We start from the raw sequence: 56,698 nt of genomic DNA, 5'->3' as shown, positions 1-56,698 counted from the left end.
CGAAGAACAGCAGCGCCAGGCCGCGCGCCGCCCAGGCGTAGCGCGTCCAGCCGGACAGGCGGCTCATGGCCGAGCCGAGGAAGAGGAACGCCACTGCGAAGAGGAGGAGACCGACGGCGCTGACCACGCTGTGGACGACCCCGTCACTCTCGGCGAGCTGCGCTGCCGCGGTGCAGCCGGGTTCTGCCTGGCTGCAGGGCAGCCGGCCGAACGCCGACGAGAGGTCCCCGACGCCGTAGGCGGACAGCGCGAGCAGGAGCGAGCCGATCGCCGCCGGCCGGCCGGCGGGCCGCAGCATCGGCCACACCGATCGCGCCGCGAACCCGACCAGCGCCGCGCCGCACAGGGTGAACACCACGATCAGCACCCACGCCCCCGGGACACCCGTGGCGTACATGTCGCTGATCGAATGGGCGAGGACGCGGTAGCCCGGTGGCTGCCAGAGCGGGGCGACCAACCACGTCAGCACGAAGGCGACGTGGGCGACCAGCGCGATCACCGCCCAGCGTCGGACGGTGCGGGTCGCGGGCGGTCGCCCGGTACCTCCGCCTTCGAGTGTCCTGAGCACGGCAGCCCCCTCACCGACGGCCCAGGAACGGTTCCGTGGGCGCGCGTGGTGACTCACCGTGCCGCGGGGGTGCCGCGATCGGTATCCACCATGCGTCGAGAGCTACGGATCGAAGGTCTGTTCGCCTGCGACCGTCGTCGACGCGTCAGGTCCGGACCGGGTTCTGCCTGCGTCCCACGACTACGGGCGGACCGCGGCGGCCGCGATCAGCGACGGGCGAACCTGTGGCGGTAGGCCGGGGTCACGACCACGACAGCGAGGACGGCCATGCCGACCTGGAAGAGCAGGCCCCAGGTCGGCACCCCGGTCAGTGCGGCGATGGCGGTGCCGCCGAAGGCGCCGGCGATGGCGCTGAGGATCGTCCGCCCGGCCGGAATCCCCTGTCTGCGCCGCACGACACGGTGCCCGATCGCACCGACGATCAGCCCGACGACGATCGCGGACACGATGGGGAAGTAGGTCTGGATGGCCGAGATGACGGCGGGGTTCACGGCGGGGTTGGTGGACACGGTTCCTCCGGGGTGCGTCCAGGGGCCGACGCTGTCGACCCGTGGTGACGATCAGCTCGTCGATCCACCCCGTACACGACCCGGCAGCGGGATCCGGTTCAGCCGGTCAGGCCCAGCTCCACGGCGCGGGTGAAGTCGTCGTCGACCAGCACGACGTCGAAGCCGGCTCGGTCGAGCAGGCTCGCCGCGATGGCGGCCCGGAACCCCGAGGCGCAGTGCACCCACACCTGCCCGGTCGGGATCTCGCCGAGACGGTCCAGAAGATCGTGCATCGGGATGTGTGTCGAACCCGGAATCGAACCCGCCGCCCGTTCGTCGGGACGGCGTACGTCCAGAACGACGGTGCGGGCATCCTCCCGCGCTCCGGCGAGCCGGTCGAAGGTCGCCCGCGGGTAGCCGTGGATGCGGTCGGGATCGGCCAGCTCGTCCGGGCTGCCGATCGCGGACCCGTCCGGGCGGTCGATGCCGATGCGCACCAGCTGACGTTGCGCGTCGGCGATCTGCTCCGAGCTCTCGCCGACGAGAGTCAGTGGCGTCCCCCAGGGGACGAGCCAGCCGAGGTAGGTGGCGAACTGCCCGCCGAGCTCGATCCCGATCGTGCCCTCGATGTGCGCGGTGGAGAAGGCGGTGCGGGCGCGCAGGTCGACCACCCAGTCGCCGGCCTCGATCCGGGCCCGCAGCTCGGCGGGCTCCACAGGCGCAACGGGGGACAGGTCGGCCGGCCCCGGACCCTGCCGGTTCCGCGCACCCATGTGCGCGTAGTAGCTCGGGTAGGCGGTCAGCCCGGCCATCAGGCGTTCGACGAACGCGTCCTCGTCGGCCTCGGTGAGAGCGTCGTTGCGGGCGCGCTCCTGCGCGACGGTGCTGCCGCTGCCGCCGGTGGCGGAACCGGAGGAGCAGAAGCTGCCGAAGCCGTGGGTCGGGTAGACCTCGTCCGCATCGGCACTCAGCTCGACCAGCTTCCGGGCCGAGTGGTACTGCGCGCGGGTCAGTTCCTCGGTGCGCCGGGCGTCGACGAGGTCGGTGCGCCCGACGCTGCCGTAGAGCAAGGACCCGCCGGTGAACAACGCGGCCGGCCCGTTCCCGTCCTCGATCCGGTACGAGAGATGGGTATCGGTGTGCCCGGGAGTCGTGACCACGCGGATGATCATCCGGCCGATCCGGAGCTCCTCCCCGTCCCGTGCCGGATGGCGCTCGAACTCCACGGCGTCCGCCGCGGCCACCACGTAGCGGGCGCCGGTGCGCCGGCTCAGCTCCAGCCCGCCGGTCACGTAGTCGTTGTGGATATGAGTCTCCAGAACGACCGCGCACCGCAGGCCGAGAGCGGTGAGCACCGACTCGACGCGGTCCAGGTCGCGCTGGGGATCCACCACGATCGCTGACTGTCCGTCATGGGCGATGTAGCTCCGATCGCCCAATTCGCTGGTCTCGACGATGCTGACTGCGACGGCCATGACCGAACCCCTCACCCTCGGTAATGACCGTACATTAACTCCGTTCTACCACTCCCTGGACGAGACAGTGGTCACGTGAACCGGCGACCCCCGGGGTGCTGGCGCGCTACAAGATCTTCTCCACGGTGATCGGCAGGTCGCGCACCCGCTTCCCGGTGGCGTGATGGACGGCGTTGGCGATCGCCGGCGCGACCGATACCGCGGTCAGCTCTCCGAGACCCTTGGCGCCGAGTGGGCTCGCTTCCTCGTCGAAACCACCGGCGAACAGAACGTCGAGCTCCGGGATGTCCGCGTTGGTCGGCACCAGGTACCCGGAGTAGTTGCGATTCGCGAACCGGGCAGTCTCCGGATCGGTCTCCGACTGTTCGAGCAGGGCTTGGCCGACGCCCCAGATGATGCCGCCGATCGCCTGGCTGCGCGCGGTCCTGGGGTTGATGATCCGCCCGGCGTCATAGGCTCCGACGAACCGGTTCAGGCGGACCAGTCCCAGGTCCGGGTCGACCCGTACCTCGGCGAAGACCGCGGAGAAGCTGAACACCGCCTTCGGGCCGAGTGCCTCCTCCACCGGGTCGTAGTCCCCGTCCCCCACCACCGTGGAGAGTCCGTTGCGTGCCAGCAGCTCCGCATAGGTGATCTCCAGGCTCTTCCTCGCCAATACCAGCCTGCCGTCGGCGACGAGCACGTCGTCGGGCTCCGCACCGGCGAACGGCGCGTCCCGGCCGGCGAGAGCCAGCTCGATCGCCCTGTCCCGTGCGGCCTTCGCGGCCAACATGACGGACGCTCCCGCGTTCGCCATCGTGGCCGACCCGATGGACGGGTGGGACGCCGGCAACCTCGTGTCTCCGAGCCGCACGGTCACCTTCTCCGGCGCCACCCCGAGCGCGTCGGCAGCCACCTGTTGCATCACGGTGTACGTGCCCGTGCCGAGCTCGTGGGTGCCGGTCTCGACGAGCGCCGAACCGTCCTGGTGCACCGTCACCCGCGCCTTCGCAGGCCAGCGCCAGTGCGTGTAGATCGCGCTCGCCATGCCCTGGCCGATGAGGTAGCGACCATCGCGCATCGAGCGTGGCTCGGGCGTCCGCTCGTCCCAGCCGAAGCGCTCGGCCCCCTTCGTCAGGCACTCGCGCATCGCACGGGTCGAGAACGGGCGGCCGCTGTACGGGTCGATCTCGGTGTCGTTGAGCAGCCGCAGCGCGACCGGATCGACGCCGGTCGCGTAGGCGAGCTCGTCCATGGCGCTTTCGAGCGCGAAATGGCCGAGTGCCTCGTGGGGGGACCGCATCGCGGTCGGCGTGTTGCGGTTCACGTGGACGACCTTGTGGTTCGTCGCGATGCCCGTGCCGGCCGCCCACAGCGACCGCGCGGCCAACGCCGCATATTCGATGTAGTCGTCGAACACCGGCGTCGGCGAGATGCTGTCGTGACGGATGCCGGCCAGCGTGCCGTCCTCGCCTGCGCCCAGCACCACCTGCTGAATGGTCGCCGCCTGGTGGCCCACCATCGAGTACATCTGGGCGCGGGTGAGCTGCAGCCTCACCGGGCGGTTCACGACCTTCGCGGCGAGCGCCGCCAGCAGGGTGTGCGGCCAGACGTAGGCCTTGCCGCCGAAGCCACCTCCGAGGAAGTGGGACACGATGGTGATCTTCTCCGGCGGTATGCCGAGCACGATCGACACCAGTTCCCGCGCACCGAAGATGTGCTGGGTCGTCTCGTACAGCGTCAGCGTCTCGTCGGCGTCCCACACCGCGGTCGACACGTGCGGCTCCATCTGGTTGTGATGGCGATCCGAGGTGGTGTAGGTCTGGTCGATGGTGACGGCGGCAGTGGCGATTCCCTCGTCGGCATCGCCCACCGAGGACGCGACCGGCCACAGGAACGGCGGCGGGTCGACGGCCTCCTTCGCCGTCTCCCGGTTGAACACCACGGGCTGATCGGCCTCGTACTCGACCTTGATCAGGGTGCCGGCATACGTCGCCTGGTCGAGCGTCTCGGCGATCACCAGCGCGATCGGCTGACCGGCGTAGTGGACGGCGTCGGCCAGGAGTGGCAGGTAGGACTGCCCGTGGGGATGAAGGTGGCTCCACGGCTCGGGCGTCGGGTTCATCCGCGGCATGTTGTGGTGGGTGAACACGGCCACCACGCCGGGCGCCTCCTCTGCGGAGGTGGTGTCGATCGACACCGTCCGGCCGTTCGCGATGGTGCTGTGGACGATGGCGGCGTGTGCCATGCCGTCGAGCGGAACATCCGCGCTGTAGCGGGCTGCGCCGGTGACCTTGAGCCGTCCATCGGTGCGTGGCATCGGTTGTCCGACGGCGTTCATGCGCGTGCTCCCGCGGTCTGCAACGCGCGCAGAACCGCGCGTCGGGAAAGGTCGGCCTTGAAGGCGTTGTGGGCGAGTGGGCGAGCGTCGGTGAAGGAGGTGGCGATCGCTGCCTCGAGTGCCCCGATGTCGTCCAGATCGGCCCCGCGCAGCGCCGTCTCGGCCGCGGTGAGGCGCCAGGGCTTGTGGGCAACGCCGCCCATGGCGAGCCGCACCGAGCGAAGTCGGCGCCCCTCGGTCTCGACCGCCGCCGCCACGGAGACCAGCGCGAACTCGTATGACTGCCGGTCGCGCACCTTGAGGTAGTGCGAAGCGCGCCCCTCGGCCTGGGCGCGCACCTCGACTGCGACGATCAGCTCACCGCGGCCGAGCACGGTGTCACGCTCCGGTGTGCCGCCCGGCAGGCGATGGAAATCCGCGATCGGGATCGATCTTTCCCCGGCGCGCCCGAGCACGACGACATCTGCTTCGAGGGCCGCCAACGCCACTGCCACGTCCGACGGATGGGTGGCCACGCAGGCGTCGGACCATCCGAAGATGGCGTGGTTGCGGTTGAGGCCGTCGAGCGCTGAGCAGCCGGAGCCCGGTCGCCGCTTGTTGCAGGCCGGGTCGTCCCCGTCGCGGAAATAGGAGCAGCGCGTTCGCTGCATGATGTTGCCGCCCATCGAGGCCATGTTGCGCAGCTGGCCCGACGCCGCGAACAGCAGTCCTTCGGCGATGACGGGGAAGCGCTCGCGTACCTCGGCGTTCGCCGCGACATCGCTCATTCTGGCCAGTGCGCCGATGCGCAGGCCGCCGTCCGGTGTGGCGTCGACTCCTGCCAGACCGGGCAGGTCGTTGATGTCCAACAGGTGCGCGGGAAACGCCGCGCCGTCCTTCATGAGACCCAGCAGGTCGGTACCGCCGGCGATATAGGAGAGGTGATCGTCCTGGGCGTGCGCTGCGACGGCGCGCCCTGGGTCGTCGGCGACCGAAATCGAGAAAGGATGCACGGTTTCAGCCTTTCTCGGCTGCTTCGGCGACAGCGGCGACGATATTGGGGTAGCAGGCGCAGCGGCAGAGATTCCCGCTCATGCGCTCACGAATCTCTGTGTTCGACAGACCCGCCACGGTGAACGGCTTCCGCACGTCGGCCGTGGCGGCGCTCGGCCAGCCCGCCTTCGCCTCGTCGATCACGGCGACGCCGGACATGACCTGCCCGGAGGTGCAGAAGCCGCACTGGAAGCCGTCGTGCTCGATGAAGGCCTCCTGCACCGGGTGGAGCTCGCCGTCCTGCTCCAGCCCTTCGATGGTGGTGATCTGCTTGCCCTCCTGCATCGCGGCCAGGGTCATGCAGGACAGGACGCGGCGTCCGTCGACGTGGACGGTGCATGCGCCGCACTCGCCCCGATCGCATCCCTTCTTCGTTCCGGTCAGCCCCAGCCCTTCACGCAACGCTTCGAGCAGCGTGGTGCGCGGTTCGACCGCAAATGTATGGGATGTGCCGTTGACCTCGAGTTTCACCGGCGCGGGCCGGATGTCTCGCGCAGCAGCATGATCGACGGCGCCACCAGGGTTCGCCTCGCCCATTCGCTCATTCCTTCCACCATGGCTTTCCGAACATCACGACCCGGCCGAGGACGGCCTCCACCCACTCTGAACCCGTCGCCCGTAAATGCCTTCCCGGGTGCTCCCGGGTTCTGCTTATGGCTCACCATCGGCAGTTGCGGGAGTGCCCTGATCTGTGATCCTTTGTTTCAGGGCGTGGCTCACCGATGATCGCGCCGGCAGAGCGTGCGAGTGCTCGGCTACGGCGCGGTGATATCCAGAGCGGAGATCAGGGCGGCGACGTCCCGGTGCCGAGTGGCGGCCGGCCAGACGGCCCAGGTCTGCCGCACGACCGGGTTGTCCACCAGCGGGTACCACTCCAGCCCCGCCGGGAGGGGCTGTCCCCAACCGGGTGAGGCGAGCCCGAATGCCCTGCCCGTACCGATGCCGGCGAGCTTGACCTCGGGTGTGACCGGCCGGTCGTCCGTCGGCTGGTCGTCCACGACGATGCCCTGAGCGCGCAACGTGGCGGTGACCTGGTCATGCCAAGCCGGGCTGTCCGACCGGGCGAAGCCCATCCAGTGCAGACCCGCGAGCCGGTGCAGGTGGACGCCGGCGTCTCCGCGGATCTCTTCCGCTCGGGAGGCGCTGAGGATGACGCCCATCGCTTCGCGGACGGCCAGCACGACGTCGAGCTGCGGATCGGTGGGGCGGTCGCGCACCAGGCCCACGTCGAGCTCACCGGCCCGCAGTGCCGCGAGCTGGGTCGTGCCGGACGCATGCACGACCGTGACTCTCGTGTCGGGATAAGCCTTGGCGAGCTCCCCGAGAGCTCGCGGCAGCAGGTCCAGGGGAAGCTCCAGCGGCGCGCCGACGCGGATCCGGCCTGCCGTCACCTGCGACTCGGCAGCCGTCGTGACGGCAGCCATGGCGGCGGTGACCCGGTCGTGATGCTCGATCAGACCCCGGGCCTCCCGCAGCAGGGTCGCGCCGGCCTCGGTGGTCCGGGAACCGGCGTGGCTGCGCACCAACAGCCGCGCGCCGAGGCGGCGCTCCAGCGAGTTGATGGTCTGCGACAGCGCGGACTGGCTGACGTGCAGCTTGCGCGCCGCGGCCGACAGACCACCTTCTTCGACCACCACCACGAAGGCGCGCAGCTCACGGATCTCCATGCTGCCCATTGTGACGAGCGCAACCGGGACCGCGCTGCTCCTCACCCCCGGCCCGACCCCCCGGGACGCTACGACCGGAGCAGGTCCACCGCGCGTTCGGCGATCGCGTAGACCGTCGCGTTGGTGTTGGCCGAGATGGGCGAGGGCATCACCGAGGCGTCCACCACCCGCAGACCCTCGACGCCGCGCACGCGCAGGTCCGTGTCGACGACGGCGCCGTCGTCGACGCCGATGCGGCAGGTTCCTGCGTAGTGGTGGTAGCTGCGGAGGCTCCGCCGCAGGTAGCCGCGCAGCGCGTCGTCGTCCTGCACGTCGATCCCCGGCTGGGCCTCCTCGCCCCGCCAGGCGTCGAAGGCCTGTGCGGTGCCGAGCTCACGGGCGGCGCGCAGGCCGGCCGCCATGGCATCGAGGTCGCGGCTGTCGGTGTAGTACCGCGGGTCGATCACGGATGCGGCCCCCGCCTGCGCGGTGGCCAGCCGCACCGAACCACGGCTGAACGGTGCCATGAGCGAGACCGCGATCGTGTAGCCGGCGCCCGGCTCCGGGCCCGGGAGCGTGGCCGTACGCATCGGCACGACGGCGCAGAACAGCTGCAGGTCGGGCCACGGTGCTCCGGGACCGCTGCGCACCGTGCCCTTCACCTCTGCGCCGCCGTTGGCCAGGAAGGGCGGCAGGGGCTGCATCGAGTGGTAGATGACGGTGGTCATGGGGTGGTCGTGGAGGTTGGCGCCCACGCCGGGGAGGTCGGCCACCACGTCGATCCCGAGCTCTCGCAGATGGTCCTGGGGGCCGATGCCGGAGAGCATCAGCAGCTGCGGCGTGCCGACGGTGCCTGCGGCGACGACGACCTCCGTGCCGCACTCCGCGGTGACCATCCGGGTGCCGACGCTGTACTGCACGCCGGTGCACCGGCCGCCGTCGACGACGAGCCGGTGCACCAGCGCGTCGGTGACCAGGTCGAGGTTGGGCCGGTCGAGCACGGGGAGGAGGTAGGCGTCGGCGGCACTCTGCCGCTTGCCGTCGACGACGGTGAGCTCCGTCCAGCCGAAGCCCTCCTCCAGGCCGCTGTTCGCGTCGGCCGCGATCGGGTGCCCCACCTGCCGGGCCGCGTCCATGGCTGCCTGGGACAGCGGGTGCGGTGACGTGGACGTCCAGACGGACACCGGCCCGTTCCGGCCGCGGACGGCGGGGTCGCCGCCCTTCACGTTCTCGGTGCGCCTGAAGTAGGGCAGCAGGTCGTCGTAGCCCCAGCCCTGCGCCCCTGCCGTGACCCACGCGTCGTGGCTCGCCCGATGGCCCCGGACGAACGCCAACGCGTTGATCGCCGAGGAGCCACCCAGGCCGCGTCCCCGTGGCCACGCCTCCGTCCGGCCGATGCCGTCGAGGACGACGGTGTGGTCGCCCCAGTCCATCGAGGAGCCCGTGAGGGTGGGCCAGGCCCGGGGGGTGGCCACCGCGGGCAGCGGCTCCCGGCTGCCGGCCTCGAGCAGTAGTACGCGCGTGCCCGCGTCCTCCGAGAGGCGGGCGGCCAGCACACATCCGGCCGAACCGGCCCCGACGACGATGTAGTCGTATCCGGATGTCTCAGAAGCCACGAGCTGTCCAGCCGTTCGCACTGCTCAGATCTCCCCTTTTGCCGGGTCGCCTGCCGGCACCGGGGTCAGCACCTGGACGTCCATCGGGGCGCTCAGCGCGCCGTCCAGCACGCCCATCAGCTCCAGCAGCGCCGGGCTCTTCGTGTGCGCTTCGAGGGCCGCCTCGTCGGCGTACTTCTCGATCATGACCAAGCGGTCGGGACCCTGGTGCATCGCGTATCTGAGCACCCGTGGTTCCTGCGCATGAGTCTGTTCGATCGCCTTGCCGAGCGCCGCCCGGACGTCGTCCCACCGGCCTTCTGCCGGCGACATGGAAGCGATGACGACGACCTCTGATGTGGACACGTACTTCTCCTTAACGGGAAGGGAAAAAATGTGCTGGGGTGCCTCAGACCGCAGTGCTCCCGGCGTCGACGTGAATCGTCGATCCCGTCATGTAGCTGGTACGGGGCGAGGCCAGGAAAAGGACGGCCTCCGCGATCTCGTGGGCCCGCGCCGTACGGCCCAGGGGAAGCGTCCTGGCGATGTCCTCGATGCTCTCGCCCCACTCCAGCAGCACCCCGGCGGTGCGGGTAGGGCCGGGGCTGACCGCGTTCACCCGCACGCCACGGGGGCCGAACTCGGCGGCCCAGGTGCGCGTGAGCGAGGTGAGCGCCGCCTTCGACGCGCTGTAGGCAGAAGCGCCGGGGATGCCCTTCGACGCGGCGATGGAGGTGATGTTGATGATGCTGCCCCGGCCCTGCTCGAGCATGTGCGGCACCAGTTGGGCGACGAGGAAATAGGCGCCACGGACGTTGGTGTCGAAGATCCGCTCGAACGAGGCGACCTCCTGCTCGACCGTGGGCGCGACGGGGAACGAGCCGGCGCCGTTGACGATGATGTCCACCGGGCCGGCCTCGCGGACGAGCTCGGCGACGGAGTCGAGGTCGGCCAGATCGGTGGCGACGAACCTCACCGAGCCTGCCTCGTGAATGTCCTCGACCGCTTTCTTGCCGCGTTCCACGTCGCGCCCGGTGATAATGACGTCGGCCCCTTCCCGGGCGAGTAGCCGGGCGGATTCGAGACCGATTCCGGCGGTGCCGCCGGTGACGAGTGCGGTCTGACCGTGCAGTTCCATCGTGGAGCCTCCAGAGCTGATCCTGTCGAGCTTGCTCCTGACTGAACCGGCTCCCGCAGCGCGCTATTGCTTCTGACCAGTGGGATAACCGAGGGACGGGCATAAGAGCTACTTCTGGCCGGACCGGCCGTCAGAGGAGCGGGCCCGCCACCAGGCCGACGGCGATCATCACGTCCACAGCGCCGCACCACTCGGCGTAGGACCGCGAGACCACCCGGTCCTTGGCCAGGTGCACCCAGTCCCACACGGCGTGGCCGAGCCACCCGGCGGCCACGAGGTACCGCCCGAGGTCGGGATCGACCACCAGTCCGGCCACCGCGAGCGCTCCGAACCCGGCCATCCCGACGAGCTGCAGCCGGAAGTCCCGCTCCCGATGGTGCCCGTGGCTGGTGCCCCAGATCGACGCGGCGAGAGCGATGGCAAGGAGGACCACGGAGGGCGCGAGCCAGTCCTGCAGCCGCAGCGCGATGAACAGCGCGATGCACACGAAGAAAACCGGCCAGGTCGCGCGCCGGAAGTGCAGGGCCGCCACGATCACGTAGAGCATCGGCAGGATCAGCAACGCCTCGGCGAGGCGGTGGGTGGCGTCGTCCGTGACCTCAGCGAGGAGTGTGTCGGCGCCGGCTGCGACCCCGACGAGGGTCGGCCAGCGCTTCGCCGCGGCGGCCAGGGCACGTGTGGTCCGGGCTCGGGGGCGGCTGGGAGTGGAGGTAGGGGGAGGAGTGGTGTTCATGGACATCAGGCTCGTTGCGGCCCGGCGCACGTCACAGATGCGTGGTGTCATCGCCTGGCCATGCGGTTCGCATGGTCCACGTGTGCGCGAACCGCGCCGTGGTCAGAGCCAGCCGTGTTCGCGCGCCGTGGAGATCGCCTCGGCCCTGCTGGCTGCTTCGAGCTTCGCGACGGCCGCGGCGAGGTAGTTGCGCACCGTTCCCGGTGACAGGTGCGCCTGCCGGGCGATGACCGCGACCGGGATGTCGTCGCCCGCCAGCCGCAGGACGTCGAGCTCGCGAGGTGTGAGGGGACATTCCGGAGCCAGCAGCGCCTCGGCGGCAAGGGCCGGATCGACGTAGCGCCCGCCCTCGTGCACGCGGCGGATCACCTCGGCCAGCAGTGCTGCCGGTGACCCCTTCGGCACGAACCCGCGCGCTCCGCTCCGCAACGCGCGACGCAGCAGCGGCGGGCGACCGTGACCGGTCAGGATGACGACAGCGCACGACGGCGCCGCCGCCGCGATCTCGACGGTGGCCTCCAGGCCGGACAGCCCGGGCATCTGGAGGTCGACGACCGCGACGTCCGGCCGGTGCGCCAGGACCTGCCCGACGGCAGCGCGCCCGTCGCCGGCCTGGGCCACCACCTCGATGTCGGGCTCGAGCGCCAGGAGCGCCGCCACCGCACCGCGGATGAGGTCTTCGTCGTCGGCGAGCAGGACGCGGATCATGCGGGCACCGGAACCCTCGCCGTCAGGGTGAACGTGCCGGCCTGCGCATCCACACTCACCGTGCCGTCGACCTCGGCCAGGCGATCGGAGAGGCCACGCAGGCCCCCGCTGTACCGGTCGGGCGCAGCGCGGACCACGCCGTCGTTCGTCACGACCATCCGGACCTGCTCGGGTGGGGTGTCGACGTCGATCGTGCAGCGCGCGGCACGGCTGTGGCGCAGCACGTTGGTGACCGCCTCGCGGAGTACCGGCACCAGATGCGACGCCTCGGCGGGCAGGTCGCGGTCGGGAAGGCGCACGACGCATTGCACCCCGGCCGACCGGAGCACCTGCTCGACGGCGGCGATCTGGTCGCGCAGATCGACGGCCCGGTAGCCGTGCACCGTCTGCCTGACCTGGGCCAGCGCCGAGGTGGCCAGGCGCTGGATCTCCGCGGCCTGCTCGCCGGAGCGTTCGGCATCGATCGGCGCCAGCCGTTTGGCCAGCTCCGCCTTGAGCGCGATCACCGACAGGTCGTGGCCGAGGAGGTCGTGCACGTCCCGGGCGAACCGGAGACGCTCCTCGCTCACCGCGAGCCGGGCCAGCGCGTCCTGCCCGTCGCGGGCCTGGACGACCAGCCGCCACAGCCCGATCTGCAGACCGTTGATCAGGGCCAGGCTGGCGCCGATGCCTGCGGTGATCAGGACGTACTCGACGACCGCGCCATCGTTGGCCCACCCCACGGCCGCCGACACGGCAACGGTGAGCACGACCGCGGCGCTCGCAGCGGGTACACCGCGCACCAGCAGGGGCACGGCCCCGATGAGTGCGGCACCCAGCCAGGCCCAGCTCTCCCACCGGCCGGACTCCGCGCCCAGCGGACCGACGAGGGGAACGGACACGATCGCCGCGCCGAGCAGAGCCGACGACGACAGGTGACGGCGCCGGTAGGAGAGCCCGGGCCGGAACTCGTCGACCAGCGCCCAGCCGAGACCGGCGCTGAAAGCGGCGATACCGACCGCGCCGAGCAACTGCCGCGTGAGCCGCTGCTCCACCCCGATCCCGATCACCGGCATGGCGACGCTCGACACGAACATGATGCCCAGAGCGGCGAGGGTGACCAGGCGAGCGCGCCGGTAACCCTCCTCGAACTCGATCTCCGCCCAGCCGATCGGGGGAACAGCGCGGTGGGGCACGTCGTGACGGCCGGCTTCGCCGGAACGCACGTGACCACCTCCCGTCGGCGTGCTCGTCGTCCGGAGGATCATTGCGTACCCGGCAGGGGTATGAACAGTGGGCGCCGGGCGGTGCCCGCGGCCGGGCTACGAGGGCAGCACGGCGGCGCTGCGGCCGGCCTCCTGCGCGACGCGTTCCAGCCGATCCCGGTGGTTGCGCCACCGCTCCTGGTCGCCCGGAGCCATGTTGTCGTTGTCCTTCCGCAGCCCCGCCGCCCCGTCGATGAGCTCCCGGACGATGTCGGCGTGGCCGGCGTGCCGGTGGGTCTCGGCGATCATGTGCACCAGGATCTGGTGCAGCGTGACCTCGTTGCGGGGTGCGGGCCAGTGCGGCACGCGGCCGGGCGCGTCGAGTGCGAGCGCCTCGACCGTGGCGTCCGAGTGCGCCCACGCCCGGTGGTAGAGGTCGATGATCTGCTCGCGCGACTCGGCGGCGGTGGCCCACAGGTCGGCGTCGGGTTCGGCGTCGTCCTCGAACCAGGGCAGGGGTTCGTCCGACGGCCGGCCGAACGTCTCACCGAAGTAGCCGAGCTCGACGCTGGCCAGGTGCTTCACCAGCCCCAGCAGGTTGGTGCCCGTGGGCGTCAGCGGGCGGCGGCTGTCGTACTCCGACAACCCGTCGAGCTTCCACAGCATCGCGGCGCGAGCAACCTGGAGATAGCGGTGGAGGTCCGCTTTCGGGTCAGATCCGGTCATGCCGCGCAGCTTGCCACCGGGCTCCGACGAATCCCGGATCACTACGCTTGACCCTCTCACCGTGTGAGGCCCTGTACTCGGAGCCGTCATGTTCACCATCGGAGACTTCGCCGGGCACGGCCGCGTGTCGGTCCGCATGCTGCGTCACTACGACGCCATCGGGCTGCTGCGCCCCGCGCACGTCGACCCGGCCACCGGCTACCGGCACTACCGGGCCGAGCAGCTCATGCAGCTCAACCGCATCGTCGCGCTGAAGGACCTCGGCTTCAGCCTCCACCAGGTCCGGTCGATCCTCCACGACCGCGTGAGCGCGGAGGAGCTGCGGGGGATGCTGCGGCTGCGGCGGGCCGAGCTGGAGACGGTCATGGCCGACGCGGCGGGGCGCATGGCCAGGGTCGAGGCGAGGCTCCGGACGATCGAGAGCGAGAACGTCATGCCCACCGACGGCATCGTCGTGAAGAACCTTCCGGCCCTCCGGGTGGCCGAGCTGTCCGGCACCTCGGGGAGCTTCGACCCGCGGGAGATCGGGCCGGTCGTCCGCATCCTGCACGAGGAGCTGCGCGGCTGCCTGGACGCCGCCGGGGTACCGGCGACCGGCCCCGGCGTCACCCGGTACGAGGACGTCCCGGGCACCGGCGGCGTGGTGGTGCGGGCCGGCCTGCCGGTCGCCCCGGACGTCGACCACGTCGAGGGCGCGCGGGTCGTCGATCTCGCCTGCGTCGACCGGGCCGCCACCGTCGTGCACTGCGGGTCGATGGACGAGTTCCTGCCCACCGTGCAGGCGCTGGCCCGCTGGCTCGGCGCCAACGGCTACGGCTTCACCGCGGAGCACGCCCGCGAGCTCTCACTGGCCCGGCCCGAGGACCGCGCCGAGTGGGTGACCGAGCTCCAGGTGCCCATCGCCGGCTGACCTGGACCCGGGGCCGGGATCACGGCAGGGAGGCGGGCAGCCCGAGGAGCGCGAAGTGGTCGGGGCCGATGAACGAGGTGACCTCGGCGATCCGGTCGCCGCGCAGGGTCAGCACGTCGATCGACCAGCCGACGTGGGCACCGGCGTCGTCGTCCCAGAGGTAGCAGCCCACCGCGGGCTGGCCGTTGGCGCTGGTGGGGAGGTGTCGCCACGATCCGCAGGTCAGCGGGACCCGCACGGCGAAGTCGGTGACGGCTTCCAGTCCGCGGTACCAGTGCGGCAGCGGCGGCATCTCCCAGGTGACGTCCGCGGTGAGCAGCGCGACCAGTGCGTCGGCGTCGCCGCGTTCGATGGCGGAGGAGAAACCGGTGACGATCTCGCGCCGGCGGGCGTCGTCGATCTTCCGCAGCGTCTGCTGCTGGGAGGGGGAGGGCACCTTCTCGGCGACGATCACGCGGGCCCGCTGCAGCGCGCTGTTCACCGCCGCGCGCGAGGTGTTCATCATCGTGGCGATCTCGGCGGTGGAGAAGCCGAGCACCTCGAAGAGCAGCAGCGCCGCCCGCTGGTTGCCCGGCAGGTGCTGCAGCGCGGCGACGAAGGCGAGCTCGACGGCCTCGCGCAGTTCGTAGCGTGCGTCCGGGCTGAGCGGGCCTTCCGCGAGGGTCGCGTCGGGATAGGGGCCCAGCCACGCGACGTCTCCCCGCGGGGCGGCGTCGACCACGGCGCGTTCGCTGGACGGCCCGAGGTCGACGGGCAGCGCGCGCCTGCCCCGGCGCCGGACGCTGTCGAGGCAGGCGTGGGTGACCACCGAGTACAACCACGAGCGCAGCGAGCTGCGCCCCTCGAAGGCCGCGAGCCCCCGCCACGCCCGCAGCAGCGCGTCCTGCAGTGCGTCGTCGGCGTCGTGGGTGGAGCCGAGCATGCCGTAGCAGTGGGCGTGCAGCTCCCGGCGCAGTGGCTCGATGAGGCGGGAGAAGGCGGCGTCGTCACCGTCGCGGGCCCGGGACAGGTCGTCGGCCGCCGGAACTGCGGTCTTCTGAGAGATTTCGCCCACGAACGATGATTCTGCCCGACGGCGGGCGTCCCCATCCCTGACCGAGCACCACGCCCGTGCCAGGAGGCCCCATGAACGCCCCGACCGTTCCCGCCACCGTCGCGACCCTGGAAGTCCCCCGCGCGCGGCTGTACTACGAGGTGCGGGGCCACGGCCCTGCGGTCGTGCTCGTCGGCGCCCCGATGGACGCGCCGGCCTTCGCGCCGCTGGCCGACCTGCTCGCTGCCGACCACACCGTGCTCACCACCGACCCCCGCGGCGTCCACCGCAGCCAGGTGGCCGACCGCGACCGGGACTCCACCCCGGAGATGCGCGCCGACGACCTCGCGCGGCTGCTCACCCACCTCGACGCAGGCCCGGCCGCGGTCCTCGGCTCCAGCGGCGGCGCGGTCAGCGCGCTGGCCCTCGTCCAGGCCCACCCCGGGCTGGTGCACACCGTCGTGGCCCACGAGCCCCCGCTCACCGAGCTGCTCGACGACCGGGAGCAGCTCCGCGCCCAGACCGAGGACATGATCACTACCTACCTCGCGGGCGACGTCACCGGGGCGTGGACGACCTTCTTCGCCCAGGCCCGGATCGACCTGCCCGATGGCGCGATCGAGCAGATGTTCGGCGGGGAACGCGACCCGCAGTCGGTCGCGGACGAACACCACTGGTTCGCCCACGAGATGCGCCCCACCACCCGCTGGCAGCCCGACCTCGCCGCCCTGCGGGACAGCCCGGTCCGCATCGTGGTCGGCATCGGCGAGGAGTCCGGTGGCCAGATCTGTGACCGCACGTCCACCGCGCTCGCCGCCGCCCTCGGCATCGCACCGACCCGTTTCCCCGGCGACCACACCGGTTTCGTCGACGATCCCGAGCGGTTCGCCACCCGGCTGCGCGCGGTCCTGCACGACAACTGATCCGGAGCCGACGATGACGCAGACCACCACCCAACCGCTTGACCACGCCTTCACCGCGCCGATCGAGAAGGACGGCGCCTTCGCCACCTACGTGACCGTGCCGGACTCCGCCGAGCTCCTCGGGACGAGGCGGCCCGTCAAGGTCGCCGGGACGATCGACGGCCACCCGTTCACCGCCACCCTCATGCCGTCGGGCAGCGGGCCGCACTGGCTCCCCATCAAGGCGGTCCTGTGCAAGCTGATCGGCAAGCACGAGGCCGGGGTCGAGGTGGCCTTCCACCTGGAGCAGCGGCTGAGCTGAACCGCCGACGTGGTCAGTCGGGTGGATCGGAGGCGACCGGTCGCCATGATCGGAGCAGCACATCGACGGCGTCGACCACGACGTCGCCGGCGATCTCGTCAGGGAACAGAAGGCGCTGGATGAGCAGCCCGTCCTCGAGTGCGTGCACGATCAAGGCAAGCAGTGCTGGATCGGCGGGAAGCGCGCCGTGCTCGCCGATCCGTTGCTCGATCGCCGTCTGGATCGAGGAGCGCGCCAGTTTCTCGCGCTGGGCCAGCATGGGCAGCGCCTCCGGGTTGCGCAGCGCATGCAGCACGAGTTCGAGACGCAGCGCCATCCAGTCCGGCAGGTTCTGGTCGCGTTCGCGGTTCCAGTGCCGCAGCAACTCCAGCATGTCGCCGAACGACTCCGCCCGCCGCTGCAGGTCGCTGACCTCGGCAACCTCGCTACGAGTGCGTTGTTCGAGCAGCTCGGCCACGAGCTCCTGCTTGTCGGCGAAGTTGCCGTAGAAGGCACCGCGTGTGTAACCGGCACGCTCGGCGATCTGCTCCACGGAGCTGCCGTTCACACCGCGCTCGGTGAAGAGCTCGCGCGCAGCCTCCAGCAGCCGCTCGCGGGTCTGCGCCCGGCTCTCCTCACGGGTCAGGCGCTTCCTCGCCACGGTCGCTGAACCTACAGGCGTCAACCGACGCCGGGCGGCACGGCTACGCCACGCCATCGAGGGCGGGCTGCACGGGAGTGAACGACCCGAACCGGGACTCCAGTACGGCAGCGGCCTGGAGGCACATGTCCTCTCGATGCCACGGTCCGATCACCTGAACGCCCAGTGGCTGACCGTCGACCACGCCTGTCGGAACGGCGACTGCCGGCACCCCGAGGAACGTCGTGGCGGTACACAGCCGCATGGCGCGGATGATGCTCTCCCCGGCTTCGTCGTCGTCGAGAGCAGCGTCGAACGGCCGCTCGGTGTAGACGGGCCCGAGCACGAGCGGGTAGCGCTGGGCGAAGCCGGCCCAGTCGCGCATCACGCCGTGTCGAGTGGCCGTGGCCTGCAGGTACGCGGCGAGGTCCGCCGGGGGCCTGCGCCGCATCGACAGCTCCATGTGCGCCGCGGACGCGGCCGTGAGCAGCGGCCGGATCCGCGGCCAGCTGAGCCCGAACTCCGTGGTGATCAACGTGCTGTACGCCTGGGTCGCGTCGTCGATCCGTGGTGGCTCGGCCTCCTCGACGACGTATCCGGCATCGGCGAGCGCGGCCGCTGCCCGTTCGATCTCCGTGCGGATCTGTGGGTGCACCCCCAGCCCGCCAGGATCGACCGACACCGCAACCCGGATCGGCTCCGCACACGGCGGCCCGACGAGCGGGACGGCGACGGCGCGCGGGTCGCGCGGATCGGTGCCCGCAAGGACCTGGAAGGCTGCCTGCAGGTCCGCGACCGTCCGAGCGATCGGACCGTCGGTCGGGAACAGCTGTGAGGCCAGCGTCGGGTCCGTGTCGCCGATCCGGTGCTCCATCGGAATGCGGCCGTAGGTCGGCTTGAGTGCAGCCACCCCGCAGAACATCGCGGGCAGCCGGACCGAGCCGCCCGCGTCGTTGCCCAGGCCGATGGCCGCCATCCCGGAGGCAGCGGCGGCCGCGTCCCCGCCGCTGCTGCCGCCAGGGGTCCGGATGGCGCCCCACGGGTTGCGGGTCTCCCCGAACAGTTGGCTGACCGTGTTGTTGCCGCCGATGGTCAGGTCGGGCATGTTGGTGTGCCCGACCACCACGGCGCCGGCAGCGCGCAGCCGTCCCACCGGCGGGGCGTCCCGAGCGGCGACGAGGTGGCGGAAGTACGGAATGCCGTGTGTCGTCGGGTGCCCGGCGATGTCGATGTTCTCCTTCACGGTGAACGGCACCCCGGCCAGCGGGCCGAGAGGCTCTCCTGCCCGGCGAGCGCGGTCGATGCGGCCTGCGGCGTCCTGGCGTCGTCCGCGAGCAGGTTGGTCACGGCGTTCACCACCGTGTTCACCTCGTCGATGCGGGCCAGGTGGGCGTCGACGACCTCACGCGCGGACACCTCACCCGAGAGGACTGACCGGGCGATCCGCGTTGCACTCCATGTCCACAGGGGTTCGCTCACGCAGTGAAGATACAGACACGCATCCAGATACGAGTATGTATATAAGTGTCAGCCCGCCAGGTGTCCCCAGCGGTCGGCGAGCTGGGTGATCGGCTGGTTCCTCGTGCACCCCACGCCTCAGGCGTTGGCGGCGAGGTCCCAGCCGCTCAGGACGACCAGCAGGGCGAACACCTGAACGTGCCGAGGCAGGTCGGGCAGGGTGGCCACGGTGTCGTCGGCCTGCAGATGGGCACGGCGGATCGAGCCCGCCGGCCGGCCGTCGATCATGAGACGCTCCTCCAGGCGCCAGAAGGAGGCACGTTCGAACTCGTACGTGCGGCTCTCAGCCTCGATCTTCCAATGCTTACGGCCGGCCCGGGCCGCGACCGCGACCTCGGCGCCGACGGTGTGGTCGGTGAGCTCGTAGCGGGAGGCCGAGAAGTTCGTCCTCACCTCGAAGCCGCGGCCGTCCAGCTCGAACGTGCCGCCGGTGCGCCACGTCCTGGCGTCCCACCGGGTCAGCGAGCGACCGTCGATGGTGATCTCGTAGTCGTTTCCCCAGAAGGCCTTGCGGGTGGCCTTCAGCTCGGTCATGCCGCGGCCGCCAGGATCAGCGCCAGCGCCTGCCCGATCAGGTTGTTGGTGACGTGAGCCAGTACCCCGGGCCAGACCGAACCGCTGCGGCGGCGGAGCTCGGCGGCGACCAGGCCGACGATCAGCGCGGTCACGAAAACGGCGTTCAGGCCGTGCATCAGGGCGAAGATCAGCGAGCTGCCGACGACACCGACGACCGCGCCGTAACGCAGCAGCGCCGTGGTGACGACGCCGCGGAACAGGAACTCCTCACCGATCGGCGTGAGGACGGCCAGGAACAGGAACGACAGGACCAGAGTGAGAACACCGCCGCCGGCCGCGTCGAGATACGGCTGCTGAATGTTCTCCGACGGGCTCGTGAGGTAGTAGACGACCAGGCCGGCGACACGGGCGAGGGTCGTGGCCACCAAGCCGCCGGCGACCCCGATCAGGAGCCAGCGGCCGGTCGACGGGCGTACGCCGAAATCGCTCCAGCTCAGGGAGCGGATGCGTGCGGCGACCGCGAATGCGGCGAGGCCTGCCACACCTGAGAGGGCGGCCAGGATGAGGCCGGCCGTCACCGGGCTGATCCCGTCAGTGACGCCCGTCCGATTGAGAGTGATCGGCAGGCCGTAGCCGACCAGCGCCAGGACGGCCAGACCGACCAGGATCTCGGGCCAACCCGGTCGCTTCGTCTCGATCCGAGTGTTGACGGACACGACAGACACCCCCGGTACGTACTTTGCCTATGCCAAACACCCACTAGCCCATCTTGTCCTAGCTCAAACCAGGCGACTGCGGATCTCGTCCAGCACGGCACCGACCATCTGGATCGAGCCCTCGTCGAGCACGTTGCCGAACTCCACCACCTCGGTGTCCGGGCCGGCGACCGCGGCGAGGTCCGGTTCCTCACTCGGGACGACCAGCATCGCCAGGTCGGGACGAGGCTCAGTGGCCGCAGACGGGACGACGACCACCTCGGCGCGGCCGGCCGCCGCCAGCCAGTCCCTGACCTGTTCGGCCTGGTGCGGGGTCGAATAGCGGACGCCGGCCCGGGCGCCCTCGGGCAACCCCGCCACCTTCATCAGGGTCAGGATGTGCGGCGCCACGACGACCGCGACGGTCTCGATCTCCCGGCCGGAGACGTGCGCCCAGCGCCGGACCTCGGCGAGGTGGAAGAACGTGGTGACCACCAGCTCGGCGTCCGCGGTGCTGGTGTCGAGTTCGGTGAGCAGGCTCGGGCGTACCTCGGCGTGCAGCCGGTCGGACAACTCCTCGGCGAAGGCAGAGGCACGTTCCTCGTTGCACTCGGCGAAGACCACCCGCACGTCGGACCCGGCCTGCCGGGCGATGGCGTAGGCAGCGTCGCGTACCTCTTCCGGCGTCATCCCGCCGCGGACCGCCGCCAGCACCGCCTCGCGGAGATCGGAACGTTTCCGGGGCGGTTCTTCGGCGATCGTCGTCCCCGACGCGCCCCTGGTCTCGATCAGCTGGAGCTCGCGGAGCATCGCGTACGCCTTCGCGACCGTGTTGCGGTTGACGCCCAGGTTGTCCGCGAGCTGGCGGACCGGCGGAAGGCGATCGCCCGGCCGCAGGCCACCGTCCTCGACCAGGTACCGGATCTGCTCGACGATCTGACGGTAGACCGGAGTTGCCGACGTCGCGTCGACGGTCAGCTCGCTCATCAGCCAACCCTATGTCCTAGGACGTTCACCTCGGGATCGTGCCGGTTGTGCTCAGGTCCGGGCGGAAGCTGGGCAGTACCCAGCTCAGCTCGCCCTTGGACTCATCGGAGGCGCGTCGAGCGGGCTGCTGCGAGTCGCTCAGCCCGCCAGGTGCCCCCAGCGGTCGGCGAGCTGGTCCCACGGTCCGGTGGCGGCCACCCGTCCCTCTTCGAGCACGACGACGCAGTCGGCGCGGGCCAGTGCGGACCTCTTGGAGCTGCAGCCCACGACGGTCACGCCACGCCTGCGCAGCGCGTCCCACAGCTCCACCTCGGTGCGCGCGTCCAGTGCGGAGGAGACGTCGTCGGCCACCAGCAGTTCCGCCCCGGTGGCCAGCGCCCTGGCCAGTGCGAGCCGCTGGACCTGGCCGCCGGACAGGCGCACCCCGCGGTGGCCGACCAGCGCGCCGTGGCCGCCCGCCTCCTCCACGTCGGTCTGCAGCCGGGCGTCCGCGACGGCGTCGGAGAACCCGCGGTCGTGGTCGAGGGCGATGTTGTCGACGAAGGACCCGGACAGCACCCGCGGTACCTGGCCGACGTAGGCGACCTGGCCCGGACGGAGGAACAGCTGCGGGTCGTCGATCTCGCGGTCGTTCCAGCGGATGCTGCCCTCGTGGTCGACGAGCCCGGCGAGGCTGGCGAGGAGGCTGGACTTCCCCGAGCCGACCCGTCCTGTCAGCAGGACGAGGGAGCCGGCGTCCACGTCGAGGGTGACGCCGTCCGTCCCGACCGTGCCGTCGTCGTGGACCGCGGTCACGCCGTGCAGGCTGAGCCGTTTCAACGGCACGCGGCCGACGGCGGGTGGCGCGGGCGCCGTGCCGGTGACCAGGTCCACCCCCGGGGGCAGGGAGATCAGGTCGCCGGCGCCGGACAGGTCCGACATCGCCTGCAGCCAGCGTCGGGCCACGGGCGTCTCGGTGACGGCGGCGCCGAACACCGTGCCGAACCAGCCCGAGCCGGCCACCGCGGTGCTCACCAGAAGCGCGGTGGCGAGGTCCCACACGCCGGCCAGGTGGGCCCACCAGGTGACCACCACACCGAGCTGGACCAGCAGTCCCGGCACGCCGTCGAGCAGCGTGCGCACCCGGTGCTCACGAACCACCGCGGCCACCCGCTGCGCATCGACCTGGACCAGATGGGACTGCACCGCGGACGTCGCGGCGGCCAGTTTCACCGTGCGGGCGGCGTCGAGGGCCGAGACCAGCGACGCGCCGAAGCGGGCCCTGGCGTCCCCGGCCTCGCGGCCGACCGCTCCCGCGAGCGGAGCACCCGCGGTGGCGGCCACCGCCGACACGACCAGGATGCCGCCGACCACCGCTCCGGCCAGCAGGCTGCGGGCGACGACCGCGGTGACCAGCACGACACCCATCCCGTTGATCACGTCGACCCACCGGTCGGCGTAGATCACCAGCCGGTCCGAGTCGAGGGCCCTGGCGACGACCTCGCCCGGCGGCGTGCGCACCAGGCGGCGCTGCATCGTCTGCCCGCGCAGCGCGGCGAGCCGCATCCGCAGGGTCACCGCCGACCACCACAGCGGGTAGACGCGGAAGGCCAGCGCGATGGCCAGCGGGGCGACCAGGAGCGCCACCGCGAGAGCGGTGGCTGCCGTCCAGGCGGCGGCGCCCTGCTCCAGTGCGGTGACCAGCAGGCCCCACAGCCACCCGGTCACGGCGCCGTACGCCCCCAGCAGCGACGCGGCGAGGAACGCGAGCGCGCCTACCACGCCCCACTGCGGGTAGGCGCGCAGCATCCGCAGCACCGTGCGCGCGAGGCGAGGACGGGCGGGGGCGGGTGCCGGCCGGGGCGCCCGGCGCTCGCCGCGGCTGAGCAGGACCCCGGCCTCAGCGGGCTGCCCGGTCTCACCGGCGGCGGCCAGCAGGTCACGGAACGGGCCGGGTTCGGTGGCCAGCCGGGCGCGCGGCCCGTGCTGGACGACACGTCCCCGGTCGAGCACGGCCACGGTGTCGCACCGCCGGGTGGTGGAGAGCCGGTGGGCGATGACGATGCCGGTGCGGCCGGCGAGCAGCCGGTCGGTGGCCCGGGTCACGAGACGCTCGGTCTGCGGGTCCATCCGTGCGGTGGCCTCGTCGAGGATCACGACCGCGACGTTGCGGACCAGCAGCCGGGCGAAGGCGACCAGTTGCTCCTCTCCGGCGGACAGCGTGCTGCCGCCGCTGCCCAGCCGGGTCGCCAGGCCCTCGGGCAGGGAGCTCACCCACTCGGTCAGCCCAAGCGCCTCGACGGCGCCCTCGACGGCGGCGTGCGGCACGTCGAGGAACAGGGTGATGTTCTCCTCGAGGGTCGCGGCGAGGATCTCCGTGCGCTGCGTGACCACGCCCACCGCCCGGCGGAGGTCCTCCATCGCCGTCGCCGTGACGTCCTGGCCGGCGACGAACACGGTGCCCACCGGTGGCTCCAGAGCCCGCGACAGCACCTTGGCCAGTGTCGACTTGCCGGCGCCGGTGCGTCCGACCAGCGCACACGTGGTTCCGGCGGCCACCGTGAGATCCACCGACCGCACGGAGAAGCCGGCGGGGTAGCCCACGGTGAGGTCGCGGAACTCGACGGCGGCCGGCCCGGCCGGCACGGGCGCGCCGCCGCTCGGCTCCTGTGGGGCGGTCAGCAGGCCACCGATCCGTTGCAGGGCGCCGAGCCCGGCCTGCACCTCCGGCAGGTGCTGGGTGACCTGGCTGAGCTGCCCGGCGAACGTCGTGACCAGCAGCCACAGGGTGACCAGCGCGGACACCTCCAGCTCGCCCCCGCCCACGAGCGCGGCGCCGCTCACGGCGAGGGCGGCGAGGGCACCGTGGACGACGAGACCGGTGCGCAGGCCGACCTGGGTGGCGGCGGAGCAGGTGGCGGCCACGCGGTCCAGCACGTGTCGCGCGAGGCGCGCGTACTGGCGCACGACGTGGGGCTGCCCCAGCGAGGAGCGCACGTCGTCACGTCCGGCGACTGCCTCCTCCAGCTGGGCGGAGTGGTCGGACCACGCGGCCTCCTCGGCGAGCTTCCGCTCGGCCGTGAGCCGGGTGAGCGGGCGCACCAGCGCCACGGAGAGCAGCGCCACCAGCGGGAACCCGATCCAAGCCGGCCACCACGTCAGCCCGGCGACCACCCAGGCCAGCACCGAGCGCAGCAGGGCCCGGCCCATGTTCCAGCCGGTGCGGCGCAGCAGCACGCCGACTTCCCTGGCGTCGTCGTCGACCCGGTCCAGCACCTCCCCGACCGCCAGCTCCTCGAGCGCCGGCAGCGGTTGGTGGAGCGCGGCGTCCAGCAGGTCGGCGCGCAGTCGGCCCTCGGCGCGGCCGACGACTCCGGAGAAGGCGGTGCGCCCGGCCGTGTCCAGCAGGGTGGCCCCGAGCAGCAGGCAGGCGAGCAGCCCGACCAGCCAGGTGGTGGGCTGGTCGGCGAGCTGTCCGGCGACGACGGCGGCGAGCGTCTCGGCCGCGGCGGCGACACAGGCCACGACCACGGCGGCGGTGGAGGCGGGCTCGGCCAGCCGTCGCCAGGTCAGCCCTGCTGCGCGCACGTTCCCCCGCCCCCGCCCCCGGCACGGCCCGGCGACCGGGACCGATGATGTTCGTCGGCCCGCACGCTAGCGTCGGGGTGCTGCTACCCGCCTCGGGTTTTCCGGCGGCGCCGCGGCCCTCGGCCGGGGCCGGGTGCGCGGCGGAGGCTCAGCCGCCGATCTCGATCGTGACCACGTCGGACACGTAGCGGCCGCCGCCGATGTCGCCGTCGACGACCAGCCTGGGCTGCTTCAGCGCCGCCCCGTCCTCCACGGTCGAGAGGATCAGCTGCTTGCCGGTGAGGGTGGCCTCCGCCGGGGTGACGGCAGCCGCGTAGTTGTCCGATCCGACAGCCACCACCGCCGTCTTCGACCGGGCGTTGACTCCTGCGGCACGCAGCGCGTCGGTCAGCGACGGGCCCGACTCGGTGTGGGTCTCCGGGCCGCGGGGGCCCACGAACGTCACCGACACCTTCTTCGCGGGAAGCCGGTTCAGCTCGTCCCCGGTCAGCGTCACACGCCCGTCCGCGGTCACCACCTGCACCGAGCCGGGTTCGACCTTCGCGACCCCGGCGTCGGACACGGCGACCCGGACCGCCTCGACGTCGGAGATGCTGCGGGACCGGTTCAGGTCGCCGGGCACCACCAGCCCGATGTCCGGGCCGTCGGTGGTGAGCACCGCAGGGTTCGCCCCGAGCTTCGGATCGAGCTCGGCCAGGGCGAAGGTGACGGCCTGCTTGTCGTGACCGGTGACGGTCAGCGTGACGCGCAGGTTGGAGTTGTGGCCGGCCGGCAGGGTCGGGGCAGACTTCTCGATCACGTCCTGCAGGGACACCCCGGAGACCGTCAGCGGTCCGTCGCCCGGGTCCACGATCGCGAACTTCTGCTCGCCGAGGTCGGCGAGCGCAGCTGCGGTGTAGGTGGCCGGGGAACCCACGGCGCCGGTGACCGAGACCGTGTCGGCTGCCGGGGTGGCCGCATACGCGGGGGCGGACATCGTGGCCACGGCCACCGTGCTGAGCACGGCCGCCGCCGCGAGGTTCCGCCGCCGCAGGCGGACCGGTTTCGACGGTGTCCGGGCCGGCGCTTGCGCGGCCGGAACCCTCATCAGGAGTGTGAACGCCGCCGCGAGCAGAGAACCGGCCGAGCCTCGCACGTGTGATTGCCCCCCTCGTTTCGCTCACCATACTGCCCTCGACCATGGGCCCTGACCCGATGCAGGGGGGTCGGGACCTGCCTGATCTCGGCTCCCGTGAGCAAGTGCCGTAGGGCTAGGGGTGGGGTGTGTCGCCGGGCCACTGCCACATCGGCACCGCGCGGAGGGGATGCAGTGCAGCGCTGATGCTGCTGGTACAGAGGGCGCGATCCGCTCATTCTCCCCGTTCGGCTCGTTGAGCGACATCGGCCTGCGGGAGCCCCGGCCCGATGAGACGATCGCCCGGTGCCGTGCTGGAGGTCGTGGGTCCGCGACGGCGTCCACGCGCAACGACCGGTTCGCGCCCTCGCGGCCGTGCTCGTCGGCCTCGTCGCGATGGCGGCATGCGCCTCGCCGGGCGGGCAGCCTGCTGCCGTTGCCGCAGCCCCCTTGCCGCTCGGCGCGGACTGGACGACCTACCACGGGGACGCCACCCGGGCCGGCTACGTGCCGGACGGTCCCGACCCGGCCGCGCCCGCGGTGGCGTGGAGAGCCGACCTGGACGGGGCCGTCTACGCCAGCCCGATCGTCGTGGGCGGGTTGCTGGTGGCGGCGACCGAGGGCGGGTCGCTGTACGGGCTGGACGCGGCGACCGGAGCGGTGCGGTGGCGTACGCACCTGGCCGATCCCGTGCCGGGCTCGGACCTGCCCTGCGGCAACATCGACCCGCTGGGGATCACCGGCACCCCGGTGTACGACCCCGGTAGCGGTCAGGTGTTCGCGGTCGCCGCGCGGCCCGGTGTCGAGCACATCCTGTTCGCCGTCGACGCCAGGAGCGGGCAGGTCCGCACGCAGCGCAGGGTCGACGCTCCGGGCAGCGAGCCGGCGACGCACCTGCAGCGCGGGGCTCTGCTGCTCGCCGACGGGATGGTCTACATCCCCTACGGGGGCAACTCGGGCGACTGCGGCCAGTACCTCGGCCGCGTGGTCGGCGTTCCCGTCGCGGGAGACGGACCCGAGGTCGACTTCGCCGTCCCCACCACGCGGGAAGGGGGCATCTGGGCCGCGTCGGGGCCGGCCGCCCTGCCCGGTGGCGACGTGCTGGTGACCACGGGCAACGGCGAGGCCGTCGGCGGGGTGTGGGACCACAGCGACTCGATCCTGCGGTTGTCGCCGCAGCTGCGGCTGCTCGACGGCTTCGCCCCGTCCGGCTGGGCGCAGGAGAACTCCGTCGACGCCGATCTCGGCTCCACCGGCCCGGTGGTGCTGCCCGGTGCGCACCGGGTGCTCGCCGCAGGCAAGGGCGGTGGGGTCTATCTGGCCGACGTCGACGCGCTCGGGGGTGTGGGCGGCGAGCGCGACCGGCTCGAGCCGTGCCACTCCTACGGTGGTGCCGCCACCACGCCCGGGCCGGGTGGCGGCGCGGTGGTCTTCCTGCCGTGCATGGAAGGGCTGCTGCAGGTGCGGGTCGGGACCGACGACCGGATGGCTCGTGGCTGGCAGGCAGGCGCCGCGGTCACCGGGTCGCCGGTGGTCGTGGGTACGACCGTCTGGTCGGTGCAGCAGGACGGCACCCTCGACGCCCTCGATGCCGCGACGGGCCAGGTACGGGCGACCCTCCCGGTCGGTGCCGCCACCCGTTTCGCCACGCCGGCCGTGAGCGGCGGGGCGCTGTTCGTCCCCACCCTGGCCGGCATCACCGCAGTGGCGATCCGCCGCTGACGGCGGCCCGTTCGCGGGCGGCGAGCACGTCCTCGCCGTAGAGGTCGTGCACCCAGTTGGACTGGTAGACGGTGTCGAGGTAGCGCTCACCGAGGTCCGGGGCGATCGCCACCGCGGTGAGGTCGTCGTCGTCGTGCTCGGCCAGCCAGTTCGTCGCACCGCTGACCACGGTGCCCGTGGAGCCACCGAAGAGGAACCCGCGACGGGCCAGCCGGTGGCAGGCGCGGATGGTGTCGGCCTCCTCGACGTGCACCACCTCGTCGACGTAGGACTCGTCGAGCAACGGTGGACGGATGTTCATCCCCAGCCCGGGGATCATCCGGCGGCCTTGCGGCGTGCCGAAGGACACCGAGCCGACGCTGTCCACCGCGACGATCCGCACCGGCCGGCGCCGGTCGCGGAAATAGCGCGCGCAGCCCATCAGGGTGCCGGTGGTGCCGGCCCCCACGAACAGCACATCCAGGTTCGGGAACTGGCGGGCAATGGCCGGCGCCGTCGTGCGGTGGTGCGCCTTCCAGTTGGCCTCGTTGCTGTACTGGTTGAGCCAGACGTACCGGTCGTCGGAGGCCAGCAATGCGTGGATGTGGCTGATCCGTGCACCGAGATAGCCGCTGTCGGGATCCGGCTCGGTGATGATGTGCACCTGGCTGCCCAAGGCCTCCATGAGCCGCCTGGTCGAGAGGTTGCAGCGGGAGTCGGTCACGCAGATGAACCGGTAGCCCTTGTTCGCCGCGATCATGCTCAGCGCCACGCCCAGGTTCCCGGACGAGGACTCGACCAGCACCGATCCGGGCCGGAGGACCCCGTCCCGCTCGGCGGCCTCCACCATCTCGGCCGCGGCTTTCAGCTTGATCGAACCGGCGAAGTTGAAGCCCTCGCACTTGAGGAAGAGCGAGCGCCCGACAACCGACTCGAGGTCGACGTAGAGGTCGTCCTCGTTGAAGCCCTGGGGAGCAGATATGACTGGCACGATGGGTCTCCTCGTCTGCGGTAACAGGGCTTCGACCGTTCTGTTGACGAGGAACATGATTCGTTCGGAATGCCTGCCGGGACCAGTGGGAAAACCCCCGATAACGTGGAGTCGGCACCCGGAGAAACGGGAGGTTCTCCCGGTGGTTCCCGAGCCCGGCAGTAGGGAATTCCCTACCTTTCGCGCGACGCCGACCGGTCGGGGCGGGGAGTCGCGCCGACCGTAGGGTGCCGCTGTGGCCGGTCCCGAGGTTCGCCGTTCCCTGTCCTCGCACGCGCAGCTGCGTCGGATGCCGGCTCTCGTCCTGCAGCGGATGATCGACCACCTGCCTCCCGACACCCCGCCGAGCGGTCCCGATGGGCCGGTCGAGGTGCTGCAGCAGCGGATCGCCGACCTGCTCGGGACACCGGCGGCCCTGTTCTTCCCGACCGGTGCGATGGCCCAGCAGGTGGCGTTGCGGGTGCATGCCGGGCGCCGCGGTCGCGTCACCTTCGCCGCGCATCCGACGAACCACCTGACCCTCTGGGAGCAGCAGGGATTCAGCGCCGTGCACGGACTGCGGTACCACCCGATCGGTGACCCGAACAGGCTGCTGACGGTCGAGGATCTGGCGGCCGTCGCGGAGCCACTGGCTGCGGTGGTGTTCGAGCTGCCGCAACGGGAGATCGGCGGGCAGCTCCCGGCCTGGGACGATCTCGTCGCGCAGGTCGAACTGGCCCGCGAGCGCGGGGCGGCGGTGCATCTGGACGGCGCGCGGCTGTGGGAGGCGCAGCCGTACTACGAGCGCTCGTTCGCGGAGATCGCCGCCCTGTTCGACTCCGTCTACGTGTCGCTCTACAAGGGCTTGCAGGGTGTGCGGGGCGCGGTGCTGGCCGCCGACCGGAGCATCGTCGACGAGGCCGCGGTGTGGCGGCACCGGCTGGGGGGCGCGATCCCGGAGGCATGGCCGCTGGCCGTGTCGGCACTGATCGGGCTCGATGACCTCCTGCCGCGGATGCCCGCCTTCCGGGACCACGCGGTCGCGATCGCCGCCGCCGTCAACGCCGGCACGGAGGCGTCCACGGTGCCGGCGCAGCCGCCGACGCCGTTGTTCCACGTTCATCTGCCCGTGTCGAAGGACGCCGCGGACCGGGCACAGGAGGCGATGCTCGCCGAGCACGGCACGCAGCTGTTCTCCCGGACCCGGACCTCACCTGATCCGAACCGCTGCGCGTTCGAGGTGTCCGTCGGCGAGAACGCCATGGAGTTCACTCCCGCCGAGGTCGTCGGCCTGCTTCACGAGCTGCTCGACCGGGCGACCGACCGCGCGATGACCCCCTAGCTGTAATGCCCAGGCGGGTTGTTGACCCGGCTGATGAGTGGGTGGTCGCGGTGGGCTTTCTCGTCGGGGTGGATCTCGGCGTAGGCCAGGCGGGTGTGGTCGTCGATGGCGGCGTGGACGGAGTCGAAACCCGACCAGTGACCGGTGCGGGTCCGGCGGGACCGGTCGCTGGCGCGGCCGTGCACCTGCCGTCGCCGCCGTCGCTGCCGTCCGCAGCGGCGGATCACGTGCCAGCGCGCCACTGCCACGAGCGCTGAACGGCCGTTGACCTGCGACGACCAACATCGATTCGAACATATGTTCGAGTATGATGGAGGGGTGTCGGACAGTCCGCTCACCACCGCCCATCGCCTCCTGGTCGAGGCGATCGACGCGCTGTCCGCCGCCACCGACTCGGCTACCGATGACGAGCTGCTGTCTGTGCTCACCTTGTGCGAGGGCACGAGCCGGCGGTTGGACCGGGTCGTCGTTGCCACCGTGGCCAGTTTGGAGCGGCGCGGCACGTTCGCCGAGCGCGGCTACAAATCCACCCCGGCCGCATTGGGGGATCTGCTCGGCTGGGAACGGTTCGAGGCCCGCCAGCGGGTGGTCGCCGCCGAGCAGGTGTGCCCGCGGGTGAGCCTCGACGGCACCGCGCTGCCCGCCCGGTTGGCGGCTACGGCCGCGGTGTTCGCCGCGGGCGCCACGGGTCTGCGGCACGTCGCGGTGATCGCCCGGGTGTTGGCGAGCCCGGCCGCGGAACGGCTCACGCCCGAGGTGTGGGCCGGTGCGGAAGCGCAGCTTGCGGAGAAGGCGGCTGTCTACACCCCCTCCGAACTGCAGACCTGGGGTACCGCGCTCGTGGAGGCCCTCGACGAGGACGGGCCCGAGCCCGATGACCGGCCGCCCGCCCCGGTCAACGAGCTGCACCTGGTGCGTCACCGCGGGAGGGCGGGGGGCACCCTGAAGGGCCGGTTCGATGACGCGGCCATGTTCGACGCCATCGCCACCGTGATCGACGCCCATGCCCGGCCCGCCACCGGTGATGAGCAGCGCAGCCTCGCGCAACGTCAGGCCGAAGCGCTGGCTGATGTGTGTGGGTATGTGCTGGACCACGGTGAGGTGCCCGCGTGCGGCGGGCGGCGCCCGCACCTGACCGTGTTGGTCCGGCTGGAGGACCTGGAGAACCGGGCCCGCGCCGCCTGTTTGGACTTCGGCGGCACCCTCACACCGGAGTCGCTGCGGATGTTGGCGTGTGATGCCGCGGTCGTGCCTGTGGTGTTGAACGGGAAGGGTCAGCCGCTCGACGTCGGTCGGGTCACCCGCACGATTCCTGATGGTCTGCGCCGCGCCATCGCCGCCCGCGACCGCGGGTGCGCCGGGTGCGGGCGCCCGCCGTCGTGGTGCGAGGTCCACCACATCAAGGCTTGGCAGGACGGTGGCGACACGGCCCTGCACAACTGCGTGATGCTCTGCCGGGCGTGTCACCGGCTGCAGCACCATTCCGAGTGGGAAGTACGCATCCGCGACGGGCTCCCCGAACTCATCCCACCCGCCTGGATCGACCCCCAACGAAGACCCCGCCGACAACCACTCCTGCACCTCGCCGCATAACGGGGGGCGCACAGAGGGGCGCGGTCGGCAGAGCCTCTGTGATCGCTGGGGGGACATGGGGGGACACATGTCCTCAGGCCGACACGCCGTCAACAACGCACACGGGCACTACACCTAGCCGCTGACCTGCCGGACGGCGTCGACGACCTGTGGCCCGTGCCCCAGTTCGGAGTCGTTGTGCCGCGCTTCCGGTACCTCGACGTACGGGGCGCCCGCGGCGTCGGCGACGGCGCGGCTCTGTGCCGTCGGCACGATCTCGTCGGCTCCGCCGGCGACCACGATGGTCGGCACGGTCACCGACCGGACGGTCTCCCGGACCGGAAAGCGGTCGCGCAGCAGTGCCCGGGCGGGCAGGAACGGGTAGTGGACCGCCGCCATGTCGGCCAGCGAGGTGAACGGGCTGCGCAGCACCAGCCCGCCGACAGGACGCTCGACCGCGAGCCGGGTGGCGACGGCTGCGCCGAGGCTCTCCCCGAACAGCACCAGCCGCACAGGGTCCACCCCGCGCTCGGTGACGAGGTGCCGGTGCGCGGCCCGCGCGTCGGCCGCGAGGCCCTCCTCCGTGGCTGAACCGGGATTGCCGCCGTAGCCCCGGTAGTCGAGCAGGAGCACGTCGAACCCCGAGGCGCTCAGTGCGCGGGCGAGCGGGACGCGAACGGCCCGCGAGCCGGCGTTGCCGGGGAGGACCAGCACGGTGGTGCCGGTGGCAAGAGCGGTCGCGGGCGCGTACCAGGCGGCGAGCTCGAGCCCGTCCTCGGTGTGCACCCGCACGGTGGATCCGCCGTCGAGCAACTGCTCGGGCGGCGTTCCCGGCGCTCCCGACGGCAGGTAGACCAACCGTCTCTGGAACGCCCACGCCAGCGTGGCCGTCACGACGGCGAGGACCACCAGCGCGATGACGACGCGCACCGCTGTGGCCACCCGGCGCAGTCTGCCCGACACCGGTCCCCGGGGCGCGAGACGGCCCTGCAGTTTGGATTGTATGCATAATCTAACTGTGGATTCCACGAGGGAGAACGGCCGCACGATCGGCGAGAAGATGGTCGCGCTCGGTAACGATGTGAGCCTGCAGGTCGCCGAGATCGGTCAGGGCGAGCCGGTGGTCCTCATCTGCGGCACCGGGCAGCACCACTGGATGTGGGCGCCGTTGCTACCCGCACTGTGCCCGCGGTTCAAGGTGATCAGCTACAACCACCGCGGCATCGGCGAGTCCGGGCGCGGCTCCGGGCCGATCGGCGTGCGATCTCTCGCCGACGACCTCGCCGAGCTGCTCGACGCCCTGTCGGTGGACCGCGCACACCTCATCGGCTGGTCCTTGGGCAGTGCCGTCGCCCAGGAGTTCGCCCTCAGCCACCCTGCACGTGTCGCGTCGCTGGTACTGGCCTGCACCTGGGGGCGGACCGACCAGTTCCAGCACGCCGTGTTCACCGGGTTGTCCCATCCCTGGCGCACCGGCGACCGGGCCGCCGGCCTCGTCGCCCTGCGCATCGTGTTCTCCCCGGAACTGCTCGTGTCCGGGCGTTTCGTACCGGTCACGGCCCAGCTCGACACCATGTTCCCGAGCACCGGGTCGCAGATGTCGGCGATGGTCGAGCAGTGGGACGCCGACGGCGCGCACGATGCCCTGGACCGCCTGGGGGCGATCGGGGTCCCGACCCTGGTGATCTCCGGGAAGCAGGATCTGCTGACCCCGGCCCGTTCCGGCCGCGCCGTGAGCGACCGCATTCCTGGCGCGCGCTTCGAACTGCTGACCGGACCCGGCTCCAGCCATGGCCTCGTGTGGGAGCGCACCGAGGAGTTCACCTCGCTGGTGTCGGGGTTCCTGGCAGGACACCCGCTGTGACCACCGCACTAGTGCGACGGGCCGGCGACGGCTGCCGCGGCGCGCAGGGCGTCGGCGAGGCGGGCGGCCGGCTCGGACAGCGGGCGCGGGAGCCGCGCCAGGAGGATGCGCCGCTGTTCCTGCGAGCCGCCGCGCACCGTGAGGACGCGTACTCCGGGTGGCACCGTCGCCGCGAGTGAGCCGGGCACCGTGGTCAGCCCGCATCCGGCGGCGACGAGATGCAGCTTGGCCAGCCAGTCACGGGCGGTGTGGGCGATCTCGGGTCGTTCGTCCAGCCCGGGCCAGACCCCCAGCCGGCCCTCTTCCACAGTGGACGGGGTGGCGATCCAACGCTGACCGCGCAGGTCGGCGACGTCCACCGAGTCGGCTGCGGCGAGCGGATGGGTGGCGGGCACCGCGACGTGCAGGCTGCGTTCGGCGAGCACCTCCAGTTCCAGCGAAGGTGTCTCGGTGTCGGGCGGCCGGAACGGCGGCAGCGACGCCACCACCGCGAGATCGACGGTGCCGGCTCGCAGCGCGCGGACCAGTGCGGGTGTGCTGCCCTCCCGGGAGTGCACGGTGACGGCGGGGTGGGTCCGGCGCAGCGCGGCCAGCGCCCGGGGCACCAGGAGGGCGCCGGCACTGGTGAACCAGCCCAGCCGGACCGTGCCCACCTCGGTGGGCAGGCCCGCGAGCTCACGCGCCGTGGCGTCGATCTCGTCGAGCACGGTCGCGGCCCGGCGCAGCACGACGTGCCCGGCGGGGGTCAGCCGCACCCCGTCGTGGCGCCGCTCGAGCAACGGGCTGCCCGCCGCGCGTTCGAGCGTGGCGATCTGCCGGGACACGGCGGACTGGGTGTAACCGAGTGCCGCCGCGGCTGCGGTGAGCGTGCGGCGTTCGGCGACCTCACGGAAGACCCGCAGCGCGACCAGCGAGACATCCGTGAAGTCCATGACGTCCACGCATACCAGATGTGCTCAACTTTCGTTGGTCGCATGGCTCGGGCCTGCCTAGCGTGGGGGACGTGACAACGCCACGCATCGCACTGGTCACCGGGGCGAACCAAGGACTCGGCTTCGCGCTCGTCGAGGGGCTGGGGGCCCGGATGGGCCCGGACGACCTGGTGCTGCTCACCGGGCGCAATGCCGGACGCGTCGCGGACGCCACCTTGCGCGTCGCCGCGGCGGCCGGCACGAGGAGCCGTGTCGAAGACAGGGTGCTCGACGTCAGCGACGCCGACGCCGTGGCCCGGATGGCTGCCGAGCTCGACGAGCGCTACGGCGGAGTGGACATCGTGATCTCCAACGCGGTCGCCCGGGTCACCCCGGACCGGCCCCAGTCCGAGCAGGCCGACGAGGCCATCGGCGTCGCCAACGGCGGCACCCATGCGGTCCTGCGCTCCTTCGGCCCGGTGCTGCGACCCGGCGGACGGCTGATCGTGGTGGCCAGCTCGCTGGGCACGCTCGGCCATCTCGACCCCCGGCTCCACCCCCTGTTCGACGGCGCCACCCTGGACGAGGTCGAGCAGGTCGTCGAGTCCTGGCGCGCGGCCGTCCACGCCGGCACGGCCGAGGCGCAGGGCTGGCCACGGTGGCTCAACGTGCCGTCCAAGGTGGCCCAGGTCGCGGCCGTGCGGGCGGTTGCAGCGGAGCGTCGGGCAGCCGATCTGTGCGACGGCACGCTCGTCGCGGCCGTCTGTCCGGGGCTCGTGGACACGCCCACCTCCCGGCCGTGGTTCGACGACTTCAGCCGGGCCCAGACCCCCTCGGAGGCGGCCGGGGCCGTGCTCGACCTGGTGCTGTCCGACGCACTCGATCCCGCCACCTACGGCGAGCTGGTCCGGTTCGGCCGGGTGCTGCCGTGGCACGGCGGAACCCCTCCGCGGTCGCAGGACGAGTTGCTCAACCACTGACACGTTATCTCGAAGGAGTGCCGATCGTGAGTCCCATCGCGACCCCGTTCGGATTTGCCAGCACCGCCGCCGAGGTCGCGGCGGGCGTCGACCTGACCGGCCGCCGTGCCGTGGTCACCGGCGCATCGTCGGGGATCGGCGTGGAGACGGCGCGCGCACTGGCCGCCACCGGCGCCGAGGTCGTCCTGGCGGTCCGCGACGTCGCGGCGGGGGAACGGACCGTCAAGGACATCGCCGCGACCACCGGGAACCGGGCGTTGCACGTCCTACCGCTGGATCTCGCGGACCCGGCGTCGGTTGCCGCGTTCGCGTCCTCCTGGGACGGTCCGCTGCACGTGCTCGTGAACAACGCCGGGGTCATGGCGAGCCCCGAGGGACGCACCCGACAGGGCTGGGAGCTGCAGTTCGCCACGAACCACCTGGGGCACTTCGGCCTGGCCGTCGGCCTGCACACCGCGCTGGCAGCCGACGGCTCCGCGCGGATCGTGGTGGTCAGCTCGTCCGGTCACCAGGCGTCCCCGGTGGTCTTCGACGACCTGCACTTCTCCTTCCGTCCCTACGACCCGTGGGCGGCCTACGGCCAGTCCAAGACGGCGAACGTCCTGTTCGCGGTGGAGGCGACCCGGCGTTGGGGGCCCGACGGGATCACGGCGAACGCCCTCATGCCCGGTGCGGTCTACACCAACCTGCAGCGCCACACCGGCGGTCGCGGCAGCGGGAGGGTCCCGCCCGAGCTGATCAAGTCGGTGGAGCAGGGGGCGGCGACCTCGGTCCTGCTCGCCGTGTCGCCGCTGCTCGACGGCGTCGGCGGACGCTACTTCGTCGACTGCAACGAGACCGAGGTCGTCGACCGACGCAGCGGAGGCCTGCACGGCGTGGCCCGTTACGCCCTCGACGCGGCCAACGCCGAGCGCCTGTGGACCGTGTCCGAGGACCTGCTGGCCGCCGCCGGCTGATCGTCCGCCCGGGAGGTGAACCCGCGCAGCCGCAGGCTGTTGCCCACGACGAAGGCGGAGCTGAACGCCATCGCGGCGCCGGCCAGCATCGGGTTGAGCAACCCGGCGGCGGCGAGGGGCAGTGCGGCGACGTTGTAGGCGAAGGCCCAGAACAGGTTGCCTCTGATCGTGGTCAGGGTGCGCCGGGACAGCCGGATCGCGTCGGCGGCGGCGCGGAGGTCGCCGCGCACCAGGGTGATGTCGCCCGCCTCGATCGCGACGTCGGCGCCGGTGCCCATGGCCATGCCGAGGTCGGCCTGGGCGAGCGCGGCGGCGTCGTTCACGCCGTCACCGACCATCGCCACGACCTTGCCCTGCTCCTGCAGCCGCGTGATCACCTCGACCTTGTCGGCCGGCAGGACCCCGGCGATCACGGTGTCGGGGCCGGGGTCGATGCCGACCTCGGCGGCGACCGCGTGCGCCACGGCCGTGTTGTCGCCCGTGAGCAGCACGGGGGTGAGGCCGAGCGCCCGGAACCGGGCGACGGCCTGCGCCGAGGTGGGCTTGACGGTGTCGGCGACCACCAGCACGGCCCGGGGGGTGCCGTCGACGGCAACGGCGATCGCGGTGCGGCCCTGTGCCTCGGCCGCGGCCTTCGCCGCGGCGAGACCGTCGGGCAGGGGTTGGCTCCACTGCTCCAGCAGCTCCGGGCGCCCGACCAGCACCGCGTGGCCCTCGACCACGCCCTGGACGCCGAGGCCTTCGTGGTTGGCGAACTCCTCGACCTCCGGCAGGGCGCCGACGCGTTCGGTGGCGCCGCGGGCGACCGCGGCGGCGACCGGGTGCTCCGAGGCGTTCTCGAGCGCACCGGCCAGCCGCAGCACGCCGTCCTCGTCGATGCCGTCGGCACCGGCCGCGGCCGGCTCGGCCATGGTCACCGCGACGAGGCTCATCTGCCCTGTCGTGACGGTGCCGGTCTTGTCGAGCACGACGGTGTCGACCCGGCGGGTGGACTCCAGCACCTCGGGACCCTTGATCAGGATGCCCAGCTGTGCGCCCCGCCCCGTGCCCACCAGCAGCGCGGTCGGTGTCGCCAGGCCCAGCGCGCACGGGCAGGCGATGATCAGCACGGCCACCGCCGCGGTGAAGGCTGCGGCGGCCCCACCGCCCGTGCCGAGCCAGAACCCGAAGGTGGCCGCGGCCAGTGCGATGACGATCGGGACGAACACCCCGGAGATCCGGTCGGCGAGCCGCTGCACCGGCGCCTTGCCGTTCTGGGCGTCCTCGACCAGCCCGGCCATCCGGGCGAGCTGGGTGTCGGACCCGACCCGGGTGGCCCGCACGACCAGCCGGCCCGCGGCGTTCACGGTGGCTCCGACCACCGTGTCGCCGCGCCCGACCTCGACCGGCACCGACTCCCCGGTGAGCATCGAGGCGTCGACGGCCGACGCTCCGGCCTCCACGACGCCGTCGGTGGCGATCTTCTCGCCGGGACGGACGACGAACCGGTCGCCGACGGCGAGCTGGTCGGCCGGGACCCGGATCTCGGCGCCGTCCCGCAGGACGGTGACCTCCTTGGCGCCCAGTTCGAGCAGCGCGCGTAGGGCGGCGCCGGCGCGGCGCTTGGATCGCGCCTCGAAGTAGCGCCCGGCCAGGATGAACGTGGTGACGCCGGCGGCGACCTCGAGGTAGATGTTCCCGGCGCCGTCGCCACGGGCGACCGTCAGCTCGAACGGATGGGTCATGCCGGGCACGCCTGCGGTGCCGAACAGCAGGGCGTAGAGCGACCAGAGGAACGCCGCGAGCACCCCGATCGACACCAGGGTGTCCATGGTCGCGGTGCCGTGGCGCAGGTTCACCCAGGCCGCCCGATGGAACGGCCAGGCCGCCCAGGTCACCACCGGTGCGGCGAGCACCAGCGAGATCCACTGCCAGTAGGTGAACTGCAGAGCGGGGACCATCGCCATGGCGATCACCGGCACCGCGAGCGCGGCGCTGGTGAGCAGGCGGTGCCGCAACGGCAGCGTCGCGTCCGGCTCCTCGGGCCCGGGTGAGCTGCCGGTGGCCGCGGGAGGTGCGGGCAGGGTGGCCGTGTAGCCGGCAGCCTCCACCTGGGCGACGAGCACCGCCGGTGCGACGCCGGCCGGTGCGGTGACCCTGGCCTTCTCGGTGGCGTAGTTGACCGTGGCGGTGACCCCGTCGAGCTTGTTCAGCTTCCGTTCGATCCGGTTCGCGCAGGACGCGCAGGTCATGCCGCCGATGGTGAGCTCGATGTCGGTGGTGGTGGTGGGGGCGTCCGCGGGCGCCGTGGTGATGGTCATCGATCCGGCTGCGCCTTTCATGATCAGTGGCCGTCGCTGTGACCGGCCGGCGGTTCGACGTCCGCGACCGCGGCGCCGGTCGGCACCGTGAACTCCGCGGTGCGGACGACGTCGCCGTGCCGGAAGTCCAGGAACAGCCGGTAGGTGCCCGCGCTGGGGACCGCGGCGAGGAACGAGATCTGCGGTCCCGCGGCGGTGCGGCCGTCCCCGGGGGTGCCGTCGGGATGGACGTGCAGGTAGGCGAGGTCGCCCTCGCGCAGCGCGACCAGGTGCCCGTAGGCGCCCAGGTAGGGCTGCAGGTCGGTGACCGGGGTGCCGTCCTTGCTGACCGTCAGTGTCACCGGCGAGTCCTGTCCTGGCACGAGCTCGCCGGTCAGCTCGACGGTGTACCCGTCGACCAGGGCCGTCCGGCTCGCTGCGTGCGTGACGGGCTCGAAGGCGCCTGCGGCGACCAGGTCGACGCCCAATGTGGTGGCGTCCGCGCCGGTGGGGGTGAAGTCGGCGAACGCGCGGTAGGAGCCCGCCGCCGGGAGGGTCAGCGCCACCCGCCACGTGCCGTCGGCTCCCATCTCGGGGTGGACGTGCTGGTAGGCGGCGGTGTCGCGGCGCACGACGATCAGATGCATCCGCTTGTCGTGCTCGACGTCGAACGCGGTGACGGGCCTCCCGTCCGGCCCGCTGATGCGGAAGGCGAACTCGGTGGGGGTTGCGGGGGTGAGCCTCGGGTCGGTGGGCGTGAGGGTGTAGCCGTCCCTGCTCGACGCCAGCCCGCCGGGCAGATCCGGCGCGGCCGCCACGACGATGTCCGCGGCCGGGGAGGGTGCCGCGCCGGACGCGCCGGAGCCGGCAGCGGCGACGGAGCGGGGGCCGACGGCGCTTCCGGCGGCGTATCCGACGCCCACGAGCAGGGCGAGCGCCGCGCCGTACGCGGCGAGTTTCGCAGTGGTGTTCATGTCCTTGTCCGTCCTGGTCGAGCGCTGCTGTCGGCGGCCGGTGGGCGGCGCGTCAGGTGTTCTCGCTCATCAGAGAGGTCCTCTCGTCAGATACAGGTAGGGGGTATCCGTATCTGCGAACGGGACGTTAGCACCGCGGGTGGGAGCGCACGAGGAAGATCAGTCGAACGGAGCAGTACCCCTGGGGGGTAACTGGAGATCAGGGACCGACGCCCACCGAGGCCGCCAGGTGCTCCGCGATGACGTCGTCGGCGATACGGGCCGCCTCCGCCGACACAGCGGGCGTGACGTCCGGGGAGTCGATGGTGATGAGCGCCTTCCACAGAGCCCAGCCCCGGGCCCGCGCCCACATCGCGTCGTCGGCAGGCATCAGGGACCGGAACGTCTCGCGGCTCTCGCCGTGGAAGAGCGTCCACGTGATGACCAGGTCGCAGGCGGGGTCGCCCACCCCGCACGTGCCGAAGTCGATGACCGCGGCGAGGCGGCCGTCGTCGTCGACGAGGAGGTTGTTGGACGCGATGTCGCCGTGGAACCAGACCGGCGCCCCGGTCCAGGGCGCGGCGAGGGCGGCGTCCCAGGCGCCGGTCGCGCCGTCACCGTCGACCCGCGACCCGAGCGCCTCGACGGCCTCGCGCGTCTCCGCGTCGTAGACCGCGAGCGGGGCGCCCCGGAAGAAGCAGTGTGCGCCCGCCGCAGGCCCGCCCGCCGCGTCGGCGAGCCGCAGTGCCACGAGGAAGCCGGTGAGATCCCGGGCGAAGGCGACGAGGTCGCCGATCCGTCCGGGAGTGGCGAGGTGCCCGTCGATCCAGCGGCGGACCGACCACGGCCACGGGTACTCGTCGTTCGGGGCGCCCAGGGCGAGCGGGACGGGGATCGGGAGCGGCAGGTGCGGTGCCAGCCGCGGCAGCCAGGTGTGCTCCTTCGCGACACTCTGCACGTAACCCTCGGCGCTCGGGAGCCGCACCGTCATGGTGTCCCCGAGGCGGAACGTGCGGTTGTCCCAGCCGTTCACCTCGACCGCGACGACCGCGAGGTCCGCCCACTCGGGGAACTGCGCGGCGACCAGCCGCGCGGCGAGGGCGGCGTCGATCCGGTCGCGGTGCATCGCGCGCATCCTGACGCCCCCGCGTTCCCGGGGCGACCGATTTCGCGCACACGGGGGCGTCAGCGGCCGGGGTGCAGGCGTGCGATGTCTCCGCTCTCCAGAGCCACCAGGACCGAGCCGTCCGCGGCCATGGCGATGCCGTGCGGCTCGTCGCCGTCGTGAAATGTGTGGAGCTCCGCGATCTCACCGCGTTCGGTGATGCGCGCCGCCGAGTGGCCGGACCAGAGCGTGACCCAGCGGCCACCGGCGCGGTCGGAGGTGATGGCGTGGGGCCGCGCCGAGCGGTCCGGCAGGTCGAACTCCTGGAGATCTCCGGCAGGTGACATGCGGCCGACGCGCCCGGCGTCGATCTCGACGAACCAGATCGCGGCCGTGTCGGCGGTGATGCCGACGGGCCCGCAGGCGGGATCGGGTAGCCGGTGCAGGGTGATGTCCCGGTCGACGTCGATGCGTCCGAGTGCGCCCGACCGGTTGAGCGTGAACCACAGCGCGCCGTCCGGACCCGCTGTGATCATCGCGGGCGCCCCGCCGCCGGGCAGCACGGTCATGGACACGTTCCCGTCGAGGTCGAGGCGGCCGATGGCCCCGGCGCCCAGCGCCGTGAACCACAGCGCCCCGTCGGGTCCGGTGGTGAGGCCGTACGGCCCGGCTCCGTCGGGGACGGCGAAGCTCCCGCGGGTTCCGTCGGCGGAGATGCGGTCGATGCGGTCGTCGCCGTTGCGGGTGACCCACAGCGCCCCGTCCGGCCCCATCGTCACCTGCGACGGGCGGCAGGCCGGGTTGCCGAGATCGTGGATCTCGACCGGCCCGGCGGCGGGCAGCCGGGCGACCTGGCCGGAGTGGACGAGCGTGGTCCAGGTGGCGTCCTGCGGGTCGACGACCACCGCGTACGGGCCGCTGCCCGGCGCACCCACCGGTGTGCGGGTGATCGTCCTGATGAAATCAGCCTTCGGCACGAAGCATTCTCCTTCGCCGTTCGACAATCGCCGCGTGCAGTAGAGCGGAGCGACGTCGTCGCTGTCGCGGCAATACGCCGTGCCGCTCGCCCAGCTGATCGGGCATGCTGCCGCGATGCCGAGGAGAATGGCCGATCCTGCCTTCCGGGCGGCCCAGGAGGCCGGCCGCTATGCCCCGCACGTGCGTCCCATCAACGAGATGGTCGACGCCCTGCGCGGTGATGCGCGCGGCTGGCTGCCCCACGTCGCTCCGCTCCACGGCGGCACCACGGCCCGCGTGCTCAGCATCCTGCGCGACCCCGGGCCGGCCACCCGGGACGGGGCGGGGTCAGGGTTCCTGTGCATCGAGAACGACGACCCGACTGCCGAGCGGCAGTTGCAGATGTTCACGGACGTCGGCATCGGGGCTGCGGACATCACGCCGTGGAACGCCTACCCCTGGTACATCAACGCCGCTCCCGGGGCGGCCCAGCTGGACGCGGGCGTGGCACCGCTGGTGCAGCTCATCGAGCTCATGCCCGACATCCGCGTGGTGTTCCTGCAGGGAGCCCACGCCCGAGCCGGCTGGGAGCGCCTGGCCAGGCGGCACCCGGTGCCGGCCCGCCGGGTCGAGAAGGTGGTCGCGACGTTCCATCCCGGCCGTCAGGCGCTGTTCCACCGCGACCCCGAGGTGCGGCGTGCCCGTGCCGAGCACCGGGAGAGCGCCTATCGCGACGTCGCGGCCGTCATCCGCTGACCGTCAGCTGCGTGCCTCGCTGAGTTCGGGTGCGTGCCGGTGGAGGTGGAGCGGGGCGGTGTGGATCCAGAACGCGTACACGATCCAGCCCAGCATCGCGAGACCCAGCCACGTGATGGACCGGTAGATCAGCACGCTCGCCGCCGCCGGACCGGCGGCGACACCGGAGGTGACCAGCGCCGCGAGCAGGCTCGTCTCGGCCAGGCCGGCACCACCGGGAGAGATCTGCAGAGCGATGCTGCCCTGCACGAGCAGGAAGCCCACCAGGAGCACTCCCCAGGGCACCGGGGCGCCCACCGAGGCGACACTGGCAGCCAGGCTCAGGAAGTCCAGCACCCACGTGGACGCCGCCAGCGCGGTGAGGCCGAGCCACTGGCCGACGCTCGGTTGCAGGAGCGTGATCCGGGTGGACAGCCGCTGGGCGACCTCGTCGGCGCGCACCGTCCAGGTATCCCGGCACGTGTGGCACACCCCGGGAATCCAGCGGGCCAGCATCACCGCCAGGTGCAGGGTGTTCCGCAGCACGGCGGGATGCGTGACCACCTTCCACGCGCCGATGGAGCCCAGGATGATCACCGCGGCGAGCACCGCGGCGAGGGCGATCGGGACGTGGCCGGACAGGCCCAGCCCGAGTACACCCATCACCAGCAGGCAGAGCGTGGCGAGCACCCCGGCCATGAGCACCGACCAGGAGGCCAGTGCCGAGTCGATCCCGCGGCGTCGCAACTGGTCGATCGCATAGACGATGGCACCGGCGCCCCCGACGACGGGCACCGTGGTGGACACGGCGTTCTCGACGAAGTTGATGCCCTGCACCGTGGTGAACGGCAGGGTGCTCCCGCCCACCCGGAGGAGCTGCCGGTGCAGTTCGCCGTAGAGGACGAGCGGCGCGAGCCCACACACGACCGCGACCAGGAACCACCCCCACCGCAGGTGGTCCAGCTGTCCGATGGCGGTGCTGGCCTCCGAAGCCAGTCCGGGCACCAGCCAGGCCAGATAGCCGATCGCCACGCCCACGACCACCCAGTGCGCGATCGTCTGCCAATGCTTTTTGAGCATCAGCGCCGTGCCGGCGTCGTCTGCTGGTCGTTGCCTCTGGTCACGTCCCCGGCCGGTTCCGTTTCGATCGAGCGTTCCTGTGATGTGATCGCTTCTTCTCCTTGATCAGAAGAAACGGATAGATCGTGATCAGGACAATCCCTCCTGCCGCGGCAGGTAGGGCAGCACCGATCGCCAGCCCCGTCGCCAACAGTATTGCAGAAGAGAACAGTGTGACGTAGGCGATGATCTGCCACGAAGAACGCTGTGGCCCCATCGGCGCAGCGAGTGTGCGAGCCAGTTCGGGATCACTTCTTCGCACTGATTCTGCAATCCTGCTCAGCTGCAGGAAGTCATGGTGGTCCAGGCTCATGGGTTGACCACCGACGGCGGCCGGGCCGGCTCCTGCTCCGTCATGGACGTGGGATCCTCTCCGGGGGTCGCGGTGCCGACCTGCGGCTCGTCGGCCGGAACCAGGGTGACGAGCGCCTCGTCGAACGCTGTCGAACGCTTCGGTAGGGCTGGGGTGGGTGTCGATCGCATCGCAGAGCGCGGCCGCGTGACGCCGTGCCGCACGGCGACAGCGGACCGTATTGATGATCTCCTGCGCGTCGATGCGGAGGAGCGGGGCGCCGAGGATCTCGTCCGTGTCGGCGTTGATCACGAACTTCATGAGCCCGCGGTTTCCCCACATCCTACGCGCGAGGCATCGCCACAATCGCTGTCACGATCTTCAGCGCCTGCCCCCGCGGGCGGCCGCAAGGCGGGTCAGGAGAAGGTCACGAGCACGCGGTCCAGCGGCATCTGGTCCCGGTGCCGGCCGTCGCCCGGGAGGGGCCGGACGGGCAGGGGGCGCGTGGTGTTCTCCAGCTCGTCGAAGGCTGCGGTGGAGGTGATCTCCCCGGTGGTCGCGAACGAGTCGATCGTGTAGGGCACGCCTTCGGAGGTGAGCGGCGACGGCCCGTCCATCACGTGGAAGTGCAGGTGTGGCGCCGAGGTGTTGCCGGAGTTCCCGACCAGCCCGAGCTGCTCGCCCCGGGTGACCCGTTGTCCTTCGTTGACGACGATGGAGCCGTTCTGCATGTGCGCGTACAACATGTGGAGCCCGCCGCCGATGTCGATGACGACGCTGTTCCCGTCGGCCTGCGCGGGGCTGGTGGTGGCGGGGAGCGCACCGGGCTTCTGGTCGGGCAGGCCGTTCTCCACGTGGACGACGGTGCCGTCGGCGGCCGCGATCGTGCGCTTGCCGTAGATCGTGTAGTCGGCGGGGTCCGCCGGGTTCTCCCCGGTGACGGTGCGGTTCCGGTCGTCGAGCTGCTCCCAGTCCACGGCGAACCGCTGAGCGAGCCACACCCGGTTGTCGATCGGTAGCGGCGCCCGGCGATGTCGCGGGGAGTCGCAGCAGCTGTCGGCGGCGACGTAGCGGGTGCCGGGTTCCAACGGCGGGCCCAGGACGGGCGGCGGGAACGGGGAGACGGTGACGGGAACCGGGCCCGCCGTTGCCGTTCCGGCTGGCAGCCCTGGGGCGGAGACGGTGATCCGGTTGTCGAGGCGGTCGGGGACGTCGGGCCGGGCGCCGAACTCCAGCGTGACGTACAGCGTGGCCGTCTGCGCTTCGGTGAGCTGCTGGACGCCCCCGCGCTTCGTGGGCTGGGCGAGCGCCGCCGCGGCCTGGGCCTGGTCGAGGGTCTGGAGAACCGCCCCGGACGGGGCGAGCACCTCGACCTTCGTCGGGGTCAACGTGAGCGGTGTGGTGTTCTCCAGCGCCAGCTCGTAGGTGACGATGACCTTGCCGTCGGAGCCGGTGAACGGCACCACGGGCCCTCGGGCCGTGACGAGCAGCGGCGTGAGCGCGGTGGCCGTGGTGGTCGTCCGCGTTTCGCCGCTGATCGGGCTGGTGGTGGGGATCACGCCGGGCTCGGCGGGCTCCGGTGCTGCGACGCACCCCGTGATGACCATCGCCCCGGCGGCCAGCAACCCGGCCACTGCCGTTCCACGCCGCGACGGTGCCATCACCGCTCCTACTCGGGCGGGCGCACCGTTGTCCCCCGGCGGCGGCGCCGGACTCGGAAAAGCTCTACCGGGGGAACTCGGCTGTGGACCGGGGGCGTTACCCCCCGTCGCCGCCCCGGAGCCGTTCGTGTGAGTGGGATCGAGTGCCGCGGGAAACCCTGGTGCGTCACCACGCGGAAGGGGAACTGGTCGACATGATGACCGTCATCACGGAAGTGACGCTCGAACGCGGCTCCGAACCGGAGTGGGACGCAGCGATGCGGGAGCGGCTGGCAGCCGCACGGGGCCGCCCGGGATGGGTGGGTGGCCAGCTGCTCATCCCGCTCGACGGGCAGAACAAGCGCGTGGTCGTCGGCACGTGGCAGAGCCGCGCGGACTGGCAGGCCTGGCACGAGGAGGGCGCGTTCGCCGAGACCCGCACCCGCATGGAGGGCCTGCAGGAGGGCGAGAGCGCGATTTCCTGGCACGAGGTGGTGGTCGAGGCGCGCGGCGAGCCGCCTGCCTGACGCCGATGAGGCCGCGGTCGGGGTAGGCAGGGGTCATGGCAGACGCGAAGGCCGCCGATCTCGTGGTGCGGGCCGGCACCGTGCACACGATGGATCCCGCCGCTCCGCTCGCAACGGGCGTCGCGATCCGGCAGGGCCGGATCGTCGCGCGGAGCAGGGGCCTGGGCGAGTGGGACGGCCTGGCCGACCTGGTCGGACCGGAGACCACGGTGCTCGACGACCCCGGCCTCGTCGTGCTCCCGGCGTTCGTCGACACCCACAACCATCTGATGTTCGCGGCCCGCAACGTCCTCGGGGTGCCGGTGTCCCGGGCCCGGGACATCCCGGAGTTCATCGAGCTGATCCGGCAGCGCGCCGCCCACACGCCGTCGGGAAGCTGGATCGTCACTGCCGCCGACTGGCACGAGGTGCGGCTGGCGGAGCGCAGGCTGCCGACGGCGGCGGAGCTGGACAGCGCCACCACCGACCACCCGGTGCTCGTCCTGCGTGGCGGGCACAACGGCGTGCTCAACTCGGAGGGGCTGCGCCTGGCGGGCATCGGGCCCGACACCGCCGACCTGCCGGGCGGCTTCATCGCGCGCGACGCGGCGGGGCGCCCGACCGGATGGGTGCAGGACACGGCACTGGAGCTCGCCGGCCGGGTGCTGCCACCGACGCCCGTCCCACTGCTCGCGGACGGCCTGGCCCGGGCGGCGGCCGAGTACGGGGCGCACGGCATCGGCACGGTGCGCGACCCGGCCGTCACCCCGCAGGAATGGCAGGCCTACCTCAGCGCCGAGGCGGCCGGGCGCCTGTCGGTCCGCAGCCACGCGATGATCTGGACCACGCCGGCCGCGATCGAGGCCGCCGGGTCGATGGACGCCTACCTCGACGGGCTCGAGGCCGAGGACGTCCGGCCGCGCGTGGGCGCCGGGCTGGTGCGGGTGTGGGGCCTGAAGATGGTGCTCGACGGGGGTGTGGAGGCCGGCGCGCTGGAGCAGCCGTACGTCGACCGGCCCGGCTACCGCGGCGAGCTGATGTGGGACCTCGACGCTCTGACCCACGTGCTGGCCGTGGCGGTGCGGCGGGGTTGGCCGACCGGCGTGCACGCTTTCGGCGATCGTGCCGTGGCGCTGCTGCTCGACGCGGTGCGGGTGGTGAAGAGCCGGACCGGGCCGCTCCCGCCGGGGATGCTCGTGGTCGAGCACGGCGGTCTCATGGGTGACCGGATCGCCGACGCGGCCGAGCTGGGAATCCCCGTCACCGTGCAGCAGGCGCTGCTCGAGGGGTTGGCCGAGCCGCTGGTGGCTGCCTGGGGCGCCGACCGGGTGGCGGAGATGTTCCCGCTGCGGGAGCTGATGGACGCGGGCGTGCGCATCAGCGCGGGTACCGACCACCCGATCGGTCCGCTCGACCCGCTGCGGGGGGTGTACGGCATGGTCACCCGCCGGACGCCGGCCGGGTTGCTCGGTGCGGGTCACGCCATCAGCCGGACCGAGGCGTTGCACCTCTACACCACCGCGGGGGCCCGGCTGCTCGGCGGCGGTGCCACCGGGACCCTCGTGCCGGGCGCCCCGGCCGATCTGGTCGCCTACCCCGCCGACCCGTTCACCCGTGAGCTGGACGAACTGCTGAGCCTGTCGCCAGAGGCCACGGTGGTGGACGGCCGGGTGGTGCACCTGGCCGGGTGAGAGCGACCCGCTCCTGGCGCGACATGGTCACATGTCGCTGTTCCACCAGCCGTTTTTCAGCGATATGTGTCCATGTGACGGGTGTGGCCGCCTCCCGGGACGGGCATGCCGTCCCTGTGGAACTGTTCCCTGATCTTCCGTACGCGGACTGGCAGGACACCCGCGCGACGCTGCACCGTTACGCCCAGATCGTCGGCAAGATCCGGCTGGCGGCGAGCCCGCGCCGCAACCACTGGTGGAGTGTGCCCTTCCACGTCACCGGCCGCGGTATCACCACCCGGCCGATGACCGACGGCGCCACGATCTTCACCATCGACTTCGACTTCCTGGACCACCGGCTCGACGTCGCCGCAACCACCGGCGGGCGGTACTCGTTCCCCCTCGCCGGGCAGTCGGTCGCCGGCTTCCACGAACAGCTACGTCGCGGGCTGTCCGCCGTCGGGGCGGACGTCACGATCGCGCAGCCCCGACCGTTCGACCTGCCCGACTCGGACCGGCCCTTCGCCGAGGACACCGAGCACTCCCGCTACGACACGGTCGCGGTGACCCGCTACTGGCGGGTGCTGAGCCAGGTGAACCTGCTGCTCGAGGAGTTCGCCGGTGGCTACTCCGGCAAGACCAGCCCCGTGCACCACTTCTGGCACACCTTCGACGTCGCCGTCACCCGGTTCGGCGACGCCCTCGTCGAGCACCCGCCGTCGACGGACGCGGTGACCCGGGAGGCCTACTCCCGGGAGCTGGTCAGCTTCGGTTTCTGGTTCGGTGACGAGACGTTCCCCGAGCCGGCCTTCTACTCCTACACGTCGCCGGAGCCCGCAGGGCTGGCGGAGGAGTCGCTGCATCCGCCGGCGGCCGGCTGGGTGGAGCGGGGCGGCAGTCACCTCGCCGTGCTGCGCTACGACGACGCGCGCGCGGAGCCGGATCCGCGAGGAGCGGTGCTCGAGTTCTACGACAGCGCCTACCGGGCGGGCGCGGGCCGGGCCGGCTGGGACATCGACAGGTGGGCGTCGGCAGGCGGCGTCACCGACCCGGTCATCGAGGCCGAGCGGCGCAGTGCCCGGCAGGCGTGACCCCTCGGCCACGGCAGGATCGGGCGCAGGAGCGGGGCGCTGAGGGAGGACCCATGGATCGCGTGCTGAGCGACAGCTGCTGCCCGCGCCGGCGCCTGCCGCGGCTACCCGGAGGATGCGTCGGCTGCCGCGGCCAGGCCGATGCCGTTGACCCACAGCCGTACCAGCGTGTCGATCGCGGTGGCACGGTCGTGCTCCTGCCCGTAGGCGATCCACACGCGCGTGGAGTGGCCGACCATCGCCGCGAGGGCGTGGCCGGTGTGCTCGGGGTCCAGGCCGCGGTCGGCGATCCCCGCTTCCTGCCAACGGCGCACGCTGCCTGCGATCCGCTCGGCGGACGCCTGGTGGAGCGCCAGCCGCAGCGGCATCAGCTCCGGGTGCATCGACACCGCCTCGTCCACGCGCAGCGCCATCGTCGCCTGGAGCGTGAACCCGTCGAAGTAGTACTCGATCGCCGCCCGGATCCGTTCCTCGGCGCGCGCCCGCCGCTCCTCCCGGGTGACCGCGGGCCGGGGGCCGGGGACGGGGACCTCCGGGCGCAGCCGCGACAGCTCCGCGAGTGCTCCGTTCAGCACGGCGGTGAAGATCTCCTGCTTCGAGGAGAAGTAGGTGTAGAACGACCCGACCGCGCTGCCCGCCTGCTCAGCGATGTCGCTGATGCGCACCGCGTGGTACGCGTCCCGTTCGAAGCACTCCCGGGCGGCGGCGATCAGGGCGGCACGGGTGCGCCGGGCGCGTGCCGTCAGCGTCCTGCCGGTCTCGCCGTCGTCGTCCGGCAACGGTGGCTCCATGCCCATGACCTCTCGATACGCCCGTACCTTCGAGCCGAAGTGGCTGTAGAAGGTGGACAGCGAGACGCCGGCCTCGCGCGCGATGCCGGCGATGTGGGTGTCGGTGAAGCCGTAGGTGTCGAACATCTGCTTGGCGACGCGGTCCAGCGCGGCCTGTTGCCTGCTCCGTCCTCGCCGCACGCGGGGCTCGGTCATCGCCCGGAACCGCCGTCCCCCGTGACCCGCGACCCCCTGATACGCAGGTCACGGGGGACGACGAGGGACGCATGCCCGTTCACCACCGGAACGTACCTTGTGCCCCCCGACCGGATGGTGATGCGGCGCGCAGCCCCAGGTCAGCGCCCGTCGTGGGCCATGATCCGGCGGGGGTTGTCCACCAGCATGGTGGTGAGCTGGTCCTCGGTCACACCGGCTTCGCGGAGGGCGGGAACCACGTCGTCCGGGATGTGGGTGTGGTGCCAGTTCTGCGCGCCGTGCTCGCGGAAGCCCGCCGGGAACCAGTCGATGTGGCACGACGCGTCGTGGCCCAGCACGACCCGGTCGGCGAGGCCCTCCGCAGCGAGGGCCGCGACCGTCGCCACCCGCTCATTGGCCGGGAGGAAGATGTCCAGCCCGAACCGATCCATCCCCACGTACGAGCCGTTGCCGATCAGCGTGCGCAGGTAGTCGAGATCGGTGGTGTCGCCGCTGTGGCCGATCACCACCCGGCCGAGGTCGACGCCCTCTCGTCCGAGGACCTCCTGCATGACCAGACCTGTGCGGAGCGGGCTGCTGGTGTGCGTGGTGATCGGCACACCGGTGCGCTTGTGCGCTTCCGCCACCGCCGTCATCACCCGTTCCACGCCGGGCGTGAGCTCGGCCTCGATGGCGCACTTGAGGAACGCGGCCTTGATGCCGGTGCCCGCGATGCCCTCCGTGATGTCGGTGACGAACAGGTCGATCAGCGGTTCGTCCCCGCCCAGGGCGGTGCCCGGACCTTGGTACATCAGGAACGGCGGGACATCGCCGAGGGTGTAGAACCCCGTGCAGGCGACGATGTGGAGGTCCACCTGCTCGTTGACCCGAGCCACCCGCGCGACGTCGCGCCCGAGGCCGACCACGGTGGCGTCGACGATCGTGTCCACTCCGTGGTCCTTCAGGGTCTTCAGCCGCGTGATGGCGTCCGCGATCCCCTGCTCCTCGTCCCACCAGTCGGGGTAGTTGCGGTGGACCTCCTCGTTGACCACGAACACGTGCTCGTGCATCAGCACGGTGCCGAGCTCGCCGGCCTCGACCGGCCCTCGGATCGTCTCCACCTGTCCTGCCACTTCGCCTCCGTCGTCGGTCACGCGCGCACCTGCGTGGCCGGAACAGTAACCGATGGTGACGTCAGATTCAGGTACGGATCCGGATCATCCGGTAAGTCGTGTCGGTGGACGGAAGAGCCTTCGGTCGTTCCGCGATAAATGCAGTGAATTGACGCCGCGCTAACGGCCGTGCTCCAGTGGAAAAGTGGGGGACCAGCAGATCGGTGTGAACACGAATTCGGCGGACCGTCCAGTGCACTGGAGTTGCGACGAATCGACCATCAGCACCCGGCTGACGCGCGAGTTCGGGCTCCGGCACCCCTTCGTGGGCGCCGGCATGGGGTTCGTCGCCCATCCGCCGCTGGTGGCGGCGGTGAGCAACGCGGGAGGCCTCGGCATCATCGGCGCCTCGCCCGATCCCCCACCGAGCCTGCCCGTGATGGCCGCCGAGCTGCGCGAGCTCACCGACGGCCCGTGGGGCGTGGACCTGATCTGCGCCGAGACCGGCATGGGTCCGGCATCCACGGACGGGCACGTCGACGCCTGTGTCGAGCTCGCTGTACCGCTGGTGGTGTTCCACCACGACCTGCCGCCGGCGCACTGGGTGCGACGGCTGACCGATGCGGGCGCCCGGGTGTGGATGCAGGTGTCCTCGGTCGAGCTCGCCGCGGGTGCGGTCGGGCTCGGCGTCGTCGGCCTGGTCGCGCAGGGCGTGGAGGCGGGCGGCCACGCCCGCGGGGTCGTCCCGCTGCACGACCTGCTCGCCGAGATCCGGGGCCGGTTTCCCGAGCAGCTGCTCCTCGCGGCTGGCGGCATCGCCGACGGGGTGGCCGCCGCTGCCGCGCTGCGGGCGGGCGCCGACGGGGTGTGGGTCGGAACCCGGCTCGTCGCGTCCGCCGAGAGCCCCGCTCACCCCGAGTACAAGCGGCGGCTGGTGGACGCCGCCGGGCCGCCCGTGGTGACCACGGCCTTCGGACCGGAGTGGCCGGCGCATCGGTACCGCCTGCTGCCGACCAGGGCCGTCGCCGAGTGGGCCGGTCGGGAGAGCGAGATCCCCGACCCCCCGCCCGCCGGAGTGATCGGCCACACCACCCTGTTCCCGCACAGCGCGCGGATCCCGTACGACATGCCGACGTTCAGCGCGATCCCGCCCACGGTCGACACCACCGGGGAGTGGGAGGAGATGGTGTTCCCGGCGGGGGCAGGCGTCGGTCTCGTCCGCGACGTCCAGCCCGTCGAGCAGATCGTCACCGGCATGATGAGCGAGGCACACCGTCTGCTCTCGACGAGCTGAGTGCGTGTGCGGGGAACTGCACGCACCGCGAAGGAGGAGACCGTGGCGGACGCACGACAGCGGGCGCAGGAGTTCTGCGATCGGTTCGGCCTGCGGCTGCCGATCCTGCAGGCTCCGATGGCAGGAGCCTGTCCACCCGAGCTGGCCGTCGCGGTGGCCGAGACGGGTGGGATGGGTGGCGCCGGCGTGCTGCAGTTCGCCCCGTTGCGCATCGCGGAATGGGTGGAGCAGTTCCGCGCCGGATCCTCCGGTGCACTGCAGCTGAACATCTGGATCCCGGAACCGCCCGTCGCCGACCCCGACGAGCGGGAGCGCCGGGTCGCGGAGGCCCGCGAGTTCCTCGGGCGGTTCGGGACGCCGGACGACGCCCCCGGGCCACCGCCCCCGGCGTTCGATGCGCAGTGCGAGGCCATGCTGGCCGCCCGGCCCACGGTGATCTCCTCGATCATGGGTGTCTTCGAGCCGGACTTCGTCCGCCGGTTGCACGAGCAGGGGATCGCCTGGTTCGCCTGCGCCACCACGCTCGACGACGCGCTCACCGCCCAGGAGGCCGGCGCCGATGCGATCGTGGCGCAGGGCATGGAGGCGGGCGGCCATCGGGGCAGCTTCGACCAGGAGGCGGCCGAGCGCACCGACGTCGGGCTCTTCGCCCTGCTTCCCCGGTTCGCCGACCACCTGCAGGTGCCGATCATCGCCGCGGGCGGGATCGCCGACGGGCGCGGGGTCGCTGCGGCGCTGGCGTTGGGCGCGAGCGCGGTACAGGTGGGCACCGCGTTGCTGCGCTGCCCCGAGACGGGAACCAGCAAGGAGTGGGCCGCGTCGCTGGACGGCCTGGCCCCGGAGGCCACCGTGGCCACGCGGGCCTACTCCGGCCGGCTGGCGCGGGCGGCCCCCACGCCGTACGTGCGGGCCTGGACCGAGCCGGGCGCGCCACGTCCGGCGCCGTTCCCGGATCAGCTCCGACTCGTCGGGCAGCTGCGGCGGGGTGAACCGGACGGCATGGACGAGGTCAACCACTGGGCCGGGCAGAGCGCTGCGCTCGCCACCGAGGAACCGGCGGGTGAGGTGGTGGCCCGGATGTGGCGCGACGCGTCCGGCCTGCTCGCCTGACCCGGGGTCAGGATCCCGGGAAGCACCAGCGGGTCTGGCTGTAGGGGCCCTTCCCGAACCCGAAGACCGTGGTGGGCTCGATCCGGAACACGAGCGCCAGAGCGTGCCCGCCCTCGAACCCACCGTCGCGGACCTCGAAGTGCCACTCGCTGCCGTACTTCTTCTCCCACGCGTCGGCGAGGACCTGCAGCCGCTCCGGGTCGGTCACGCGTTCGGCCCGTCCTTCCACGGACAGGTCGAGCCCCCCGCGCAGGGCGTTGGTGCCGGTGGTGAGCACGACGTGCGGGTTGGCCGCGATGTTGCGTGCCTTCTGCTCGACCTCGCCCGTGCAGATGTGCAGCGCGCCGTCGAGCCACACGGTCAGCAGCGGCGTGACGTGGGGCCGGCCGTCAGGTCGCACCGTGGAGAGCCAGGCGACCTCTGCCGCCGCAAGGTGCTCCTGGGCCGTGGACCACGGGGTGGGAACGGCCTCCGCATCGCCGTACCGGTGGTCGATCTGCGTGGTCGGCTCGGTGCTCGGCATCCCGTGTCCTCTCCTGGCGTGGTCGTCGTCGCGATGGGGACCACGCCGGGCGGTGGTTCTCATCGGTGCCGGGTGATGCGTCCGGAAGACCCGTCCTGCGCGTGACCCTCGCCCCGGCGGGTCACCCCCTGCCTTGACCGCCGTGAGGGACGCGCCGACGATCGGAGCGAACCCTCCAGGCGGGAGACACGGTGTTCCCCGGAACCTTCGCGGCGCTCACGCCGGACAAGCCGGCAGTGGTCATGTCCGACACGGGCGCCGTGATGACGTACGCCGAGCTCGACGAGCGCTCCGTCCGGCTCGCGCACGTGCTCCACCACGCCGGGCTGCGCCCCGGCGACGTCGTCGCACTCCTCGCGGAGAACATCGCGGAGTTCTGGGTGGTCTACTGGGCGGCGCTGCGCAGCGGCCTCTACTTCACCCCGATCAACCGGCACCTGTCGGTACCGGAGATCACCTACATCGTGACCGACTGCGGCGCGAAGGCGCTGGTCGTCTCGGCGGCGATGGCCGAGGCGACCCCCGGGCTGCCCGGCCGGACCCCCGGCGTGGCGCTCCACCTGGCGATGGGCGGCCCGCAGGACGGGTACGACGACTACGAGGCCGCACTGACCGCCGCGTCCCCCGAGCCGTCCGCCGACCAGCCGCGCGGTGCCACCCTGCTGTACTCCTCGGGCACCACGGGGCAGCCGAAGGGGATCCGGCCGCCGCTGCCGGGCGAGCAGATCGACGCCAACGTCCGGCCCGCGGCCCGGGTCCTGCGCGAAGCCCACGGTTACGACGCCGACACCGTCTACCTGTGCCCGGCGCCGCTCTACCACGCCGCGCCCCTGGCGTTCTGCGGGACCGTCCACGCCACCGGAGGCGCGGTCGTGGTCATGCCCCGGTTCGACGCCGAGACCGCGCTGGAGGCGATCGAGCGGCACCGAGTGACCCACAGCCTGTGGGTGCCGACCATGTTCGTCCGGATGCTCAAGCTGCCCGACGACCGGCGGTCGGCCCACGACCTGTCCTCGCACCGGCTCGCCCTCCACGGCGCCGCACCGTGCCCCGTCGAGGTCAAGCGGAAGATGATCGAGTGGTGGGGCCCGATCCTGCACGAGTACTTCGCCTCCAGCGAGGGGCTGGGAATGACGTTGATCGACTCGGCGGAGTGGCTGCGGAAGCCCGGGTCCGTCGGGCGCCCGGCGTTCGGCATCCTGCACGTCTGCGACGACGCCGGGAAGGAGCTCCCCACCGGCGAGGTGGGGCTCGTCTACGTGGAGCGCGACGTGTTCCCGTTCACCTACCACAACGACCCGGGGAAGACCCGCCGGTCGCAGCACCCGGAACACGCCAACTGGGGGACCACCGGCGACATCGGCTATCTGGACGAGGACGGCTACCTCTTCCTCACCGACCGCAAGGCGTTCGTGATCATCTCCGGTGGGGTGAACATCTACCCGCAGGAGGTCGAGAACGCACTGGCGCTGCACCCCGCGGTGCTCGACGTCGCGGTCTTCGGCATCCCCGACGCGGACATGGGGGAGCAAGTGAAGGCCGTGGTCCAGCCCGCCGCAGGCGTCCCGGCCGGGCCGGAGCTGGCGGGGGAGCTGATCGCCTACCTGCGTGAGCGGATCGCGCACTACAAGGTTCCGCGCAGTGTCGACTTCGCCGCTGCGCTCCCGCGCAGCGAGGCCGGCAAGCTCCAGAAGGGCAAGCTGCGTGCGGGCTACCCGCCGTCGCACTGAAGGCCGCCCGTACATGCCGTGCGGGCTGCTGCTCGCCGGTCGTCGCGACGAGCGTGATCGACGAGGGGTGGTTACCGTCGATCGGCTCGCCGACGGTGCGGGCCGCGCGGGCGGGACCCCGGTCGTCACGGTTGCGCGCTGACGGCGACCGGTGGCGAGGGGCACGATGAGCGGAGGCGCTGAGGCGGCGCGTGGCGAGCGCGGTTTCCTGCGTCGCCTGACCCTGGCCACGGCGTGGGGTGAAGGGCTCGACGGCTACGACCTCGGCGTGCTCAGCGTGGTCCTCCCGTTGATCGCCACCAGCATGCACATCTCCCCGCTCTGGGCCGGGCTGATCGGCGCCTCCTCGTTGATCGGGATCTTCCTGGGCTCCCCGATCGTGGGCTACCTGACCGACCGCTTCGGCCGCAGGCGCCTGTTCCTGATCGACATCGTCGCCTTCGTCATCCTCGGCCTGCTGCAGGGAGTGGTGACCGAGCCGTGGCAGCTCTTCGTCGTGCGGCTGCTCCTCGGTGTCGCGATCGGGGCGGAGTACGCCATCGGCGCCGCGATGCTCGCCGAGTTCGCCCCGACCCGGGGACGCGGGCGCAGGCTGTCGAAGCTGCTGGTGTTCTGGTACGGCGGCTACCTGGTGTCCGTCGTGGCCGCCTACGCCCTCGTCGACCTGGCCGGCTGGAGCTGGCGGTGGGTGCTTGTGACGAGCGCGGTGCCCGCCCTCGTGGTGCTGGCACTGCGCATCGGGCTGCCCGAGTCGCCGCGATGGCTGATGCACCAGGGGCGCGTCGACGAGGCCCGCGCCATCGTCGACCGCCATCTCGGGGGAGAGGCGCATTTCCACGGCGAGGAGTACGGCCTGGAGAAGCCGGGTGCCGGCTGGCGCGACCTGTTCGCCCCCGGTCTGCGCAGGCGCACGATCTTCGTCTGCACGTTCTGGGCCTGCCTGGTGGCTCCCTACTTCGCCATCTTCACCTTCGCGCCGCAGGTGTTCGCCGCGCTCCAGCTGGCGGACCCCCGGGCGGGCACGATCGCGGCGAACGGCATCGCCGCGGTGGGAGCCGTGGTGGGCATGCTGACGATCGAGCGGATGGGGCGTCGCAGGCAGCTCATCGGGCCCTTCTGGATCATGGCAGCGGCCCTGCTCGTGGTCGGGGTGTGGACCCACGCCCCCGCGCTGGTGATCGTGGTCTGCTTCGCGCTGTTCTCGTTCTTCAACGCCCTGTCGGGCAACCTGACCGCCGTCTACCCGATCGAGGTGTTCCCCACCGACGTCCGGTCCACCGGGGTGGGCATCGCCTCCGCGTTCAGCCGGATCGGAGCCGCCATCGGGACGTTCCTGCTCCCGGTCGGGATCTCCACCATCGGCATCGGCGCCTCGATGGTCATCGGCGCGGCGCTCTGCGCGGTCGGTGCGCTCGTCTCCCAGACGCTCGCCCCGGAGACCACGGGCCTGACGCTGACGAGGACCGCGTCCGTCACAGGAGAACCGGCCGCCAGGAACCCCTGACCCACCCCCACCCCCGCGAGT

53 protein-coding genes and 1 pseudogene (1 of these 54 cut by a window edge) are annotated in these 56,698 nt (G+C 72.0%); 17 read left to right on the top strand and 37 right to left on the bottom strand.

Annotated elements, in window-relative coordinates; all coding sequences use genetic code 11:
* The 14 genes from HF577_RS11800 to HF577_RS11735 all read right to left on the bottom strand — a co-directional run.
* A protein-coding gene (locus HF577_RS11800; protein WP_169395834.1) for a DUF998 domain-containing protein crosses the window boundary here: on the bottom strand, positions 1 to 499 show its 5' portion. It extends 149 nt beyond the left edge of the window; the window shows 499 of its 648 coding nt (coding positions 1-499); the start codon lies at positions 497 to 499; its stop codon lies off the left edge, out of view.
* A 275-nt stretch (positions 500 to 774) separates the two neighbouring features.
* Complete coding sequence (locus HF577_RS11795) at positions 775 to 1,077, bottom strand: GlsB/YeaQ/YmgE family stress response membrane protein (RefSeq protein ID WP_312859087.1); 303 nt, start codon at positions 1,075 to 1,077, stop codon at positions 775 to 777.
* A gap of 98 nt (positions 1,078 to 1,175) precedes the next feature.
* On the bottom strand, positions 1,176 to 2,531 hold the full coding sequence (locus HF577_RS11790) for an MBL fold metallo-hydrolase (RefSeq protein WP_169395833.1): 1,356 nt from the start codon (positions 2,529 to 2,531) through the stop codon (positions 1,176 to 1,178).
* Between the two features lie 106 nt (positions 2,532 to 2,637).
* Complete coding sequence (locus tag HF577_RS11785) at positions 2,638 to 4,851, bottom strand: xanthine dehydrogenase family protein molybdopterin-binding subunit (protein ID WP_169395832.1); 2,214 nt, start codon at positions 4,849 to 4,851, stop codon at positions 2,638 to 2,640.
* A complete protein-coding gene (locus HF577_RS11780; protein ID WP_169395831.1) occupies positions 4,848 to 5,843 on the bottom strand; it encodes an FAD binding domain-containing protein in 996 nt (331 codons plus the stop codon). Before HF577_RS11780 ends, HF577_RS11785 begins: the two co-directional genes overlap by 4 nt.
* A gap of 4 nt (positions 5,844 to 5,847) precedes the next feature.
* Entirely contained in the window at positions 5,848 to 6,420 is a 573-nt protein-coding gene (locus HF577_RS11775) for a (2Fe-2S)-binding protein (RefSeq protein WP_169395830.1), read from the bottom strand.
* Between the two features lie 218 nt (positions 6,421 to 6,638).
* Positions 6,639 to 7,550, bottom strand: coding sequence for a LysR family transcriptional regulator (locus HF577_RS11770; RefSeq protein ID WP_246266243.1), 912 nt, complete (start codon positions 7,548 to 7,550; stop codon positions 6,639 to 6,641).
* A 68-nt stretch (positions 7,551 to 7,618) separates the two neighbouring features.
* Positions 7,619 to 9,145 carry a GMC family oxidoreductase gene (locus tag HF577_RS39690; protein ID WP_169395828.1) on the bottom strand — a complete coding sequence of 509 codons (1,527 nt, stop codon included), beginning with the start codon at positions 9,143 to 9,145 and terminating at the stop codon, positions 7,619 to 7,621.
* Positions 9,146 to 9,169: 24 nt separating this feature from the next.
* Positions 9,170 to 9,490 carry a putative quinol monooxygenase gene (locus HF577_RS11760; protein WP_312859086.1) on the bottom strand — a complete coding sequence of 107 codons (321 nt, stop codon included), beginning with the start codon at positions 9,488 to 9,490 and terminating at the stop codon, positions 9,170 to 9,172.
* Positions 9,491 to 9,533: 43 nt separating this feature from the next.
* The gene (locus tag HF577_RS11755) at positions 9,534 to 10,262 is read right to left on the bottom strand and encodes an SDR family NAD(P)-dependent oxidoreductase (RefSeq protein WP_169395827.1); all 729 of its coding nucleotides are present in this window, start codon (positions 10,260 to 10,262) and stop codon (positions 9,534 to 9,536) included.
* A 130-nt stretch (positions 10,263 to 10,392) separates the two neighbouring features.
* A complete protein-coding gene (locus tag HF577_RS11750; protein ID WP_169395826.1) occupies positions 10,393 to 10,995 on the bottom strand; it encodes a hypothetical protein in 603 nt (200 codons plus the stop codon).
* Between the two features lie 102 nt (positions 10,996 to 11,097).
* The gene (locus HF577_RS11745; RefSeq protein ID WP_169395825.1) at positions 11,098 to 11,703 is read right to left on the bottom strand and encodes a response regulator transcription factor; all 606 of its coding nucleotides are present in this window, start codon (positions 11,701 to 11,703) and stop codon (positions 11,098 to 11,100) included.
* Entirely contained in the window at positions 11,700 to 12,908 is a 1,209-nt protein-coding gene (locus HF577_RS11740) for a sensor histidine kinase (protein ID WP_211174123.1), read from the bottom strand. Before HF577_RS11740 ends, HF577_RS11745 begins: the two co-directional genes overlap by 4 nt.
* A gap of 96 nt (positions 12,909 to 13,004) precedes the next feature.
* Positions 13,005 to 13,613 carry a DinB family protein gene (locus HF577_RS11735; RefSeq protein ID WP_169395823.1) on the bottom strand — a complete coding sequence of 203 codons (609 nt, stop codon included), beginning with the start codon at positions 13,611 to 13,613 and terminating at the stop codon, positions 13,005 to 13,007.
* A gap of 88 nt (positions 13,614 to 13,701) precedes the next feature.
* Here HF577_RS11735 and HF577_RS11730 point away from each other — a divergent pair, with 88 nt between their 5' ends.
* Positions 13,702 to 14,523, top strand: coding sequence for a MerR family transcriptional regulator (locus HF577_RS11730; protein WP_169395822.1), 822 nt, complete (start codon positions 13,702 to 13,704; stop codon positions 14,521 to 14,523).
* 19 nt (positions 14,524 to 14,542) lie between these two features.
* Here HF577_RS11730 and HF577_RS11725 read toward each other — a convergent pair whose 3' ends face one another.
* Positions 14,543 to 15,568: a sigma-70 family RNA polymerase sigma factor gene (locus HF577_RS11725; protein ID WP_312859088.1), complete on the bottom strand. Its 1,026-nt coding sequence runs from the start codon at positions 15,566 to 15,568 to the stop codon at positions 14,543 to 14,545.
* A gap of 80 nt (positions 15,569 to 15,648) precedes the next feature.
* Here HF577_RS11725 and HF577_RS11720 point away from each other — a divergent pair, with 80 nt between their 5' ends.
* Positions 15,649 to 16,479: an alpha/beta fold hydrolase gene (locus HF577_RS11720; protein WP_169395820.1), complete on the top strand. Its 831-nt coding sequence runs from the start codon at positions 15,649 to 15,651 to the stop codon at positions 16,477 to 16,479.
* A 13-nt stretch (positions 16,480 to 16,492) separates the two neighbouring features.
* Entirely contained in the window at positions 16,493 to 16,780 is a 288-nt protein-coding gene (locus HF577_RS11715; RefSeq protein ID WP_169395819.1) for a DUF1905 domain-containing protein, read from the top strand.
* 13 nt (positions 16,781 to 16,793) lie between these two features.
* On the opposite strand, the gene HF577_RS11710 is transcribed toward HF577_RS11715, so the two are convergent.
* The 8 genes from HF577_RS11710 to HF577_RS11680 all read right to left on the bottom strand — a co-directional run bounded on the left by HF577_RS11710 (position 16,794) and on the right by HF577_RS11680 (position 25,769).
* Positions 16,794 to 17,420, bottom strand: coding sequence for a TetR/AcrR family transcriptional regulator (locus tag HF577_RS11710; protein WP_312859085.1), 627 nt, complete (start codon positions 17,418 to 17,420; stop codon positions 16,794 to 16,796).
* A gap of 43 nt (positions 17,421 to 17,463) precedes the next feature.
* Positions 17,464 to 18,654, bottom strand: a complete 1,191-nt coding sequence (locus HF577_RS11705) for an amidase family protein (protein ID WP_312859084.1) — start codon at positions 18,652 to 18,654, stop codon at positions 17,464 to 17,466.
* On the bottom strand, positions 18,639 to 18,878 hold the full coding sequence (locus tag HF577_RS37425) for a hypothetical protein (RefSeq protein ID WP_211174122.1): 240 nt from the start codon (positions 18,876 to 18,878) through the stop codon (positions 18,639 to 18,641). The genes HF577_RS11705 and HF577_RS37425 overlap by 16 nt, the downstream gene beginning before the upstream one ends.
* A 117-nt stretch (positions 18,879 to 18,995) precedes the next feature.
* Entirely contained in the window at positions 18,996 to 19,451 is a 456-nt protein-coding gene (locus HF577_RS11700; RefSeq protein WP_169395817.1) for a hypothetical protein, read from the bottom strand.
* Positions 19,448 to 20,149, bottom strand: coding sequence for a CPBP family intramembrane glutamic endopeptidase (locus HF577_RS39685; protein ID WP_169395816.1), 702 nt, complete (start codon positions 20,147 to 20,149; stop codon positions 19,448 to 19,450). The genes HF577_RS11700 and HF577_RS39685 overlap by 4 nt, the downstream gene beginning before the upstream one ends.
* A gap of 63 nt (positions 20,150 to 20,212) precedes the next feature.
* Entirely contained in the window at positions 20,213 to 21,115 is a 903-nt protein-coding gene (locus tag HF577_RS11690; protein ID WP_169395815.1) for a GntR family transcriptional regulator, read from the bottom strand.
* 138 nt (positions 21,116 to 21,253) lie between these two features.
* Positions 21,254 to 24,682, bottom strand: a complete 3,429-nt coding sequence (locus HF577_RS11685; RefSeq protein ID WP_169395814.1) for an ABC transporter ATP-binding protein — start codon at positions 24,680 to 24,682, stop codon at positions 21,254 to 21,256.
* Between the two features lie 148 nt (positions 24,683 to 24,830).
* Complete coding sequence (locus tag HF577_RS11680) at positions 24,831 to 25,769, bottom strand: hypothetical protein (RefSeq protein ID WP_169395813.1); 939 nt, start codon at positions 25,767 to 25,769, stop codon at positions 24,831 to 24,833.
* A gap of 333 nt (positions 25,770 to 26,102) precedes the next feature.
* On the opposite strand from HF577_RS11680, the gene HF577_RS11675 reads away from it, so the two are divergent.
* A complete protein-coding gene (locus HF577_RS11675; RefSeq protein ID WP_169395812.1) occupies positions 26,103 to 27,518 on the top strand; it encodes an outer membrane protein assembly factor BamB family protein in 1,416 nt (471 codons plus the stop codon).
* Here HF577_RS11675 and sbnA read toward each other — a convergent pair.
* Positions 27,493 to 28,488: a 2,3-diaminopropionate biosynthesis protein SbnA gene (sbnA, locus tag HF577_RS11670; protein ID WP_169395811.1), complete on the bottom strand. Its 996-nt coding sequence runs from the start codon at positions 28,486 to 28,488 to the stop codon at positions 27,493 to 27,495. The two genes, HF577_RS11675 and sbnA, sit on opposite strands and share 26 nt — an antisense overlap.
* 235 nt (positions 28,489 to 28,723) lie before the next feature.
* Here sbnA and HF577_RS11665 point away from each other — a divergent pair, with 235 nt between their 5' ends.
* Complete coding sequence (locus HF577_RS11665; RefSeq protein ID WP_312859083.1) at positions 28,724 to 29,809, top strand: threonine aldolase family protein; 1,086 nt, start codon at positions 28,724 to 28,726, stop codon at positions 29,807 to 29,809.
* Positions 29,810 to 29,865: 56 nt separating this feature from the next.
* Here HF577_RS11665 and HF577_RS38200 read toward each other — a convergent pair.
* Positions 29,866 to 29,997: pseudogene (locus HF577_RS38200) on the bottom strand (IS481 family transposase); the annotation flags it as partial.
* A gap of 130 nt (positions 29,998 to 30,127) precedes the next feature.
* Here HF577_RS38200 and HF577_RS11655 point away from each other — a divergent pair.
* The gene (locus HF577_RS11655; RefSeq protein ID WP_169395810.1) at positions 30,128 to 31,402 is read left to right on the top strand and encodes an HNH endonuclease signature motif containing protein; all 1,275 of its coding nucleotides are present in this window, start codon (positions 30,128 to 30,130) and stop codon (positions 31,400 to 31,402) included.
* Between the two features lie 114 nt (positions 31,403 to 31,516).
* Here the strand turns inward: HF577_RS11655 and HF577_RS11650 are convergent, their stop codons facing one another.
* Positions 31,517 to 32,323: an alpha/beta hydrolase gene (locus tag HF577_RS11650; protein ID WP_312859082.1), complete on the bottom strand. Its 807-nt coding sequence runs from the start codon at positions 32,321 to 32,323 to the stop codon at positions 31,517 to 31,519.
* A gap of 76 nt (positions 32,324 to 32,399) precedes the next feature.
* Here HF577_RS11650 and HF577_RS11645 point away from each other — a divergent pair, with 76 nt between their 5' ends.
* The gene (locus HF577_RS11645) at positions 32,400 to 33,245 is read left to right on the top strand and encodes an alpha/beta fold hydrolase (RefSeq protein ID WP_211174120.1); all 846 of its coding nucleotides are present in this window, start codon (positions 32,400 to 32,402) and stop codon (positions 33,243 to 33,245) included.
* A gap of 8 nt (positions 33,246 to 33,253) precedes the next feature.
* Here the strand turns inward: HF577_RS11645 and HF577_RS11640 are convergent, their stop codons facing one another.
* The gene (locus tag HF577_RS11640; protein ID WP_211174119.1) at positions 33,254 to 34,177 is read right to left on the bottom strand and encodes a LysR family transcriptional regulator; all 924 of its coding nucleotides are present in this window, start codon (positions 34,175 to 34,177) and stop codon (positions 33,254 to 33,256) included.
* 71 nt (positions 34,178 to 34,248) lie between these two features.
* Here HF577_RS11640 and HF577_RS11635 point away from each other — a divergent pair, with 71 nt between their 5' ends.
* Complete coding sequence (locus HF577_RS11635; RefSeq protein ID WP_169395808.1) at positions 34,249 to 35,136, top strand: SDR family NAD(P)-dependent oxidoreductase; 888 nt, start codon at positions 34,249 to 34,251, stop codon at positions 35,134 to 35,136.
* A 23-nt stretch (positions 35,137 to 35,159) separates the two neighbouring features.
* Entirely contained in the window at positions 35,160 to 36,092 is a 933-nt protein-coding gene (locus tag HF577_RS11630; RefSeq protein WP_407692201.1) for an SDR family NAD(P)-dependent oxidoreductase, read from the top strand.
* Here the strand turns inward: HF577_RS11630 and HF577_RS11625 are convergent.
* The 4 genes from HF577_RS11625 to HF577_RS11610 all read right to left on the bottom strand — a co-directional run bounded on the left by HF577_RS11625 (position 36,020) and on the right by HF577_RS11610 (position 41,406).
* Complete coding sequence (locus HF577_RS11625) at positions 36,020 to 38,392, bottom strand: heavy metal translocating P-type ATPase (RefSeq protein WP_169395806.1); 2,373 nt, start codon at positions 38,390 to 38,392, stop codon at positions 36,020 to 36,022. The two genes, HF577_RS11630 and HF577_RS11625, sit on opposite strands and share 73 nt — an antisense overlap.
* A 23-nt stretch (positions 38,393 to 38,415) precedes the next feature.
* Positions 38,416 to 39,345: a hypothetical protein gene (locus HF577_RS11620; protein WP_169395805.1), complete on the bottom strand. Its 930-nt coding sequence runs from the start codon at positions 39,343 to 39,345 to the stop codon at positions 38,416 to 38,418.
* A 199-nt stretch (positions 39,346 to 39,544) separates the two neighbouring features.
* Entirely contained in the window at positions 39,545 to 40,450 is a 906-nt protein-coding gene (locus tag HF577_RS11615) for an aminoglycoside phosphotransferase family protein (protein WP_211174118.1), read from the bottom strand.
* Between the two features lie 59 nt (positions 40,451 to 40,509).
* Complete coding sequence (locus HF577_RS11610) at positions 40,510 to 41,406, bottom strand: Vgb family protein (RefSeq protein ID WP_246266241.1); 897 nt, start codon at positions 41,404 to 41,406, stop codon at positions 40,510 to 40,512.
* Positions 41,407 to 41,521: 115 nt separating this feature from the next.
* Here HF577_RS11610 and HF577_RS11605 point away from each other — a divergent pair, with 115 nt between their 5' ends.
* Positions 41,522 to 42,142: a uracil-DNA glycosylase gene (locus HF577_RS11605; protein ID WP_169395803.1), complete on the top strand. Its 621-nt coding sequence runs from the start codon at positions 41,522 to 41,524 to the stop codon at positions 42,140 to 42,142.
* A 3-nt stretch (positions 42,143 to 42,145) separates the two neighbouring features.
* On the opposite strand, the gene HF577_RS11600 is transcribed toward HF577_RS11605, so the two are convergent.
* The 3 genes from HF577_RS11600 to HF577_RS11590 form a co-directional block, all read right to left on the bottom strand.
* Positions 42,146 to 43,201: a lysylphosphatidylglycerol synthase transmembrane domain-containing protein gene (locus HF577_RS11600; protein ID WP_169395802.1), complete on the bottom strand. Its 1,056-nt coding sequence runs from the start codon at positions 43,199 to 43,201 to the stop codon at positions 42,146 to 42,148.
* Between the two features lie 40 nt (positions 43,202 to 43,241).
* The gene (locus HF577_RS11595) at positions 43,242 to 43,853 is read right to left on the bottom strand and encodes a DUF3040 domain-containing protein (RefSeq protein WP_169395801.1); all 612 of its coding nucleotides are present in this window, start codon (positions 43,851 to 43,853) and stop codon (positions 43,242 to 43,244) included.
* Positions 43,854 to 43,948: 95 nt separating this feature from the next.
* Complete coding sequence (locus HF577_RS11590) at positions 43,949 to 45,193, bottom strand: M23 family metallopeptidase (RefSeq protein ID WP_169395800.1); 1,245 nt, start codon at positions 45,191 to 45,193, stop codon at positions 43,949 to 43,951.
* Between the two features lie 161 nt (positions 45,194 to 45,354).
* Here HF577_RS11590 and HF577_RS11585 point away from each other — a divergent pair, with 161 nt between their 5' ends.
* From HF577_RS11585 to HF577_RS11575, 3 genes are all read left to right on the top strand, one after another.
* Positions 45,355 to 45,699, top strand: a complete 345-nt coding sequence (locus HF577_RS11585) for an antibiotic biosynthesis monooxygenase family protein (protein ID WP_211174116.1) — start codon at positions 45,355 to 45,357, stop codon at positions 45,697 to 45,699.
* Between the two features lie 35 nt (positions 45,700 to 45,734).
* A complete protein-coding gene (locus HF577_RS11580; protein WP_169395799.1) occupies positions 45,735 to 47,369 on the top strand; it encodes an amidohydrolase in 1,635 nt (544 codons plus the stop codon).
* A 116-nt stretch (positions 47,370 to 47,485) separates the two neighbouring features.
* On the top strand, positions 47,486 to 48,439 hold the full coding sequence (locus HF577_RS11575; RefSeq protein ID WP_169395798.1) for a DUF5996 family protein: 954 nt from the start codon (positions 47,486 to 47,488) through the stop codon (positions 48,437 to 48,439).
* A gap of 104 nt (positions 48,440 to 48,543) precedes the next feature.
* Here HF577_RS11575 and HF577_RS11570 read toward each other — a convergent pair whose 3' ends face one another.
* Entirely contained in the window at positions 48,544 to 49,425 is an 882-nt protein-coding gene (locus tag HF577_RS11570) for a TetR/AcrR family transcriptional regulator (protein WP_169395797.1), read from the bottom strand.
* Between the two features lie 140 nt (positions 49,426 to 49,565).
* Complete coding sequence (locus HF577_RS11565; RefSeq protein ID WP_312859081.1) at positions 49,566 to 50,558, bottom strand: phosphotriesterase family protein; 993 nt, start codon at positions 50,556 to 50,558, stop codon at positions 49,566 to 49,568.
* A gap of 211 nt (positions 50,559 to 50,769) precedes the next feature.
* Here HF577_RS11565 and HF577_RS11560 point away from each other — a divergent pair, with 211 nt between their 5' ends.
* Both HF577_RS11560 and HF577_RS11555 read left to right on the top strand, forming a co-directional pair.
* Complete coding sequence (locus tag HF577_RS11560; RefSeq protein WP_169395796.1) at positions 50,770 to 51,810, top strand: NAD(P)H-dependent flavin oxidoreductase; 1,041 nt, start codon at positions 50,770 to 50,772, stop codon at positions 51,808 to 51,810.
* Positions 51,811 to 51,852: 42 nt separating this feature from the next.
* Positions 51,853 to 52,920, top strand: a complete 1,068-nt coding sequence (locus HF577_RS11555) for an NAD(P)H-dependent flavin oxidoreductase (protein WP_312859080.1) — start codon at positions 51,853 to 51,855, stop codon at positions 52,918 to 52,920.
* Positions 52,921 to 52,927: 7 nt separating this feature from the next.
* Here the strand turns inward: HF577_RS11555 and HF577_RS11550 are convergent, their stop codons facing one another.
* Positions 52,928 to 53,443, bottom strand: coding sequence for a pyridoxamine 5'-phosphate oxidase family protein (locus tag HF577_RS11550; protein ID WP_169395795.1), 516 nt, complete (start codon positions 53,441 to 53,443; stop codon positions 52,928 to 52,930).
* A gap of 191 nt (positions 53,444 to 53,634) precedes the next feature.
* Here HF577_RS11550 and HF577_RS11545 point away from each other — a divergent pair, with 191 nt between their 5' ends.
* Together HF577_RS11545 and HF577_RS11540 are read left to right on the top strand one after the other, a co-directional pair.
* The gene (locus tag HF577_RS11545) at positions 53,635 to 55,173 is read left to right on the top strand and encodes an acyl-CoA synthetase (RefSeq protein WP_169395794.1); all 1,539 of its coding nucleotides are present in this window, start codon (positions 53,635 to 53,637) and stop codon (positions 55,171 to 55,173) included.
* A gap of 166 nt (positions 55,174 to 55,339) precedes the next feature.
* Entirely contained in the window at positions 55,340 to 56,677 is a 1,338-nt protein-coding gene (locus tag HF577_RS11540) for an MFS transporter (RefSeq protein ID WP_169395793.1), read from the top strand.
* The last annotated feature ends 21 nt before the right edge of the window (positions 56,678 to 56,698 follow it).

Source organism: Pseudonocardia xinjiangensis, assembly GCF_012911925.1.
Classification (GTDB): Bacteria; Actinomycetota; Actinomycetes; order Mycobacteriales; family Pseudonocardiaceae; genus Pseudonocardia; species Pseudonocardia xinjiangensis.
The sequence above is the reverse complement of the archived record's forward strand: the minus strand, read 5'-3'. Positions and strand labels throughout refer to the sequence as shown.

Excerpts from the sequence above, each read along its gene's own strand:
- HF577_RS11790 (WP_169395833.1), bottom strand. The coding sequence starts at position 2,531 with ATGGCCGTCGCAGTCAGCATCGTCGAGACCAGCGAATTGGGCGATCGG.
- HF577_RS11785 (WP_169395832.1), bottom strand. The coding sequence starts at position 4,851 with ATGAACGCCGTCGGACAACCGATGCCACGCACCGATGGACGGCTCAAG.
- HF577_RS11775 (WP_169395830.1), bottom strand. The coding sequence starts at position 6,420 with ATGGGCGAGGCGAACCCTGGTGGCGCCGTCGATCATGCTGCTGCGCGA.
- HF577_RS11770 (WP_246266243.1), bottom strand. The coding sequence starts at position 7,550 with ATGGAGATCCGTGAGCTGCGCGCCTTCGTGGTGGTGGTCGAAGAAGGT.
- HF577_RS11755 (WP_169395827.1), bottom strand. The coding sequence starts at position 10,262 with ATGGAACTGCACGGTCAGACCGCACTCGTCACCGGCGGCACCGCCGGA.
- HF577_RS11750 (WP_169395826.1), bottom strand. The coding sequence starts at position 10,995 with ATGAACACCACTCCTCCCCCTACCTCCACTCCCAGCCGCCCCCGAGCC.
- HF577_RS11745 (WP_169395825.1), bottom strand. The coding sequence starts at position 11,703 with ATGATCCGCGTCCTGCTCGCCGACGACGAAGACCTCATCCGCGGTGCG.
- HF577_RS11735 (WP_169395823.1), bottom strand. The coding sequence starts at position 13,613 with ATGACCGGATCTGACCCGAAAGCGGACCTCCACCGCTATCTCCAGGTT.
- HF577_RS11730 (WP_169395822.1), top strand. The coding sequence starts at position 13,702 with ATGTTCACCATCGGAGACTTCGCCGGGCACGGCCGCGTGTCGGTCCGC.
- HF577_RS11720 (WP_169395820.1), top strand. The coding sequence starts at position 15,649 with ATGAACGCCCCGACCGTTCCCGCCACCGTCGCGACCCTGGAAGTCCCC.
- HF577_RS11715 (WP_169395819.1), top strand. The coding sequence starts at position 16,493 with ATGACGCAGACCACCACCCAACCGCTTGACCACGCCTTCACCGCGCCG.
- HF577_RS11700 (WP_169395817.1), bottom strand. The coding sequence starts at position 19,451 with ATGACCGAGCTGAAGGCCACCCGCAAGGCCTTCTGGGGAAACGACTAC.
- HF577_RS11690 (WP_169395815.1), bottom strand. The coding sequence starts at position 21,115 with ATGAGCGAGCTGACCGTCGACGCGACGTCGGCAACTCCGGTCTACCGT.
- HF577_RS11680 (WP_169395813.1), bottom strand. The coding sequence starts at position 25,769 with ATGAGGGTTCCGGCCGCGCAAGCGCCGGCCCGGACACCGTCGAAACCG.
- HF577_RS11640 (WP_211174119.1), bottom strand. The coding sequence starts at position 34,177 with ATGGACTTCACGGATGTCTCGCTGGTCGCGCTGCGGGTCTTCCGTGAG.
- HF577_RS11625 (WP_169395806.1), bottom strand. The coding sequence starts at position 38,392 with ATGACCATCACCACGGCGCCCGCGGACGCCCCCACCACCACCACCGAC.
- HF577_RS11620 (WP_169395805.1), bottom strand. The coding sequence starts at position 39,345 with ATGAACACCACTGCGAAACTCGCCGCGTACGGCGCGGCGCTCGCCCTG.
- HF577_RS11615 (WP_211174118.1), bottom strand. The coding sequence starts at position 40,450 with ATGCACCGCGACCGGATCGACGCCGCCCTCGCCGCGCGGCTGGTCGCC.
- HF577_RS11605 (WP_169395803.1), top strand. The coding sequence starts at position 41,522 with ATGCCGAGGAGAATGGCCGATCCTGCCTTCCGGGCGGCCCAGGAGGCC.
- HF577_RS11600 (WP_169395802.1), bottom strand. The coding sequence starts at position 43,201 with ATGCTCAAAAAGCATTGGCAGACGATCGCGCACTGGGTGGTCGTGGGC.
- HF577_RS11595 (WP_169395801.1), bottom strand. The coding sequence starts at position 43,853 with ATGAAGTTCGTGATCAACGCCGACACGGACGAGATCCTCGGCGCCCCG.
- HF577_RS11590 (WP_169395800.1), bottom strand. The coding sequence starts at position 45,193 with ATGGCACCGTCGCGGCGTGGAACGGCAGTGGCCGGGTTGCTGGCCGCC.
- HF577_RS11580 (WP_169395799.1), top strand. The coding sequence starts at position 45,735 with ATGGCAGACGCGAAGGCCGCCGATCTCGTGGTGCGGGCCGGCACCGTG.
- HF577_RS11570 (WP_169395797.1), bottom strand. The coding sequence starts at position 49,425 with ATGACCGAGCCCCGCGTGCGGCGAGGACGGAGCAGGCAACAGGCCGCG.
- HF577_RS11550 (WP_169395795.1), bottom strand. The coding sequence starts at position 53,443 with ATGCCGAGCACCGAGCCGACCACGCAGATCGACCACCGGTACGGCGAT.
- HF577_RS11540 (WP_169395793.1), top strand. The coding sequence starts at position 55,340 with ATGAGCGGAGGCGCTGAGGCGGCGCGTGGCGAGCGCGGTTTCCTGCGT.